Raw genomic sequence first — 57,671 nt, forward strand, 5'->3', positions numbered from 1 at the left:
CTGCGCATCCGGCGGCGTGTGTTTGATCGCGTTGCCCAGCAGATTGGCGACTACCTGACGCAGCCTGGCCTCGTCACCATGCACTTCGGGCAGGCCTGGGCCGCCGGTCATCTGAAGTTCGACAGTTCGATCCGGTGCGATCGCTCGTGCCGCCTGTACCGAATCCGCCGCAACTGCAAGCAGATCCACAGGATTGTTCTCGAGTGGACGCTGTTCGTCGAGTCTTGCCAGCATGAGCAGATCTTCGACCAGAAGTCCCATCCTCGACGCCTCGCCCTCGATCCGGTTCATCAGCGTTTCCGTATCAGTCATGGCGCCTTGGCGATACAACTCGGCGAACCCACGAATAGTCGTCAAGGGTGTGCGCAACTCGTGGCTCGCGTCGCCGACAAACCTACGCATCTTCTCCTCGGAACGCCGTGCCGATTCCTCCGAAGCCTCGGTCGCGGCAAATGCGTGTTGAATCTGCGCGAGCATTCCGTTGAGCGCCACGGACAGTCGACCGACCTCGGTGCGGTCATCGCGCTCCGGAACACGTCGATGAAGGTCGCCGGCGGCAATGGCAGCGGCAGTCTCCTCCACCTCTACCAGCGGACGGAGGCTCCGACGAACCACGAAATACGCTGCGCCGCCGAGGATCAGCAGGACAACCAGACCGATGCCGAGTTGCAGGCCGACCAAGTCGTCGACGGTCTGCTCGTTATCCGTCAGTCGCACACCGATAGTCGTGGTCGTGCCGTCGCGGACCGTCGTGAGAACCCGCCAGTTCACGTCCGAACCGTCGCTCGATCCGACGGTGATCGGGCCGTTGGTGGAATCTTTCGACAGGTCGGGTTCGGTCGTCGTCGACTTGTCGTTCAGGATGATCACCCGTCCGTCCGGGGTCACGGTCCGAACGAAGAAGGGGCTGGGTGGGCGGGTGCCCGGGCCGACGTCACTGGGCGGCTGCAGGTCTCTGCTGTGCGGCTTTGCCCAACCGTCGACCGCTTCGTACAGCGTTTTGTCGGTTCGCTGGGTCAGTGAGTTCTCGAGAGCAGAAGTGACCGCTACACCCGACGCCAACAGACCCAGCGCGGCCAACACCAGCAAGGCCGCAACCAGGGTGAAGCGCAGCGGCAGTGAATGGAGACGGAAACGACCCCGCTTCGGAAGCTGATCGTTTTCCGCGGCGACGATCATTGCCGCGGTTCACGCATCACGTAGCCGACCCCACGCAATGTGTGAATCAGCGGTGTCTCCCCCGTGTCCACCTTGCGCCGCAGGTAGGAAACGTAGGACTCGACAACTCCGACCTCCCCACCGAAGTCGTAATTCCAGACGTGGTCGAGAATCCGCGGTTTGCTGAGAACCGTCCCGGCGTTGACCATGAAGTATCGGAGCAGTGTGAACTCGGTGGGCGAGAGTGCAACCAACTCGCCCTTCTTCCAGACCTCGCGGGTGTCGTCGTCGAGTTCGATGTCGGCGAACTTCACCCGCGGCGACTGCTCCGGCGCGACACCGCGACCGGCGCGGCGCAGGATGACCCGCAACCGCGTCACGACTTCTTCGAGGCTGAACGGCTTGGTCACGTAGTCGTCCGCGCCGAGGGTCAGGCCGCTGATCTTGTCGTCGAGCGAATCCTTCGCCGTCAGAAACAGGACCGGCGCGTCCACACCGTCGGCGCGCAGGCGTCGAAGCAGACCGAAGCCGTCCATCCCGGGCATCATGACGTCGAGAACGATCGCGTCGGGACGGAATGTCCGTGCGACGTCCAGGCCTTGGGCGCCGCTCGAAGCAGTTGCCACCTCGAAACCCTGGAATCGGAGGCTCACGGAGAGCAACTCCACGATGGTGGGTTCGTCGTCGACAACGAGGATGCGGGCTTCGGGGGTCTTGTCGGTCACGAGAACCATCTTCTCCCCTGCCACTGGATTCCCGCTGTATGTTCCCTGGGAGTTTCCTGTGAACGGCCGGGTGCAGGTGAAAGCTGACAGCAGGATCCCGGCAAGGATCCAGGCTTCGATCGGCTGGCAAGGCACACGTGACATCAGCGGATTCAGCTACTTCAACGCACTGTCGATGGAGACTGTATTCGCGGACGCTGCGGTGTGGGTCGCCGACGCAGTTCAGACAAATTTGGCCGGCTACGACTTCGTTCAGTGGCCGAGTCGAGGACGCCATCTGCTGGTTCCTCGACTTCGAGACGGGGAACCGGTGTGGATGGATCCGCACGGCGATGTGACGATCAGTCGTATCGGCGGGTTGTGCAAAAATTCGACGAATTATGCAGCAACGTAGCCCAGTTCAAATCGCTCAGCTCTACGGTCCTGTGGCGTCCGCGCTGGTCGGCGGTGTGGTAGCCGCGTACGCAGTGGCCGAGTCCCGAGTTGACGACTTCTCCTTCTCCGACGCCGGCGTTATCTCGGTGGTGATCACGCCGCAGTGGGCGGGAGCAACTGCCGCTGTGGTTGCGGCCGTCGGCGTAGCGCTACTGCATCGCTGGGGACGTGGCGGTCTCGCGAGTGTCTTCGCTGTGGTCGGCGCCCTCGCCATCGCGCTACCTGCATTCGTCCCCGTCTCCGCCCAGATTTCGGTGACTCTGAACGCAATCGGAGCAGGCGCTTTCCTCGCGGCAGCGGCATTTCCGACGAAGGGTCACCGCGGAGCACAAACCGCTCTCGGACTCGGCGTAACCACGACGACCCTGTACTTCGGCGCAGCGGACTTATGGCGCGATCGCGTCCCCAGGTGGTCGCTCACACTTCCGGGCGATTCCTACCCCGTGCCGTCCACGGTTCCCGTCTGGATTCTGCTCGCCGCAACTCTTCTCGTGGGTGGAGTCGCCGCACTCGCACGACCGAATCAGGAGCCGGGCGACATCGACGCACGCCTGGTGAAGCTGGGAGTTGTTCTGCCCCTGGTATTCACGGCTCTATGTGTGGTTGGGCTCGACGACATCACCTGGGTCATGGGTGATCGCGGTGGTATTGGCGGTTGCCGTTACCGTCGCACTGGCTTGGCGGTTGCCGCCACACGACGGTCGTTTCGTACTCGTCGGACTGGCAGTCAGCGCGGTTTCGGTCAGCTCGATTTCCTTTCCATCCGACTGGACCTGGGCGATGCCCGCGGGAGCTGCTGCCCTGGCGTTGGGCGTCGTCGTCGGCTGGAGAAGACCGATGCCGCAACTCGGGCTGGGACTCCTTGCCGTGACTGCACTCTCGGGATTGCTGGATGCCGCCCCGACCACGGTTGCCTACGTCCTCATCCTCCCGCTTGCGCTGGGACTGGCCGTCACGTCATGCATGCCTGTTGCCGTCGAAGCAGTCTCGAGCGGGGCGATGCTGCCCGTCGCTTTCACGTTGTTCTCGGTTTCACCGACCTTCTTGGACCCGGGCTCGCGGGAATTCGGGTGGTCTACCGGTGTGCTCGTCGAACACGGACCGGCCGCCGTGAACACGCCGATTCCTCTGACTGTTCTCGCTGCGACGGCGACGATCGTGGTGTCCGTGTCGACCATCCATCTGAAGAGAGTTCGAACGGCGGTGGTGACCTAAATCGCCAGCTGATCGGGTCGGAACGCAGAATTCTGTTGCTATGGTTGGGTGGTCAACGACGACATCCGGACGAGCGCACCGTACCCGGCCAGCGAAAAGACGGTGCCTTGGGAGTTGTTCACCATGGCATGGATCGTGCTCGTCATTTCCGGACTTTTCGAAGCTGTCTGGGCTACCGCACTCGGTAAGTCCGACGGATTCAGCAAGATGTCGCCCACCATCGTCTTCGTCCTCGGCCTGATCGTCAGTATGGCCGGCCTCGCGTATGCAATGCGTACCCTTCCCATCGGGACTTCCTACGCGATCTGGGTCGGCATCGGCGCCGCCCTGACCGTGGGATATGCGATGATCACCGGCGCGGAGTCCACGTCGATCGTCAAGATACTGCTGATCCTGGGCATCGTCGGCTGTGTCGTCGGTCTGAAGGTCCTTCACTGACCGGCGATCCTGGTGAGTGTTTGTGTGTTACCGGTTACAGTTAACGCATGAAACTGCTGGAGATGCTCACGCTTCCCCTACGCGCGGGCATTGCAGCCGCAGAGATCAGTTTGGGAATCGCCGAGCTGACGGTCACGACAGTTCGTATCGCCGTCGGTAATACCGGCGCGGTGACGGCGGGTGCTGCCGGCTTGGCAAGCCCCCGCGGACCCATGCAGATGATCCAGCAGTTGTCATCACTCACCGCTGACGATCGGCCCATCGGGCAGGCCTTGGCCCCCGGTGGGCCACTCGATCGACTTCTCTCTCCCGGCGGTCCGGTCGACAAACTGACTGCACCCGACGGCACTCTCGAACGACTGCTCGCTCCCGGCGGACCACTCGAAAGACTTCTTGCCCCCGGCGGACCGCTGGATAGGGTGCTCGCCGAGAACGGCGCATTGGAACGCTTGCTCGCGCCGGACGGTCTCCTCGACCGAATGATGGCGGAGGACGGTCCGCTGGAACGCCTGACAGCGCAAGACGGTGCCGTCGAACGCCTGACTGCCAAGGACGGTGTCATCGATCGCGCACTGGCCGAGAACGGCATCCTCGAAACACTCCTGGCAGAGAACGGCGCCTTCGAACGGCTCATCGCCGAAGGCGGCCCGCTTGACCAGATCGTTGCACTGTCCGACACCTTGACTTCCCTCGCCCCCAACCTCGAGCGGATGAGCGCGAGCATCGAGGTCCTTCAGGAAACCGTCGGAATCCTCAGCGCTGCAGTCGGTCCACTCGGAGAACTTGCCGGCAAACTTCCCAATCGGTGGCTCAAGAGCAAGAGCGACCGCCCAGGGCCGGACCTTCCGATCGAATCGGCATAACAAACGGTTACTCGCCGATTACGCGGTCAGTTGTTGATCACGATGTTGAGGTTGATGATGATTCCGCCGAAAGTCAGGATCGTGTTGGCCAAGCCAACGGTCATTCCACTGTTCAGAGCCGCGATCAGTCCGTTCATCGTCGTATCCCCTTCACTGTCTACGGGTTACGCGTACAAGATTGTGCGCTGGCGCTGACAATAGGCCAAGTTCGTGACCTGCGCGCCATTGCGGAGAAAACTTGTACCCCGGTCGCAGTTTCCACGTTAACTGTTGCAGGACAACATAATTCCAAGATCGGCGCACTACCCGCTAACGGCCGAATCAAACATCACGATTGGGCATACGCAGTCCACTTCACATAACCGTCCGCCCCATCAGACACTTGTCCACCGAAACAGAGTGCACAACAGTTAGTCCGGTGCAACAATGAGACGAATCGGACATGCCTGCGACGTGATGGGGAAGGGTGGTTGAGACAATGACGGCGCCGCGCATCGCCAGAGGACACCGCGGCCCTACCGGGGGCCGAAATTCCGCGTCGCAGGACAGCCTGGACGCCGCCTCGGACGCCCTGCAATCGCTGTACGCGCACCTCGATCCACATGCCCAGGCCGAGCAATTTCTCGAACAAGTCTGCAGGCATGCCGTCGATCTCATCGCCGACGCCGACATGGCCGGAATTACCATCGGCGGTTCGGACACGACATTCCGAACCGTCGCCGCCACCCACCAACTTGTTCGCACCGTCGACTCGATCCAATTCCGACTGGACTACGGACCGAGTGTGACGTCGTCACGCACGGGAACCGTTGTCCGCGCACATGCCAGCGAAGCCCACAGCCGGTGGCCTCAATTCGCAAGCGCGGCAAAGGCAGTCGGCGCCGTCAGCTTCTTGTCCATGCCACTGCCTGGCCGGGAACGCCCGCTCGGAACCCTCAATCTCTACAGCCACGACCTCCGAGGTTTCACCGGCGCCGACGTGGCATTGCTCCAACTGTTCGCCGTAACCTCGGCCTACGCGCTGCACAGCTCGCAGCGCCTGGACATCGCCAGAAAGCACGCAATGGACCTCGAGCGAGCACTCGAATCGCGAGGCGTCATCGAACAGGCCAAGGGCATCATCATGGGCACCCACCACGTCGACGCCGACCGAGCCTTCCGCATTCTCATCCAGGACTCGCAGCGCAGCAACGTCAAACTGCGAGTGATCGCCCAGCAGTACATCGACGGCGCGATCGACCCGCGCCAGGCTACGAACAAGCCCGAGACCAACTGAACCGGGCGCCTATCGGCACCTCAGCAAATACAGAGGCACCCACCACATTGGTGAGTGCCTCCTCTTTCGGAGCCTCCTGTCGGGATTGAACCGACGACCTTTCGCTTACAAGGCGAGTGCTCTACCACTGAGCTAAGGAGGCGAAGACCGACGCGTTGCCGCGACTGACTTTGCGGAGCCATCATATCCAAGCCGTCACGGTGGCCGCGCGCGGGTCACGTTAGATAGCGTGGGCCCCATGCGCAACTCCCACTCCGCCCCCTGATGGCGAAATTCACCGAAGTACTCACACGCCTGACGGGAAACCGGCAAGCCACCGTCGACACGGTCACGTCGGCTCCCGCACCGCTTCAACCGATCGACCTGACAGACGACGCCGTCGTCGCAGAGGTCCTGGACCTCGCGGTTCGGGTGGGCGAAGTCCTCCTCGCATCCGGAACCGCGGCCATGGACACCGCTGAGCAGGTGCAGTTCATCGCCGCCACGTACGGCCTTGCCCAGTGTGACGTCGACGTCACTTACAACTCGATTGTGCTCTCCGCCTATCGCGGCCCGACGCGACCGCCGGCGAGCACGATGCGCATCGTCCACTACCGCTCGATGGACTTCACGCGGCTGGCGGCCGTCGACCGTCTGACACGTCGTATCCGCCGTGAGGCGATCACACCGGACCAAGCGCACGACGCGCTCACAGCCATCACGACGGCGCCGCACCCGTACAACCGATGGACCGCGACCATGGCCTGGGCTGCGATGGCGGCTTCGGTCTCCGTCCTGCTCGGCGGCGGGTTCCTCGTTGCCACAGTCGCGTTTCTGACGACGATGGTCATCGATCGAGTCAACCGCGTACTGAACCGGTTCGGATTACCGTTCTTCTTCCAGCAGGTTGTCGGTGGTCTCATCGCGGCTGCGCCCGCCGCCACGCTCTATACATTTCAGGACCAGCTGGGGATCAGTATCCGGCCGTCGTTGGTCATCGCGGCCGGAGTGGTCGTTCTACTGTCCGGGCTGTCGTTGGTGGGCTCGGTCCAGGACGCGATCATGGGTGCACCCATTACAGCTGTCGCGCGATTCTTCGAAGTGGTGATGATGACGGGCGGCATCATCGCGGGCGTCGCAATCTCGTTGAGAATGACCGGGATGTTGGGTTCGACGCTTCCACCGATCAATGTGGAAGTCTCCACCATCACGCAGTTGCCGATCCTCATGCTCTCCGGTGCGTGTGCGTCGGTGTTCTACGCGCTCGCCTGCTACGCCGAGCGGCGTGCACTCACCGCGGCGTTCCTGGGCGGTGCGGCAGGCAGTGGTGTGTCGATCTTCGTGCAGACACTCGACGTCGGTCCCGTGATCGCCGCCGCAATCGCCGCAACCGTGGTCGGTCTTGCCGGTGGCCTGATGGCTCGCCGCGCACTGACGCCTCCGCTGGTTGTCGCGGTCGCAGGCATCACTCCGCTGCTCCCCGGTCTGTCGCTGTACCGAGGCCTGTACGCGCTGCTCAACGACCAGGTACTGATCGGGTTGACTGCCTTGCTGTCGGCGTTCGGTATCGGCTGTGCCCTGGCCGCGGGCGTCACGCTCGGCGAATGGGGAGCGCGCACGCTGCGTCGTCCACGGATTCTGATGCGCGTGGACTCGCTACGTCGCCCGATGGTCCGCAAGCGCAGGCGTCGAGTTCCCGTCACCGAGAAGTAGGCGTCGTTCAAGCAGAAAGAGCTGGGCACCTGACGGTGCCCAGCTCTTTTCTGTTCACTCGGGGTCTCGGGGGTTCCGAGCGGTGAGAGAATCAGCTCTCGACTGCGTGCTTTCCACCGGCAGCCTGATCGGCTTCCATGGCCTCACGCAGGCTCTTCGGACGCATGTCGGTCCAGTTGGCCTCGACGTATTCGAGGCACGCCTTGCGGCTGTCTTCACCGAACACCACTCGCCAGCCGGCGGGGACCTCGGAAAACGTGGGCCACAGCGAGTGCTGGTCCTCGTCGTTCACCAGCACGTAGAAGCGGCCGTCTTCGTCATCGAAAGGGTTAGTGCTCATCTCGCCTCACTCGTTACGTACGTGTCTTGTGCGCCCAGACTAGCAAGCGCACCAGTTCGGTTCTGGTGGCTCAGCACCGACGCCAGAATCTCCCCCGCCCGCACTGCCACGTTCGACAGCAGCGACGACGTCAATCCGTGAGTCTGTTCTGTCCCACCCTGCAGATAGATACCGCCTGTCACGTCCTCCGTTACAGCCAGTCGATAATCCCGACTGACGTTACGCGGAACGGACGAATCCGGCACGAGTTCACCCAACAAATCGTCCAGAGGTGCCGGGGTGAAACCCGTGGCCAGAATGAGTGCGTCGCACGCCAGCGTGTCGGTCAAGCCGTCGAGATTGCTACGGACAGCCAGTTCGATGCCGGATTCGGTCTCCACGGCACTCGTGATCTCCGAGGCCCGACGCATGAACAGTCGCCGCGGCCCACGAACCATCTCCTGATACTCGGTGGCATACAGCTTGTTGATCAGTTCGATGTCGACGACCGAGTAATTGGTGCTGCGGTGCAAATCGAGCAGCCGGCGTCGTTCCGCGGCGTCTGCACCGTGCAGCTGATCGACGGCTTCGGGATCGAAGATGCGGTTCGCGTACGGGCTGTCGTCTGCCGGGCTGTAGCCGTAGCGGGCAAAAACACTGTGAACTTCGGCGTTCGGGTAGTTCGCGTGCAGGTAGTCGACGATCTCCGCGGCACTCTGGCCGGCGCCGAGAACGACGAACCGGTTGTGTACGGGCTCCGGCATTGCTTCGAGATGGAAGAGGAACTGGTGATTGTGGAAGCACCGCGACGAAGGCGTCGCCCACTCCGGGATCCGCTCTTTCAGTCCGGCTCCGACAACGATGTTGCGCGCGATCACCGTTTCACCGTCGGCGGTGCGAACCGCAAAGCGATCGACAACGCCGTCGGAGTTCTTGATGCCCTCGACCCCGTCGACGGTTGTACCGAACTGCACGTCCGCGTCGACTCGTCGAGCTGCCCAGCACAGGTAGTCGTTGAATTCGTGGCGCGTGGGGAAGAAGGTCTGGTGGTTGACGAAGTCGACCAGTCGACCCTGCTCGAACAGATACGAGAAGAAGCTGTATCCGCTCTGTGGATTCCGGAACGTCACCAGGTCCTTCGGAAACGCGATCTGCATGGTGGCACCGTCGAGCAGCATCCCGGGATGCCACGCGAACTGAGACTGCTTTTCGAAGAACCGCGCGTTCACCCGATCAACGGCCGCACAATTTGCATTGTGTTCTTCGACAGCAATGGCCAACGCGAGGTTGGCCGGACCGAACCCGACGCCGACGATGTCGACAATGGCAGGTTCGGCGCTGGAGTCTCTTGGTGATTCACTCATTACAGGTAGTCCATCCCCGACGGAACGACCTGGTACGGCCGCCAATCGATGTCCCGAAGTAAGTAGCAAAGGCTACCCTTAATGAGGTGAGGGTATCAACACTGTGAGCCCCCGTATAGCGGTCGACCCCACGGAGCGATGCGACGTATGTCATAGTTTTGCCCCCTCGCTCGCGTCATCCCCTTCGGCGGCGACTGCAGCCTCGATCACGTCGACCAATTGACCTGCCCATACGCGGACTGCACCCGCATCGACGCGGTCGGCACGGAACCCGAGAGTTGCAAAGACAGGCCCATCGCCCACCGGCTCGTAAAAACTCAACGTCACATCCGCATCGGGCACTCCCACCGGAATCGGTACGAGAGAACCGAAGTCGCCGAGCCCGTCCAAATCGGCCTGTTGATGATGGATCACCATCACCTGAGGCCTCATGGACGCCGGATTACCCAGCGCCTGCTCGACATACACATATGAGACGTCCTGATTGCTCAGCGCTTCCAGATTGTTTTCCCGGATGCGAGCCAGCAATTCTGCAAACGTCGGACTACCGGACGTATCCGTGCGCAGGAGAACAACATTGAAGAACGATCCGATCATCGGTTCGAGACGGGGATCCGACCTGCCCGCAACCAATGAACCGATGGGAAGATCAGTACCCGCGCCGGCCTTCGTGAGAACGCTGGCCAGTGCGGCCTGCAGGACCATGAACATGCTCGTGCCGGTGCGCGCAGCCAGCGCGTCGATTCCGGCGTGCAGACCCGCGTCGATGTCGACGGCGATCACGTCACCTCGAGGCTCCGAGTCACCTTCCGGCAACGGAAGATTCACACTGGTCGGTATTCCGTCGAGCGCATCCCGCCAATATGCAAGTTGCTTCGACGCACGGCTGTCGACGTCTCGGGGGTCTCCCAACAGCTCCTCCGACCACACGGTGTAATCGGCGTACATCAATGCAAGCTCGTCCCAAACCGGTTGATCTCCCTGCGACCGGGCTGCATAAGCAGAGACCAGATCTCCCAGCAGCGGCACTACGGACCACTCGTCGACGGCGATGTAGTGCATGACGAGAAGCAGTGTCCTAGAGCCGTCTTCACCGAGCACCAGATGAACCCGCAACGGTGATTGCTCACGCAGATCCATCGGAAGTTGAGCCAGTTCGAACACCACTCGACCCACATCGCCGGCGCCGACATCGACCACATCGACAGTCGGACGCACCGATTCTCTTGCCACGACGACGCCGTCGACCTCGACGAAGGTGGTCCGCAGGGGTTCGTGCCGCGAAGTCACATCGTCCAAGGCGTGCCCGAGAATCTCCGGATCGATCTTCGATTTCAGGGTCAGCGCCAGAGCGTGGCTTGCTTGCGGTTGCGCGCCGGACGCGCGGAACAACTCCCATTGACGACGTTGCGGCGCAGACAGACCCATCGTCTCGGGACGTTTCACCGCCGGCGCCAGGATCGGGCGCCCACCTTCCGAACGCGCGACGACGGCCGCCAACTCCGCAACACTCGGCGCGTCGAATACGTCTCGAATACTGACGTCCACGCCGAACGCTTCACGAATGCGACCGACCAGTTTCATCGAAGCCATCGAATGGCCGCCGAGTTCGAAGAAACTGTCGTGGACTCCGACACTCGGGAGTTGCAGGATTTCCGCGAATGCAGCCGCAACCGTGGACTCCACTGCCGTGCGAGGAGCAACATCACCCGCCAGCTCCGACCAGTCCGGAGTGGGCAACGACTTGCGGTCGAGCTTTCCGTTCGGCGTCAACGGCAGCGGACCGTCAAGGGCGACAACCATGGTCGGAACCATGTAGTCGGGCAACGACACTGCCGCGAGGTTCCGCACTGCCGTCGTGTCGACGACGACACCGGGTTCCGGTGACACGTAACCGACCAGGCGCGTGATTTCGCCCTGCCGATCCGCGACGACCGTTGCCTGCTTCACCGAAGGATGGGCACTGAGAGCTCCGATGATTTCGCCCAACTCGATTCGGAAACCGCGGATCTTGACCTGATCGTCGACGCGGCCGAGGAAGTCGATGTTCCCGTCAGTGCGCCACCGCGCGCGGTCCCCGGTGCGATACATGCGATCGCCCGCGGTGAAGGGATCGGCGATGAATCTCTGCGCCGTCAGATCGAATCGGCCCAGATAGCCTCTCGCCAGGCCGCGTCCCGCGATGTACAGCTCGCCGGATACTCCCGGCGGAACCGGACGGAGTTGATCGTCGAGCACGTACGCCTGTTCGTTGGGGTCAGGGATTCCGATGGGCACGGGACCGTTCCAACCGGGTTCCGCCTGCCACAGTGTGTTGTTCACCGTGGCTTCGGTGAGTCCGTACGCGGCAAGCAAATTCAGCCGCTCCGCCCATCGCCCGATCAGCTCCGGTGGCACCGTCTCGGTTCCGACCAACACGGTGCAGCCCTGCGGCACTTCACATCCTGCCGGCAGAGCGGCCAGCAACGAGGGAGGGATGATCGCGTGGGTGACACGATTGCTCGTCATGAAATCGGTCAGCGCCGGACCGGCAACTCGTGCATTCTGCGGCACGATCACCAGGGTGCTGCTCGTGCACAGTGCCATCGCCAGCTCGAATACCGCGACGTCGAAGCCGACCGAAGCGAACTGCATCACCACCGAACCCGGTACCAGCCGCATCCGAACCTCAGCTGTGGCAACAAGACTCGGAATACCGTCATGGGAGAGGACGGCTCCCTTCGGCTTGCCGGTCGATCCCGAGGTGTAGATGACATAGGCAGCGTGGCTGGCGCCAACTGGTGGCCGGGGAGTTGCGACGATCACTGCCTCGTCCAGTTCCGCACGGATCAGCGGATCGTCCAGGAGGATTCGCTCGACGCCGACCACATCCTCGATCCGCGAGCTTTCCTCCGCAGTGGACAGAAGTACCGAGGCGCGGGAATCGGTGAGCATGTATGTGATGCGCTCGCTCGGGTGACTCAAATCCAGGGGTAGATACGCGGCCCCCAGCTTGAGCACGGCGAGGACCGACGCGACCATTTCCACCGAGCGCGGGACGGCCAGCCCCACCACGTCTTCGACCGACACTCCGCGGCGATACAGCACGCCGGCGATCCGATCACACTGCTCGGAGAGTTCGCGGTACGTGGCCTGCCCCGCCTCGTCGCGCACCGCAATCGCCTCCGGCGTAGCAACGACTCCACGCGCGAAAGCGTCGTAGAACGTCTCTTCCGGCACGTCGACGGCGGTGTCGTTGAACGAGGTGACAACTTGCTCGAGTTCGCCTGGCAAGAAGATGTCGATGTCACCGATCTCGATGTCGGCCGATTCCACGACGGCCGCGATCACCGATTCCAATCGGTTCGAAATTCGCTGGGCCGTTTCGCGATCGAAGAGGTCGCTGCCGTACTCGAGCCGGACGTCGATGCAGCCTTCGTCGCCGAGGTACTCGGTGAAGTTGAACACCAGATCGAACTTGGCTGTGTACTCCTCGAGTTCGAACGAATCGCCGCCCGTCTCCTCCCGGCTGTGATAGCCGACCATGACCTGGAACAGCGGATTACGTGCCAAAGTACGCGACGGATTGAGGCGCTCCACCACCGTTTCGAAGGGAACGTCAGCGTTGGCGAAGGCCTCGAGATCTCCCTCGCGAACGCGATCCACCAACTCCCGGAACGTCGGATTACCTGACGTATCCGTGCGCAGCACAATCGTATTGACGAAGAAGCCGACCAGTTCGTCGAGTCCCTGCTCACTACGTCCGGCGACGGGAGCGCCGAGGGGAAGGTCCTCACCCGCTCCGAGCGCAGTCAGCAACGCCGCCGACGCCGCGTGCAGAACCATGAACATCGAACTCCGGCTCTCGCGCGCCAGATCTCGCAGTGCAGCAGTTGTCTCCACGCCCAACCGTGTCACCACTGCACCACCGGAGAAACTCGGTCTGGCCGGTCGACTCCGGTCGGCGGGAAGCAGCAGTTCTTCGGGGGCTCCGTCCAAACTCTTCGCCCAGAAGTCCAACTGCGTGCTCAGGATGCTCGACGGATCGTCGGCGCTGCCGAGTAATTCCCGTTGCCACAGGGTGTAGTCCGCGTACTGAACCGGTAGCGGTTCGAAAATTGGATCTTCGCCCTGGATCCGAGAGGAGTAGGCCGACATCAGATCGCGCAGGAATGGCCGATCGGACCATTCGTCCGTCGTGATGTGATGCAGGACGATCACGACCACTACGGCACCGTCCACCTCGGCACCGTCCACCCGGATCAGACGTGCGCGGATCGGAATCTCGTCAGACAGGTCGAACGGACGACCCACTGCCACGGCAATTTCACCGGCGACACCGGATTCGTCTCGATGAACTGTCTCGACCGGAATCGTCGCCGATTCGAGAATTATCTGCTCCGGCGATCCGTCCACCAACCGGAACACCGTACGCAGGGATTCGTGTCGTTCCACGACGTCGCCGAGCGCCGCGGCGAAGACGTCCGCGTCCAGTGCGCCGTCCAAACGGAGCACGATCGGGAAATTGTAGGCCGCGGAGTTCTCCTCCATCTGTCCGATCAGCCACAATCGCTGTTGAGCGGCAGAAAGAGGAAGGTGGTCCGGCCGCGGCTTCGCTACCAGCACCGGTCGCGTCGATCCCTGCTCGGCCACAATACGTTCCGCAAGTTCCGCCACCGTCGGCGCTTCGAAGAGATCACGCATGGTCAGACTGTTCGGAATGGCGATCCGAGCTCGACTGATCAGCTTGGTGGCCAGAAGCGAGTGCCCACCGAGGTCGAAGAAGTTGTCGTCGACCCCGATATCGCCCACATCGAGTACGTCGGAGAAGAGGTCGCAGAGGACCTCTTCCGTGTGGTTACGCGGTGCGATCGACTCCCCACTCCGCTCCCCCAGCACCGAATCAGCGGTTGGCAGTGCCTTGACGTCGAGCTTGCCGTTGACGGTCATCGGTAGTGTCTCCACCTCGATCACCACGGCCGGAACCATGTAGTCGGGTAGGAGAACTCGCGCCTGCGCGCGGTAGTCGTGCCCGGCGCCGAGTCGCACGGGTGTCACGTAGCCGACGAGCCTCTTGACTCCACCTGCCCCGACGTCGACCACCACTGCCGCTTGCCGCACATGTTCGTCGGATTCGAGAACGGAGACGATTTCGCTCGGCTCGATGCGGTGACCTCTGATCTTCACCTGATCGTCGGTGCGGCCGAGGAAGTCCAGGTTGCCGTCACCGCGTCGCCGCACGAGATCCCCGGTGCGGTACATACGTCCACCGGTCCCAGCCGGATCTGCGACGAAGCGCTCGGACGTGAGCGCGAAGCGTCCGAGGTAGCCGCGAGCCAAACCGGCTCCGGCAATGTACAGTTCGCCGGCAACTCCATCGGGGACCGGACGCAGCCAGCCGTCGAGAATATGCGCGGCGGTGTTCCAGATCGGTTTGCCGACGGTCGGGGTGTCACTGTCGAACGTTCCGCCACCGAGCGTGTTGATCGTGTATTCCGTCGGACCGTAGAGGTTGTACCCCACGGTTCCCTCGGTGTCGCGCAGCCTGTTCCACACCGAATCCGGAACGGCTTCACCGCCGAGCAGGACCAACGGCGGGCGGTGGTGTCCCACACCGTCGTCGAGAAGCCCGCTGTCGATCAGGTGCGTCGCGTAGGTCGGTGTCACGTTGACGACGTCGATGTCCAGTGCGTCGCAGTATGCAACGAGTGCCTCGGCATCACGACGCAGATCCTCGTCGCAAATGTGCACCTCGTGGCCTTCCACGAGCCACAGAAGTTCCTCCCACGACATGTCGAAGGCGAAGGACACGGTGTGCGCGATCCGCAGGCGCCGGCCCGCCGCGGCGATCACGGGTTCGAAAATCGCCTCGCGGTGGTTGAACTGCATGTTCGTCAAGCCGCGGTAACCGGTGACCACGCCCTTGGGCTTGCCGGTCGAACCGGAGGTGTAGATGACGTACGCGGGGTGGTCGAGTCGATGCGGTGCCCCCGGAGCGAATGCTCCGAGTTCCGACGCGGAGAGTGCCCGCGCCGAGATCGTCAGTCTCCTTGCTGCTGTATCGGGTTCGTCGATCACGATAGTGCGGACGTCCGCACCTTCGAACCTCGGTGAGGCCGAAACGGTTGTCAGCAACACGACAGGATCCGCGTCGTCGATCATCACGGCCAACCGTTCGGCCGGATGGTCGAGTTCGAGGGGTAGGTAGGCAGCACCCGTGCGCAATACCGCGAAGAGCGCGACGACCATGTCCACCGAACGTGGTAGGCCAAGAGCGACAATCTTTTCCGGGCCGGCGCCGCAATTGATCAGCAACCGCGCCATCCGGTTGATCTCGCCGTCGAGATCGGCGTAGGTCATCCGGCGCTTCCCGAACACGAGTGCCGTGTCGTTCGGTTGCGCCGACGCGACTTCTTCGAACAGGTCGGCAATGGTGCGCTCCGGCAACTCCCGGATCTGCGTCTGCTGCGCTACTGCGGGAACCGGAGACGCAACAACCGATCCCGTCATGTCCTGCGACCAACTCTGCAGCAGGTCGACGAAGTGACCCAGTAGGTCCTCGGCCCGGCGCGCGGTCACCAGATTCGGATGGAACTCGAACTTGACGTTGACGGTGGCACCCGGTGTGACCACGACGGTCAGCGGATAGTGCGTGTGATCGATACTGTCGCTTCCACTCACGTCGTGAACGGCGTTGAGCGCGTGGACTTGCCTCTCGTCCACGAAGTTCTGCAAGACCATCAGCACGTCGAAGAGTTGACGATGCTCGGAAACACGCTGGATCGATGCCAAACCGAGGTAGTCGAAGGGCATCAGCGAAAGTCGATCCGCCTGTGTCCGACGAAGAAGTTCCTCGACGCTCTCGTTCGGATCCAGTTGCAGCCGAACGGGAACGGTGTTGAGGAACATGCCCACCACGGTGTCGATTCCCGGTACCTCCGGCGGCCTTCCGGCAACCGTGGAGCCGAAGACGACGTCCTGTCGACCGGTGGCTGACGCCAGCACGAGGGCCAGCGCTGCATTCAGTACCGTGTTGAACGTGACGCCGGACGCGGCAGCGCGCTCACGCAACGCACGCGAAAGCGTTTCCGACAGAACCGCATCGCGGCGATCCGGAAGCTGAACTTCGACGCCGGGCATCGGCTCGGCAACAAGCGTCGGCTCGTCGAGTCCTGCGAGCGCTCCGCGCCACCCCTCGTCGGCGGCTGCACCGTCGCGATCGGCCAACCAGGCGAGGTATGTCTCGAACGACCCCTCGGGTTCGCCGAATGCGCTGTCGTCGCCGCCGGTATCGTAAAGCGCCAGAAGCTGACTGACGACAAGGCCGTTGGACCAGCCGTCCCACAGCAGGAACTGCCTGTTGATCACCAGACGATCCTGGCCGCCGGGCAGATGCAGCACACTCATACGCCACAGCGGCGGCGCGGTCAGGTCGAATGGCGTCACTCGGTCTTGGGCGGCGACGGCCTCGGCACGCTCACGAGCAACCGAGTCGTCGAGTTCACGGAGATCGTGGACGACGACCGGAACATCGAGTCCAGCGCTGAAGAACTGCACCGGCTCGTTCAGCCCTTCGCTCACGAAACCCGCTCGCAACGTGGGATTTCGTCGTTGAAGTGTCCGGGCGGCCGCAGCCAACCTGTCGACATCGAGGGTGTGCCCGAAGTCCATCGAGAACTGTGCCGTGTAGATGTCCCCACCACTGCTGCTGTCGCTGCTGCCCGCGTAGCCGGCTTGGAAGTACAGGCCTTCCTGCAACGGTGAGAGTGGGAGGATGCTGCTGACACCTGCCGGACTCGCATCGGCTATCGCGTCGATCTCGGTCTGACTCAGGTCGAGCAACGTCACATCGGACGGGGTCAGAATGGGAGGCCCGGCGTGACGCGCGGCCGCAGCCGCCAGATCGCCGAGGGCCGAAACCCAGCCGTCGGAGAGTGACTGCGCGTCCTCCTCGGACAAATCTTCACTTGCCCAGGCAAACTCGGCGCGGAGCCCCGAATCCACGCTGACGACATTCACGATCAGTCGGTACGGGCCTCCCATGTCTGCGTCGGGATCGGTGGACAAGGCTTCGGATTCCGCTGCCAAGGACCATGCTGTCGATCCAGCTGTCGTCGTACGTCCGAGATAGTTGAACAGGATCTGAGATTCGGAGCGCCCCGCCAATGTCGATGCCGTGCGGGCATTCACGTATCGCAGCATCCCGTAGCCGATACCGCCGTCCGGAGCCGCCCGCAGGCTCTCCTTCACCTCGCGTAGCGTGTCCACCGGGTCGATTCCGCCGTGCAGTCGCATCGGGGCAATCGTGGTGAACCAGCCGACTGTTCGCGACAGATCGATGCCCGCCACCAACTCCTCCCGGCCGTGCCGTTCGAGATCGACCAGCAATTCGTGCTCACTGCGGCCGGTGGAGCGGCGCCAGCGATCGACGGACATCGTCAGCGCTGCCAACAGAACATCCGTTCCCTCGGCACCCACCATTGCCGCAACCGATCCAAGTGCTGCCTCGGAGATTGCTCCGTCCACCGTGACCGTGCGCCTCGAGCCTCCGGATACGACGGCATCGCCCGCGGCGTCGGGGATCAACTGCGCGCCCGGAGCGGTCACGGTCAGCCAGTGATCGAGTTCGGCGAATCGATGAGCACTGTATGCGTGTTCGGCCACCGTACGGGAGAAGGTACGCAGCGAAGTTCCGACGGCATCCAGTGCGGCGGGCTCTCCGGCTTCGACTGCCACCCAGGCCATCGCGAGATCCTCGAGCAGGGTTCCCCAGGAAACCCCGTCCACGACCAGGTGGTGCGCGACTATCGCGAGTCGGCCCAGACTCTCAGCGCCGCAATCGAACCAGACCACCGAGACCATCCGCCCTGCAGACGGATCCAATCGACTGGTCGCAGTTTCAGAGTGCTCAGTGACGAGTCTTCGCAACTCGGAGTCATCCAGTCCCCGAGCATCAACGCGTTCGACCAGGTTCGCTGCCCGGACACTACCGGGTTCCTCGATCCGCGCCGACCACATCCCGCGGTCATGTCGGATCAAGGTTTGGCGAAGTCCGTCGTGGTGATCGAGCACGGCCTGCAATGCGCCGGTGATCGAACCGAGAGATGTTGCCGGAGAGTGGATCAGAACTGCCTGGTTGAAGCGGTCGGTACCACCCGTCCATTCGGACAAGCGGTGAACCACCGGCAGCGGAACCAGCTCACCCACGCCGATGTCGGCCGTGACGGTGGCATCCGAGGTGGCGACATCACCCACCGCTGCAGCGATCGCAGCGGGAGTGCGCAATTCGAAGATCTGACGCGGGGTCAGCACTACCGAATCACGACGAGCCAGGTTGACCAGTCGGATCGCCAGGATACTGTCGCCGCCGAGAGTGAAGAAATCGTCGCGCACCCCGACACGGGGCAGTCCGAGAACCGTCGCGAAATGCCCGGCGAGGAGGTCTGCAACGCCCGAGGAAACCACTCCCGTCAAGTCGCCCACCTGTGCCGCAAAATCCGGTGCAGGTAGTGCTTTTCGGTCGAGCTTGCCACTCGGGCTCAGCGGCAGCGACTCGAGCCGCACGAAGGCACTTGGCACCATGAACTCCGGTAGCACTGACAACAACTGAGCTCGAACCGCAACATCATCAGCATCTCCGACCAGGTAGGCGACCACCTGTGCGCGGTTGCTCGGACCGTCGGTTCGGACGATCACGGCACTTGCCGTGACTCCGGGGCACAGCGCCAATTGCGCTTCGATTTCGCCGAGTTCGATTCGGAATCCACGAACCTTCACCTGCTCGTCGGCACGGCCGAGGTACTCGAGAACGCCGTCGGCATTCCACCGCACGATGTCACCGGTCCGGTACATCCGCGAGCCGCCGTCGCTGTACGGATTCGCCACGAATCGTTCGGAGGTCAATCCCCCACGTCCGTGGTAACCACGTGCCAGTTGTGGCCCTGCCAGATAGAGCTCACCGGTGGCACCGGCCGGGACGTTCTGCAGGTAGGGATCGAGAACCAACAGGCCGGTGTTGGCGGCAGGTGCGCCGATCGGGACGCTGACGGCGTCTGCCGGAGTTTCCTGCACCGACGGCTGCCAACTGACGTCGACGGCGGCCTCGGTGGGGCCGTAGAGGTTGTCCACCAGAGTATTCGGCAGGATCTCGGAGACCTTGCGCGCAACGTGAACGGGCAGTGCCTCGCCGCTGCAGTTGACGATCTCGAGCGAAGAGCACAGTGCTGCTTTCGGCTCCGCGAGAAACACGTCGAGCATCGACGGAACAAAATGCACTCGGGTCACGGAATGTTCGACGATGACGTCGGCCAGATAGCCAGGGTCCTTGTGCCCGTCCGGCTCGGCCATCACGAGAGTTGCCCCCACCAGGAACGGCCAGAAGAATTCGGGAACGGAGACGTCGAAGCTCGACGGGGTCTTCTGCAGCATCCGGTCGGAGACGTCCATCGGACGTATCTGCTGTGCCCAGAGCAATCGGTTGACCACACCCTCGTGGTTGACCACGACGCCTTTGGGGCGACCGGTCGAACCCGAAGTGTAGATCATGTACGCGGCATCCGCGGGCGATCCTGGGACACTCAGCGGATCGGCGGGGAACTGCGCCGACTCCGATACCGTCACCCGCGGAACCGAACCCGAATCGAGTGAAGAATCTTCCGACACCACGACGCACACAGGATCGGCGTCACCCAGCATGTACGTCAGCCGCTCCGCCGGGTAGCCGGTGTCGAGGGGAACGTATGCTCCCCCGGCCTTTCCGATGCCGAGTATCGCGACCATCAGATCAGGAGAGCGAGGCAAGGCAACCGCTACCAACGATTCGCGTCCGACGCCACGTTCGCGCAGCAGATGCGCAAAACGATCAGCGCGAGAGTGAAGTTCGGCGTAGGTCAACGACTCTTCACGGAAGATCACTGCGGTGGCTTCGGGCGTACGCCCGGCTTGATCCTTCAGCAGCTCGGTCAGCGTTGCGCGCGGCCGATCCAAGGCCGTGCCGACGCTCCCCTGCTGTGCGGGTGCCAGCGCGATCCGGCCGATGACCTGATCGAGATCGCGCGAGAGCTCGGTGAGTACGACTGCGAGAGTTTCGGCCAGCGACGCAGCGGCGTCGCCGTCCACCTGAGCAGCGTCGTACTTGAGCTCCAACGCCAATCGATCGCCGGGGACGACGATCAGGGTCAACGGGTAGGCCGGTCGCTCGTCGAATCGAATTCCCGTCAGTCGCACCGAGTTCGTCGGATCAGCGATTGCCGTGTCACCGAGTGGATAGTTCTCGAACACGACGAGTGATTCGAAGTCCTGCTCCAGTCCGCCGGTCCGTCGCAGTTCGGGTAACCCCAGGTACTGATGGTCGAGTAGTTCCGATTGTTCCCTCTGCCAACGGGAAAGCGCTTGCGCGGCTGTCTCTGCCGGATCGAACCGCAACCGAGCCGGCACAGTGTTGATGAACAAGCCCACCATGGACTCGATCCCGGGCAGGTCTCCACCGCGTCCCGATACGGTCGATCCGAACAGCACGTCTGTTCGGCCGGTCATTCGGCCGAGCACCAGCCCCCAGGCGCCGTGCACGAGCGTGCTCAGCGTCAGGCCATGGGAGCGTCCGTTGATCGCCAGTGCGCGAGTATCACTGTCGGACAGCTCGACTCGGGTGGCACAGACCCCGCTGCTGCCCGCGCTCGGCGCGGGAAGTTCGACCGCGGGCCCGGGAGAGTTCAGCGCTTCTCTCCACACCGCTGCCGAGGCCTCGTGATCGTGGCCGGCCAACCATTCGAGATAGCTGCGGTACGGCGCCGGAGTCGGGAGCACCACGCCGGAGTCGCCAACGCTGTACGACGCCATCAGCTCCCGCAGCATCACCGGAACCGACCATCCGTCTGCGACCGCATGGTGAATCGACTGCAGCAGAAGGTACTTCTCCGAAGAGGCACGGACAAGCGTGTAACGGACGAGCGGCGGTTGCGCCAGGCCGAACCCGCGCGCGCGGTCGGCGGAAAGCAGTTCATCGACATCGGCGCCGGCCACCTCGACTACCGCCATCTCCACGACAGCGCTCGGGTGCACCACCTGCACGACCCGGCCGTCACCCAGGACCGAGAATCCGGTGCGCAGCGCCTCATGCCGATCGACGACGGATTGCAGCGCGCGGCGCAACGCCGCACTGTCCACGGCTCCGGTCAGTTCCACAACCTGTTGCACGACATACTGATCGGCCCCCGGATCGGCAAACGCCGAATGGAAGTAGATCCCTTCCTGCAGCGGAGTGAGTGGGAGAATCTCTTCAGCCTTCGGTAACCCGTCCACGTCTGCCTGAGCGAGCGCCACCAGAGGGTAGTCCGAGGGTGTGGCTCCGCCGAAGGCTGCGAGCCCGGACACGGCCTCGAGCGAGTCCAGCCACAACCGCGCAAACCTGTCGATGTCGCTACGCAGGAAGATGTTCGACGCCCAGGTCAGGGTGGCTCGCAGTCGTGGTCCACCGGCGGCGTCCTCGGCTACGACGTCGACAGACAACGCGTGTCCCAGCGGCATGGACGGATCGGCAGCACCGTCCATCGACACCGGGAACCAGTCCCCCTCCGCTGCGGCAGTACGTCCCAGGTAGTTGAGCACCACCTCCGGCGCTGCGACGCTACCCAACTGATCCGAGCTGCCCAGGTATCGCAATGCTCCGTACCCGAAGCCGGCGTTGGGGACGCGTCGAAGTTGCTCCTTGACGCTCTTGAGAACCCCCGCCAACTCGCCGCTCGCGTCGAGATCCGGAGCGGCTGTACCGATCTCGAGCGCCACCGGGAACACTGTGGTGAACCATCCGACGGTACGAGTCAGGTCGACGTGCGCAGCGCCGTCACCGCGAACGATGTCCTCGTCGCGTCCGTGCCCCTCCAGGTCGATCGTCACCGATCCGGCACCGCTCCAACGGGTCAGCGCCACGGCAAGTGCGGTGACCAGCACTTCGCTCACATCGGCTCCGAACGCCCGTGGGACACTGCCCAACAGCTGATCTGCAAGTTCTGGAGGTAGGGTGATCGACCGCGCTGCAGCGGTGCGCGCGAGGTCAACTGCCGGGTCGAGTGCCCGACGGCCGAGAGATGCCCGTTGTGCGGACGTCACCGAGTCCCAGAACTCGATTTCCGAGTCCAGTCGCCCGGCTCCGACCGCATCCGAGACGAGTTCGGCGTACCTTCGCACCGACGTGCCGACCGGAGCGAGTGCGGGTTCGTCGCCATTCATCGCTGCGATGCCGGCGCGCGCGAGGTCCTCGAGGATGATGCGCCACGAGACGCCGTCGACCACCGCGTGGTGGATGACAAGCAACAGCCGTCCGGGACCGGTCACAGGGCGGAACAGAACAGCGCTGACCATCGTGCCGTCGGCCGGATTCAGACGGCCGACAGCTCGCTCGGTCTCGGCGACGATCAACGGTCCGCATTCTTCGAGCGGTGCCGGTAGTGCACGGGTCTCGAAGACCACAGCCACTTCGTTAGTCTCCGGGACGAGCAGTCTTCCTTCGGGCGTCAACGTCGCACGAAGTGCATCGTGGCGCGCCACCAGGGCGTCGAGCGCCGCCTGGACATGCTCGGACGTCAAGGCTGACGGGGTCTGAATCAGCGCACGCTGGTGGAAGGTTCGTACTGCGTCCGACACTCCGAGAACCCTGGCGGCAATCGGCGTCGTGGCTACGTGGCCGATCGGTTGGTCCGCGTGGTCGACGATCTCAGCCACTCGGGAGGACTGGGCACGCGCCATAGCCTCGGCGGTGCGCAGTTGGAACACCTCGCGAGGACTGATCGACAAACCGGCAGCACGAGCCGCGGTCACGAGTGCGATCGCGACGATGCTGTCGCCGCCCAGTGCAAAGAAGTCGTCGGTAACGCCGACCGAATCGAGGCCGACTGCCGACGCGATCAACGTGCAGAACTGTTGTTCGACTTCGTTTCTCGCAGCGACATGTGCACTCAGTTCGGCGAGATCGGGCTCGGGTAGCGCGCGACGGTCGAGTTTGCCGTTTGCCGTGAGCGGAAACTTGTCGAGGACGGTGACGGTGGTCGGGACCATGTAGTCGGGCAGCTTGCTCGCAGCCCACTCGCGAAGCTCACGTGAGTCGATCGCGAGGTTCGTCCCCGACGCTGCGCTCACGTAGGCGGCGAGATACTTTGCACCTGTTGGTGCTTGGCGCACCAGAACTGCCACGTGACGCACTGCGGGGTGCGAAATCACGGCGGCTTCGACATCCTCGAGTTCCAGGCGCATGCCACGGATCTTCACCTGATTGTCCGTGCGTCCGAGGAAGTCGAGGGTGCCGTCCGGGGCCCATCGGGCCAAGTCACCGGTGCGGTACATCCGGGATCCGGCCAGATCACCTGAGACGAAGGGATCCGCGACAAAGCGAGATGCGGTCAGCGCCGACGCGCCGACGTATCCGCGTCCCAGCAGGAAGCCCGCGGCGTAGAGTTCGCCGCCGGTGCCGATCGGAACCGGCTGCAGGTCGCCGTCCAACACGTACAGGCGAGTGTTGGGGTTCGGCCGCCCGATGGAGGTCGCGATTCGTTCCGCGTCCTCTCGGTAGATCACATGGGAGACACCGATGGTCGCTTCGGCCGGGCCGTAGCCGTGATACAGCGTCGTGGACAGTTGGGCACGGAACCGGTCGAAGAGTTCAGGCGTGAGAACCTCACCGCCGCACCACACGTGCTTCAACGAATCGAGCTGATCGGTCTCGTTCGCCAGGTCCAGCAGTATGTCGAGCATGGACGAGACCAGGTAGACGAAGGTGACCGATTCTCCGGCGATCAGGTCGAGCAGGTATTGCGGGTCGCGTTCCCCCTCGGGCTTCGCGATCACCAATCGACCGCCGGAGACGAGCGGGAGCAGGATCTCGTTGATCGAGATATCGAACGAGAGTGGGGCTTTGAACAAGGAGGCATCGCCGGACCCGAACCCGAGAATCCGCTCCCGTTGCCACAGCAACCTTGCGCAGATTGCCTCGTGGCGGATCATGGCGCCCTTCGGACGTCCGGTCGAACCGGACGTGAAGATGACGTATGCGAGTTGGGCACCGTGAATACGAATGTCGGAGGTCATTGTCTCGGACAGGTCCGAGGGCCCGTCCTCGTACGCCCACGCGGAGAGATCGACCGGAACGGAGTCGTCTACACCGTCCGAGGTGAGCACCAGTGTGGCACCGGCATCGGTGAGTACCGATTCGCGGCGCTCTGCGGGCCATGACGGATCCAGCGGAACGAAGGCACCGCCGACGCACATGACGGCCAACAACCCCACCACCATCTCGGCGGATCTCGGAAGGCCGATCGCCACAACGGTTTCGGTCGCGACACCGCGAGAGATCAAGTGCGCGGCGAGCTGTGATACCCGACTTTCGAGTTCGCCGTAGGTCAGCCGGATATCGCCGTCGACCACGGCGACGGCGCCCCGATCGGCAGAGAAGCTGCTGCGCAACAAATCCGGCACCGTCGTCACGGGCTGCGGCTCTGCGGTGTCGTTCCACCCGTGGAGCACGAGTTCTCTCTCCGCGAGCGACATGGGGTCGAGTGCCGAGATCGGAAGCTGCGGCTCGGCTACGAATCGATCGAGGAACTGTTCGATTCTGGCGGTGTGATCGGCCAACTCCCTGTCGAATCCGGCCGGGGCGCGGACGTCGATCTCGATCGGTTCCCCGTCCTGACCACCGCGCACACTCAGATCCAGGTCACTGACTCGACCGGTTACCGAATTACGCACGCGCACCGGGCATCCGCCGAAGGTGAGTGTGTGTTCGAACATCATCGAGTTGATGCCGGGGCCGAAGACCTGACGGTCGGGATCGATCGCCCGAATGTCGCGAGCGAGATCCTCACCTCGGTACCGCCCGTGCTTGAGAATCGAGACCAGGGCGGTGTCGAGACGAGTTGCCAACTGGCCGATGGTTTCCGAGCGTTCTACCCGAATACTCAGCGGCAAAATCGTCGACGCCATCGAAGGAGTGCGACGCATGTCGCGCCCCACCCGAGCGGCCATCGGTACCGAGACGACAACGTCGTGCTTTCCGGTGGTTCGTGCGATGTACGCGATCAGCGCGGCCATGGGCAGGCGAGTTCGTCGAATCCCGGCGTCGGCCGCATAGCGGTAGAGCTGTGCCGGGCGATCAGCGTCGAGCGTGAGTATCGCTGAGATCGGCGGCAGCGAATCATCCACCTGCCCATGCAGAATCCGCGTCGCTTCCGGTCCCGATTCAACGCGTTCGACCCAGTACTGACGGTCGGTCTGGAATCGCGGAGAGTTCCGGTAATCCAGATCGGCTGCAACCACGGCGTCGAGTGACCACCGCGGCGCGGCAGTCCCGAGATTCGGATCGTCGTATCGCTCGGCGACGTCGGCGACGATGAGCGAGATGCCGTACCCGTCGATCACGCTGTGGTGATAGCGCTGATACCAGATGACTCGGTCGTCAGCGGTCAGCAGAAGCACCTGGCGGAACAGCAGATCGTCCGGACCGAAGACCCGAGCCATGTCGGTGTCCATCCACGACTGCGCAGTCGAATCGGGATCCGCCTCGGCCCGAAGGTCGAGAATTTCCACGTCCCAGCGCGCATCCGGAATCGGCACCTGGATCAGCTGGTTGTCGGCATCGACCTCGAAGTGCACGAACAGCGCTTCGACGCGTCCGACGCTGGCCTCGATCGCCGCTGCCGCGCGCTCGACGTCGATCGTGCCGTCGACCTCGACGACAAGTCCGATGTTGTAGACCGGACTGCTCGGATCGACGTTCTGAGCAACCCACACCTCACGCTGAGCGGCCGTCGCCGGGAGCGCTGCGTCCAGATCGGCACCGCCCGATACCGCCGGGTGAGCTACCTGAGAGTGGTCAGACATCAAGAATCCGATCATCGTCGTTCATGCTCATCGAACGACGAACACCCTCGCAAGTTTAGGGTAGGCTACCCAGGAACGTGAAGGTGCGCTACCGCCCTGGTCAGACCTGTTCCCACGGACCGAATTCGAGCAAAACGTCAATTGCTGTCTTACCGTCTTGCGGCCGAACGACATGTTCGAGGGCATAGACCCTCGATCCCTCCGCAGCGCGAGCGAGATCGGAAATACCGGGCAGAATGGTCGGTTCGGGTGGACCGCCCACACCACGATGGAAGTTCTCGATGGAATGCCCCAAATAGAGGACCCGTCCGCCGGGCGTCAGCCACTCCCCGACGCGCTTCAAGGTTGCGGCCAGATGGTCGACCTCGAGGTGAAGAAAGCTGACCAACACCAGGTCGACCAGCCCTTCCGGCTGCCACTCGGTCGCGTCGCCGACCTGCCAGTCGACAGCCTTGTCCCCGTCACTCGCCCGTGCCAGATCGATCGCCACCGACGAGTAGTCGACCGCAGTCACCGACCAACCTTGCCCAGCCATCCACCGCGCGTGACGGCCGTCGCCGCAGGCCAGATCGATCGCGGTGCCCGGTCTCAGATCGGAAATTCTTGTTGCGACGGTTCCCGCCGGGTCGACTCCCCATGGCTCCGTCACCGCTCGGTATCGCTCGTCCCAGTCGCGTGCGTCCATGATTGCTCTCCCATATCCGTTTCACCGTTTCAGATCGGACGGTGCCCCCAGCAGCATAGAGAACCCTCGAATGTGACAGATCGATACCCCCGGGGGTATACAGGTGACGGACAGGAATACCCCCACCCGTATCAGGAGTGAAGATGTCAGCGACCAGAACAGTCACCGCGGACCCACCCACCCGAGCCGACGGCATACTTGCGCGTCTCGGTCGATCGATGGCGACTCACACCCGCCTCGTCGTCGGCGTCTGGTTGATCGCGTTGATCGCACTCGGCGCCGCAGCACCCAGCGTCTTCACCTCCCTGGCCGGCGCGGGTTGGCAGACAAACGGATCCGAATCCGTGCAAGTTCGCGAGTTGGCCGAGCAGCATTTCGGTGGAAATTCCTCCGCCGCAGTACAAGTGGTCGTTCACTCGGATTCTCTACCCATCACGGATCCGTCGATGCAGCAAACCCTGGCCGCGGCAACGGAAATCTTTTCCGCGGACCCTCGCTTCGGCGAAGTGATCGCCCCGCAGCCCGGTATGACCATCAGCCCGGACGGACATACCGGCATCATGGTCGCGGGCGCCAACGCGAGTACCGACGAGATGGTCAGCGCGGTAGACGAACTCGGCAAGAAGCTCACGGGCTTGTCCACCGACACGATCGAGGTGTACCCGACGGGTGCGTCGGCGTTGTGGAGCGATTTCAACAAGGCCAATCACGAAGCCATGATCAAAGCCGAAATGATGTCGTGGCCCGTCACTCTCGCGATCATGGTGTTGGCCTTCGGCTCCCTGGTTGCCGCGGGTCTACCACTACTGCTGACGCTTGCGGGCCTGGTCGCTTCGGCGGGCGGGCTTGTAATCCTCAACGAGATCACGCCGATTTCCGTGTGGGCCATGAACTTCGCGATGATGTTCGCTCTCGCGCTGGGCATCGACTACGCACTCTTCCTCGTCGCCAGGTTCCGGGATGCATTGCGAGCCGATCCGGATCCAAGGGCCGCCGTGGCTCAAACCATGGACACCGCCGGCAAGGCTGTGGTCCTTTCCGGCCTCACAGTTCTGGTCAGTTTGTCTGCGGTTCTCATCGTTCCAGCCCCGGCCGTACGCACGATGGCTGTCGGAATCATGCTCGCTGTGATCTTCGTTCTCGCCGCAACACTCACCCTGTTGCCTGCCGTGCTCGGCAGGATCGGCGCGAAGGTCAACGGCGGTTCTCTACCGTATGCAAAGCGCCAGCAGCACCGCTCCCCAATGTTCGCAGGTTGGGCATCATTGCTGCACAAGCACCCGTGGCCATTCGGCTTCGGCGCCTTACTCATCCTGATCGCACTCGTTGTTCCGGTCTTCGGACTGAAGGTGGCAATGCCCTCCATCGCCGTGGTTCCCGAGGACGCCCCGGTTCGCCAGGGCTATGAACTGGTGCAGCAGCAATTCGGGGACGGCGCCCCGGGGATGTTGCAGATCGTCACGTCCGCCGACGATGCAGCCGACACCTCACGTATTGCCATGAGCGTTGACGGCGTGGCCATGGTCACCCCAGCGCAACAAGCTGCCGACGGGTCCGATCTTGTTATGCTGCAAGCAGTTCCCACCGTCGACCCGTCAGATCCTGCGATGGAAACCATCCTTGCCGACCTTCGGTCGCAACTGCCGGAATCGGCGCTCGTCGGCGGCGCTCCGGCCGAAAATCTCGACCTTCAGCAGGCACTCGACGACTACCTTCCCATCGTCGTGGTCGTGATTCTGACGCTCGGATTCCTGTTGCTGCTGATCGCCCTCCAGGCGCCTTTGATCGCCTTGATCGGCACGCTGGTCAGCCTGCTGTCCACTGGGGCCGCATTCGGAATCGCGAAGCTGATCTTCCAGGACGGTCACGGAGCAGGCCTACTCGGCTTCACCCCCCAGGGTTTCCTCAACGGGTGGGGTCCGGTCTTCTTCTTCGCCATGATCTTTGCGATCGCGATGGACTACACCGTGTTCCTGCTTTCGAGTGCCAAGGAGCACTACGAACGCACAGGCGACCCCGCGATCGCACACATGGACGGCCTCGCGCATTCAGGTCGGGTCATTGCGGCGGCAGCAGCGGTGATGGTTGCGGTCTTCTTCACTTTTGCGCTCGCAGATCCCTTGCCACCCAAGGAAATGGGCATCATTCTCGGCGTAGCTGTCCTCCTGGACGCAGTGCTCGTCCGCTTGGTGCTGCTGCCCGTTCTCCTACGCCTCACCGGCCGGGCAGCCTGGTGGGCGCCGGCATGGCTGCGTCGCGTCCTGCCGAACATCAGCTTCTCGCATGGCTGATCGTGTACCCGACATCACTGTCCTACTGATACCCCCAGGGGTATGATGGGGACAAGAGAAATCAAAGCCGGCGACAGTGACAGCCCACGACGAGGAGTGCGCAATGACAACACCCACAGAACCGATAGCGATCGCAACCAAGGTCACCGGAACCTTCGACGACGTCGTCACCCGCACGCGTGGCGCTCTCGCCGAGCAGGGCTTCGGCATCCTGACCGAGATCGACATGCAGGCAACACTCAAGGCGAAGCTGGACGAGGACATGGAAAAGTACCTGATCCTGGGTGCCTGTAACCCGCCGTTGGCCCATCGGGCAGTTTCGGTGGATCGTCAGATCGGCCTCCTGCTGCCGTGCAACGTCGTCGTCCGCGAAGATACGACTACCGAGAATTCGTTCTTCGTCGAAGCGATGAACCCTGCTCTCATGGTTCAGGTTTCCGGCGAACCCGGCCTCGAGTCCGTGGCAGCCGACGCAGCCGTCAAGTTGCGCGCGGCCGTCGACTCGCTGATCTGACACCGCAGTCGGATCAAACACTGAATCAAGCAGTGACATGCCCCCAGGGGTACCCTTGACCGCAGCACGAACACTCGAGAAGGGGCCACCATGACCGGCGACGAAGAGAGCATTGCGCTCGTATTGAACAGACTGCGTCGTGCCCACGGCCAACTTGCCGGGGTCATCTCGATGATCGAGAACGGCCGCGACTGCAAGGACGTCGTCACGCAACTCGCCGCCGTGTCCAAGGCGCTGGACCGAGCAGGGTTCAAGATCGTCGCTTCCGGGCTGCGTGAATGCCTGAGCGGTGACAGCGCGGAAGGTCAGGAACCGATGACCGAGGCCGAACTCGAGAAGCTGTTCCTGGCACTGGCCTGAAACATGAGAAGGGCCTGACCTGCAGTTAGCAGGTCAGGCCCTTTCTCGCGTGCGGAAAACTACTTCGCCAGGAAGTCGATCAGCACCTTGTTCACGGCCTCCGGACGCTCGAGGTAGCCGTAGTGCCCGGCGTCGGGAATCTCTTCGTACGACGCCGTCGCGATGCAGTCCGCCACCTCGCGGGAGAGGTAGGGCGGGATCATGCGGTCGTCGGCGAAAGCGACGGACAGGCACGGGCGCATGATCGACTTGTACGCACCCCGTCGATCGAAGGCGCGGTCCATACCGAGCTGTGCGCGAACACCCGGTGACGTTGCGCCGCCGGTGAACTCGAAGATATCCATCCAGTCGCGCGCCGAGTGATCGTCTGCCAGCGTGGCCGGCGAAAGGTTCATCACCGCGGTCACTGCGGCACGGTACTTGGCCGGCAGAGCGACGCCACTGTCGAACAACTGGCGCTCGCCCTCGGTCAGGACCTGCTGGAAATGATCCATCCGGGCGTGGCCGGCGAGGAACACTGCTTTGCGAACCAGATCGGGCCTGGCGAGCGTCAGTTCCTGCGCCACCCGGGCGCCCATCGAGGTGCCGATGACATGGGCCGGACCGCCACCGAGGTGCTCGATCAGTCCGGCGGTGTCTGCGACCATGTCGGGCATCGTGATGCCGCCGAGGCTCTCGCCGGACGGTGCGATTCCGCGGTTGTCGAAGGTGCAGACTCGGTAGCCGGCGGCCACCAGCGCCGGGGTCTGGTGCAGATCCCAGACGCGGCCGGGGCTGCCGGTCCCCATGATGAGCACCACCAGATCTCCATCACCCTTGACCTGGTAATTGATGGGGATTCCGTTGATTGTGGCGACCGTCATGTCAGCCTTCCTCCTCGTACGTGTGATCAACAATTTTGGTTGGATAGCCTAAGCTGATGGGCGGTCGTGTGACCGCAACCCCAGCCCATGCTCGTCCAGGAGGACCCCCGTTGAGAGTCGCTACGCTCGGATACCAAACCTGGGGCCACCGTACCCTGCAGGCCTTGATCGACTCCGATCACGAGGTCGTGCTGGCAATCACACACCCGAAGAGCGAACACGTCTACGAACAGATGTGGGCGGACTCGGTTGCAGATCTGGCGGCCGAGAACGGTGTACCCGTTCACGTGGCGAACAAGCCTGACGACGCATTCAAAGCCGCGCTGGCCGAAGCAGCTCCCGACATCATCGTCGCCAACAACTGGCGTACCTGGCTGCCGGCGGAGGTCTTCGACGCACCGAAGTACGGCACCCTCAACATCCACGATTCGCTGCTGCCCAAGTACACGGGCTTCTCCCCGCTCATCTGGGCTCTGATCAACGGCGAAGAAGAAGTCGGGCTCACGGCGCACCTGATGGACGAGGAACTCGATGCGGGCGACATCGTGCTGCAGCGATCGACGACGGTCGGCCCGACCGACACCGTCACCGATCTGTTCCACCGCACGATCGACATGATCGGCCCCATCACACTCGACGCCCTGGATCTGATCGCGTCCGGCCGTACCGACTGGACGCCGCAGGACCGATCGCAGGCCACGTTCTTCCACAAGCGCGCACCGCAGGACAGCCACGTCGACTGGTCCTGGCCCGCCGAGGTCATCGAGCGTTTCGTCCGGGCACAGTCCGATCCGTACCCCAACGCTTTCGCCGAGTTCAAGGGCCAGCGCATCCGCATCCTGAAGGCGTCCGTCTCACGCGGGCACTACGGCGGAACCCCCGGCCGAGTGTTCATCCAGGAAGACGACGGCATGGTGATCGTCGCGGGCCCCGACGCGTGGTCGGGCAAGAACAAGGGACTGCGGATCGAGCGCGTCCGACTCGACGACGGCAGCGAGTACACCGCCGCCGAGTTCTTCCCCCACGGCGGCGGGTACCTCACCTGATCGCCGGATCAGACCCCCTCAGTACAAAATCCAGTACAAACCCCTCAGTCGCGACCTTCCCAGGCCGCCCACAGTTGTGCGTAACGCCCGCCCGCGGACACCAGTTCGCGGTGCGGGCCTTCTTCTACGATCTGTCCGTGTTCGAGCACGATCACTCGGTCGGCGCCCGCAGCCTGCGTAAGCCGGTGTGCGACAACCAGAGTGGTGCGGCCCTCCGTAGCGGCGTCGGCAGTCGCTTCCAGTTCCCGCGCTCCGGCGCTGCCCGCCTCCGCTGTTGCCTCGTCCAGTACGGCGACGGCGGGATCGGCCAACACCAGTCTCGCCAAAGCCAACTGCTGCGCCTGCGCCGCTGTCATCTCGTGCCCGCCTTCGCCGACGACGGTCAGCATTCCCTCGTCGAGAGCCTCCACCCACTCGTACGCGCCGACCGTCCGCAGTGCCGCGGCAACGTCCTCGTCCGAGGATTCGGGAGCCGCCAATCTCAGATCCTCGATCAGAGGTCCGGCAAAGACATGGACCTCCTGACTCACGATCGCGATGTGGCGTCGTAGGTCGTCGAGGTCGGCAAGCGGGACACCGCCGATCGACACCCGGCCCGACGTCGGAGTGATCGAACCGGCAGCGATCGCCGCGAGCGTCGTCTTTCCGGCTCCGGTCGAACCGACGAGCGCCACGCGTTCCCCCGCTCGCAGTGTGAGGCTCACTCCGTGGAGAACCTCATGACCACCGTCGTAGCTGTGCCGAATGTCATCCAGACGCAGCGAACCGTCGGCCGGAACGGAACCTGCATCCGTCGAAGGCTCCGTTTCCTCGATCTCGACGACGCCGACCAGTCGCGCGAGGCTGGCGCCGGCCGACTGCACTTCGTCGAAGGTGTAGAGCAGTGAGCCGATCGGGTTGAACAGGCGGTGGAACAGCAGGGCAGCAGTCGTCGTCTGGCCGACTGTCACGACGTCCTCACGGACCAGCAGGAATCCGACGACGAGAATCATGGACAGGCCCACGAATTCGGCGCGGTTACCTCGACCGGCGAACCTCGTGAACAGGCCGAACACTCCGACTGCCAGATCGCGCGCTTTTGCCGACGCCGCATCGATCTGCCCGAGGTGTTCCTTCTCGAGGCTGTACGCGCGGACCGTCTTCGCACCCTGGAGACTGCTGATCAGCGCTTGTGAACGAGCGCCCATCGCTACCCGCTCGGCTGCGTAAACAGGAGCCGAGCGTGGCAGGTACCACTTAAGCGCCAGCGCGTACATCGGCAGCGCGACCATTCCGGCCAGACCGAGTCGCCAGTCGAGTCCGAGCATGGTCACCATGCTCAGAGCCACGAGCAGAACCGCCGCGATCATGCCGGGAACCACGTCGGACACGGCCTTGGCGATCACCGACACGTCGTCACCAACTCGTGAGAGCAGATCGCCCTTGCCGACCTTCTCGACGGTCTGGATCGGCAGGCGCAGTGCCCGGTCCACGGTCCGCTCTCGCAGATCCGCCAGGATCGTCTCACCGAGCCGCTTGATCAGATAGGCAGCCACACCGGTGAACACACCGCCCACGATTGCGGCAGCGGCGATGATCACGACCACCCCGACGATCGTCGACGTGGGCGCGTTGTCCCGGACCCGGTCGACCAGGACGCCGAAGACGTAAATCGGCACCAAGGCCATCGCCGACGCCGAAGCCGCGACGATCAGGACCAGCAGGCTCTGCATCCGGTGTTCGGTCAGCGCCGCCCGCAACCACTTCCAGGTCTGGCGACCACTCGCGATCGGCAACAACTCGCGCTCTGTCACCTTCTCTGCGTTCTCCCCGGCCGGCATTTCGGTTGTCGTGTCCGTGGCCGTCACCGCAGCACCGCTCCTCGGTAGTTCGCGTCGCCGCGAGAGAGTTCGGAATGTGTGCCCGTCGAGGCGATCACTCCGTCGTTCAACACGATCACCCGATCCGTCACGGCCAGCAAGGCGGGGCTGCTGGTGATCAATACCGTCGTGTGGATGCCACCGGCACCCTCGTGCCGCAGTTGTGCGATTCCTTCGGCGATCGATGCCTCGGTAACCGCGTCCACCGCCGTCGTCGGATCGTGCAGGACCATCACGGGTGCCTGTGCCACCAAGGCGCGCGCGAGGGCGACGCGTTGCCGCTGGCCTCCCGACAAACTGGCGCCCCGATCGGTCACTTCGAGGTCGAGACCGTCCGGATGTGCGTCGACGACATCCGCCGCTGCCGACGCCACCAGAGCACTCTGGATGTCGAGAGCAGCGGCATCACCGGCGCCCGCGGTGACGTTCGACGCAAGCGACCCGGAGAACAGATCGGTGATGTGCGGCTCCACCAACACCGTCCGACGTGCCAATCGCAAGTCCATGTCGGACAGGCTGATTCCGCCAACCCTCACCACTCCGCGATACGCGTCCTGCGCCAGCTGACCGGACAGGACCGCGACAAGAGCGTCGGCGTCCTGCGGCTGGTAAGCCACGACGCCCAGCAGTTCTCCGGCAGGCAGATGCAGGTCGATGCCCTTGAGCGATTTGTACTCGACTCTGTCGAGAGTCAGGTCGGTGCCTTCGAGTTCGGTCTGCGAACCCGCGCCACGCAGTGGCTCCGCGTCCAAGACCAGTGCCAGTCGATCCGACGACGCTCGCGCCACCGCGAAGTATCCGGGAATGGACGCAAGCAAGCCGAGCGGTTCGATGATGAACTGCGCAAGCCCCACCACGGTGATCAGTTCACCGACCGTGATCCGGCCCTGCAACGCGAAGTATCCCGCGAAGCCCGCAACACCGACCGCGAGCAACGCACTGATGGTCGCGGCAACGCCGGTGTAGATACCGGTCGCCTTGGCCGTGCCGATCGTCGATGCGAGCGCTTGACGGCTGACCGTGCGGTAGCGCGCCGACGCGGTCTTCTCGCCGCCGATACCGCGCAGCGGACGCAATCCGCTGACCAGATCCGTAGCCATCGCCGACGCCCGAGCGATCGACGCCTGCTGGCCGGTGGCCCTCGACGTGATGAGAGGCGCCGCCAATTGCAGCAGACCGAGAATGACCGGCGTTCCGATCAGAACGGCCAGCCCCAGCCAGAGGTCGATCCACACCAACGCCACCGCCGACGCCACCGCAGCTGTCAGGGCCGCAGCGGCGCGCGGGACGATGTCCGCGATCCACGAAGTCTGCTCGGCATCGGATGTCGAGACTGTCAGCAATTCACCCGAACGCAGATCGGTGCGCACCCCACGCGGATCGAGGACGCGGTGCGCCACCTCGAGCCGGAGGCGATGAGCCTCCTGCTGCATCGCGGTGACGATGAAGCGTGCGCCGAAGCGCCAGGCGGCCGTCAGAACGAGAAAGAGAGCCGCGAGACCGACGATGGAGACGATCAGGGCCGTGGTGTCCGAAGTCTCCACCGCACGGTCGATGATCACACCGATGGAGATCGGCACCGCCGTCTCGGTCAGTTGGTGCAGACAGACCAGAACCGTGCCGATGGCGAGCGGGCCACGGTTACGGACGAGGACACGTCGCAAAATCGCAGCACCGCTGTGATTGCCACTATCCGGCTCGTCCGAGTCGACGGTCACACTCGAGGGGGTCGAACTCATGGAACTCCAAGCATCGATGGAAGCGATAAAGTTGAGTACAGAGATAAGTAAGTCGACCCTAATACATGAGCAACTAGCGTCGACACGCCCAGTTCTCATAGAGTCGCGAGTAAGAACCATTGCTTGCGCCGTGCAGGCAAGCACGAGAGGAACATGATGGCTGAGAACACGACCGTCGAAACCGAGATCGCGGACGAGGACCTCGAGCCCGTAGCGGACGAAACTGCTCGTCAGGCACAGCGCGTCGTCGCTGCCTACGCGGAAGATGCCGACGAGTGCAGGATGCTGCTCTCGATGCTCGGTATCTCCCCCGCCGCCAAGCTCGACTGAATCTTTCCCTCACCGACCGAGAAGGAACCACGTGCCTGTCAGTCCGGATTCGACCAGTTCAACCCTTTCTGACAGCGCACCTGCTTCTTCGACCGGTGAAGCCGTGTCCGGGCAGGCTGAGTTCGTTGTCGTAGCGAACCGCCTGCCCGTCGACTTGGAACGGCTTCCCGACGGCACCACCCGCTGGAAGCGAAGCCCCGGCGGACTGGTCACCGCTCTCGAGCCGATCCTGCGCAGCAATCAAGGCGCGTGGGTGGGCTGGGCGGGGGTGGCGGACGCCGAGCTCGACCCCATCGTCGAAGACGGGCTCGAGCTCTACCCCGTGCCGCTGAGCGCCGAGGAGATCAACGAGTACTACGAGGGATTCTCCAACGCCACCCTCTGGCCGCTCTATCACGACGTCATCGTCAAACCCGAGTACCACCGCGAATGGTGGAACGCCTACGTCGAGGTGAACCGGCGATTCGCCGAAGCCACCTCCAAGGCAGCGGCACAGGGCGCGACAGTCTGGATCCAGGACTACCAGCTGCAGTTGGTACCGAAGATGCTGCGGATGCTGCGCCCCGACCTGACCATCGGCTTCTTCCTGCACATTCCGTTTCCCCCGGTCGAGCTGTTCATGCAGATGCCGTGGCGCACCGAGATCGTCGAAGGCCTCCTCGGCGCCGACCTCATCGGCTTCCACCTTCCGGGTGGCGCACAGAACTTCCTGTACCTGGCCAGACGCCTTGCCGGGCAACAGACTTCACGTGGAACCGTCGGCGTCCGCTCCAAACTCGGTGTGGTGCAAGTAGGTTTCCGTAGCGTCCGCGTCGGCGCCTTCCCTATCTCCATCGACTCCGGCAAGCTCGACGAGCTCTCGCGCACCAAGGCAATTCGAGACCGCGCCAAGCAGATTCGCAAAGAACTCGGAAACCCCAAGCACATCATGCTGGGCGTCGACCGCCTCGACTACACCAAAGGCATCGACGTCAGGCTCGCTGCGCTCCACGAACTTCTCATGGAGAAGCGCATCGATCCCGCCGACACCGTCATGGTGCAGCTGGCGACCCCGAGCCGCGAACGCGTCGAAAGCTACGTACAGATGCGCGGAGACATCGAGCAGAAGGTCTCCCGGATCAACGGCGAGTTCAGCGAAGTCGGCCGCCCCGTCGTCCATTACATCCATCGGCCGATCCCACGCGACGAACTGGTCGCGTTCTTCGTCGCCGCCGATCTCATGCTCGTCACGCCGCTGCGTGACGGCATGAACCTCGTCGCGAAGGAATACGTCGCCTGCCGCAGTGATCTGGGTGGTGCATTGCTGCTCAGCGAATTCACCGGTGCCGCAGCAGAACTCCGCCAGGCATTCCTGTGCAATCCTCACGACCTCGACGACGTCAAGGATTCGATGGAGAAGGCCCTCAATCAACCGCGCGAGGACGGCCGGCGCCACATGCGTGCGCTACGTCGTCAGGTCCTGACGCACGACGTCGACCGCTGGGCGCGCTCGTTCCTCGACGCGCTCGCACACGGCGGTGCCGCAGGCCCGGCGCTGATCGCCCCGGCCGAAGCCCAAGACCACTGAGGACAGTGCACAAAGGCTGAGGCCGCGGAGAGTGAATCTCCGCGGCCCCAGCCTCTTTCGTACCCGACTCCAGCCTTCGTGTGTTTGATCAGAAGGGTTGGACGTTGTTCACGAGCCAACGCCCGTCCTGCTTCTCCAGACTCATCTTCACGCGACTGCCACTGGCAACGGCTTCGGGCGATTCCGAAGACGTCGTGATCTGATTGAGGAACAGCATCGTCGTCGCGCTGTCTGCCTCGGCGTCGAGAACCGCGGCGCCCTGGACGACGACCTGAACGGTCAGCGACTTTTCCTTGGCTCCCGGAATGATCACCGACTCGATCAGGTTGGTGAACGTGCCTTGAAAATCGCCCGTCAAACCGTCTGTGGCTGCATGCAACTGCTGGTCGACGTTGTTGTAGTCGTACTGGAACATCGCTACCGCCTGATCGGAAGAGGCCTGTGCCACTTCGTCTCTGGTCTGATCGATCGCTGCGGTGTCACGCGTTCCGTCCGGACCGAAGTAGAGATACGCCGACACTGCCGCCAACGCGATGGCCACTGCACTGATGACGCACAGGATGATGGCGAGCGGTGAGGCGCGCTTCGGCTTCGGCGAAACTTGCTTGGACGTCTCGGGGTTCACTTCTGGGGTCATGGCACAAACTCCACATTCGAGGCACGCAATTGCCCGTCGACGTCGCACATGGTGATTCGGAGTCGGTAGTTGCGTTCAGCGGGCGCTTCGTCGCCGTTCTTCTGCATCGCACGCACCGCGACCAATGAAGTCCCGCAATCGCCGTCGGATTTCTCGAACCCGGCTTCGAGCACCTCGCCGTCGGTCTGAACTCCGGCCTGCCCGAGGACGTTGACAAACGAATCCTTGCGTCCGTCGAACTGCGACTTGAACTCGTCGGTGGTGCCGGCGAGGAACTTGTCGAGGTCGGCAGCCGCTGTATCCGCGTGCAGTGTCGTCAGATTCAGTGCGGTGGTCCGGGCACCGGCCACGTAGCGGGCTCGGTCCTCGTCGGCATTGGACGCCTTGTTCCGGTCGACGAGAAGAAACACCGTCAGGGCCGCAAGAGCAACAGCGATCACCGAAGCAATGGCGATCCCGACTACCAACCCGGCCTTGGGCTTCGAACGAACAGGGGTGTCCACAGCAGTTTCTGCGGGGGTTTCGGCGGTACCGGTCGGCTCAGCCTCGGTCGTGACCTGATCACCGCTGACGACCTTCTCAGGTGGAGTATCGGGCTTGCCCAAAGCAACTGGCGCCGCCGCCTTCTGCTCAGCCACCTTCTGCTCAGCCGCCTTCTGCTCGGCTGGCTTCTGTTCGGCCGACTTCTTTTCGGTGGGCACTACTACCGCGGCAGCGTCTGCATCCGCACCCGTGGGTCCGGCGCTGCGGGACGCGCGACGGCGCACCCGCTGCCCGGCCTGTGGATCTTCGTCTGTCATCAACCCTGCTGACCCTTCATGAACTGTTCGAGACTGACGTCGCCGCCACCGAGGTTCGGTTGCGAGTACGTCCTTCCGTCCGGCCCGATGTACGTGCCTGTAATCGGATCGTACCGACGAGCCGAGACCGAAGGCGTCGACGTGTACGAGCTCGGGGTCGCGGTAATCGGTTCCGGAGGCCCGGATTGCGGGTTCGTGCCCATCGGTACGTAGCCGGAACGGCACTGTTCGACCGTCGGCGCACGACGTCCCGGATACTCCTCGCAGGGAAGGTTTCTCGCGCCGCGCACGGCGATCGGCGAATCCTGGGCAACCTGGCAGAAGAGATCCGACGGCGTCTCGATCGGTGATTCGTCCTTCGGACTGCGCCACTGCTCTGCGGGCAGGAATCCTGTAGTGCACGGCGGCGGGTCGTTGACCTCCATGTGGAAGTCCACCAGTGCACCATCCGCAGCCGGGCCGGAGCCTGCCACCGTGACCAGCGCCGCGGCCAGCGGCGGGTAGATGACCAGAATCTGCTCGATCGCGTTGTTGTAGATCACGCCGACCTGTCCGACGGACACGAGGTTCGCCAGAAGAATCGGCAATGTCGGCTGCATGTCTTGCAGAAGAGCATTCGCCTCCGCCGCTGCCGCCGGCCCCTTCTGGATGACGGCACGCAGATCAGGGTCGCTGGCTCGGAGCTGATCGGTGAACGTCACCAGATTGCTTGTCCAGGAACGGATGGCGTCGCTGCTGACCACCTGGGTGTCCAGGAGTGGACCGGCCTGCTCGATCAGGGTCTTGGTCGCGTCGGAGTTGTTGTTCGCCTCTTCGACGAACAGCCGAGCCGAGTCGATCAGCTTCTGCAGATCCGGGCCGGCACCGTTGAACGCCTTGAAGGATTCGTCGATGACGGTCTTGAGCTTGGTGTCGGAAATGCTCTGCAGCAACAGATCTGCCTGATCGAGCATCGCGCCGACATCCTGCGGAATGCTGGTTCGGTCTTCGGGAATCACCGATCCGTTTTCCAGATGCCCGTCGACCACGATCGCTCCGGAGCTGTCGGTGTGCGGAATCAGATCGACGAACTGCTCGCCGATCGCCGACACACTCTTGACCGCAGCGTCGACGTCCGAGGGCACCTTGACGCCGCTCTCGAGAGACAGACGCGCATTCACGCCCGTTTCCGACAACTCCACCGCGTTCACGACGCCGATGGTCTGACCGCGGTAGGTGACGTTCGAGTTCTTGTACAGCCCACCGGTGGCGGGCAATTCGACGGTGACGTCGTATCGGCCGATACCGACCATAGCGGGAACACGCACGTACTGAGTGGCCATCACTATCAAACCGACGACCGTCAAGACGGCGAAGATGATGAGCTGGATGCGGACGAACTTTGTGAGCATCATGGTGCCGGTGCCCCCTGAGGAAGTCCTGGAATGTTGATCGGCGGAAGTCCCGGAATCTGAATGGTATTCGGATCCGCTGCCGGAGCCTGTCCTGCGGGAGCCTGTCCGGCAGGGGCCTGTGCGGGCGGTGCGGCAGGCTTGAGCGGATCGCTCAACGGGTTGCCTGTCTGTCCGGCCAGCCCGGCCTGCTTACCCAACACGCCTTCCGGTCCGGAGAGCGTTCCGGCCAACGGAGTTCCGGTGAGGAAGTTCGCGTCCAGTCGGGGCAGCGAGATGTCGATGGTCATGGCCAGGTTGGCGTAGTCACCGCGAATGACGTTGTCGATTCCGTTCTGTGGGAACGGGAACGTCAAGAGGACTCCGAGAACCTGCGTGAGAGCGTTGCCCGAATCCGCCAACGCTTTCAGAGTCGGCGACAGCGCGCGAACGTTGGTCGCGAAATCGTCACCGCTCTCCTGGATGACGCGACTGGCCACCTCGCTGAGACCACCGAGGGAGGTCAAGGCGTTGGTGATGTCCTGACGCTGAGCGACAAGAACCTCGAGTGCCGGCGGAATACCTTCGAGTGCTTTGTTCAGGGTGTCGTGCTGGGCCTGGACCGTCGAGGACAGTCGATCGAGTCCCTCCATCGCCGAAACGATGTCGCCCCGTTGCTTGTCCAGACTGCCGACCAGCTGATCGAGCTGAGGCAGGAGGTCGCGAACCGAATCTTCACGCCCACCGAGAGCGGCGTTGAGTTCCTTCGTGATGTCCTGAACCTGAGCGAGACCGCCGCCGTTCAGTACCACCGACAGCGACGACAGCGTCTGTTCCGTCGTCGGGTAAGCGCCCGCCCGCTCGATCGGAATCAGGTCACCGGCTTCGAGTCGGCCCTCGGGCTCCTCCCCTACCGGCGGCGCCAACTCGATGTGCTGAGAGCCGAGCAAGCTGGTCTGACCGATTTTTGCCGTCGCGTTGGCCGGCAACTGAACCTCGGGATTCAGCGACACCGTCACCAGAGCGTGCCAGCCTTGAACCTCGATGTTCGAAACGCTTCCCACTGCCACGTCATCCACCCGGACGGGCGAATTCTGCGACAGCGTAGTCACGTTCGGCATCTCGATCTGAACCTCGTATGCGCCTTCGCCCCGGCCTTGAGTGCCTGGCATCGGCACCGAGTTGAGACCGTTCCATTCACAACCGCTGGCGCCGAGAGCCACTGCCGTGGCCAACACCGCAACCGTGGTCTTGCGAGCTACCCGCATCAGTTCCCTCCGCCCATGTTGAAGAGTTCGGCGAGATCCTTGGGAACACTCGTCATGGGAGCACCCGACATCGGTCCTGCGACGGTTTCCGGCTGATTCTGACTTGCCGCTTCCAATCCCGGCTCGGTGTAGACGATCTGATCCGGGAAAGCCTGCACACCCGCGACCGGGTTGAACAGGAATCCGGGGTAGTTGCCGATCATCGTGCTGAGCACCGGCCCGAGGTACTGCTTACACAGGTCGGCACTGTTCTGGGAGTTACCACTCTCGATACCTTCGATGGAACCACAGATCCACTGGATCGGATTCTTGAAGTTACTCAGTGCAATTGCGCCGGTCATACTGCCCTGAGCCGGCTTGTAGATCTGATAGAAGTTGGCAAGCGACGTCGGTCCGGAGTGCAGAACCTGCTCGATCTCCGGGCGCTTGTCAGTCAGTACCTGAGTGGCATCGGCGAGACGCGCAACCGATTCGCTCAGTCCCTCGCTGTTGTCCTTGACGAACCGCTGGACGTCGCCGACGGCCAGGTCGAGATCACTGAGGGCGGTACCCAACTCGTCGGAACTGCTTGCGAGAACGCTTGTCACCGAAGCGAGGTGACCGCTGAACTGCACGATCTGCTCGTTGCTCGAGGACAACGCAGTGACAAACGCCTGCAGGTTCCGAATGGTGGAGAACAAATCGGTCCGGCCTTCGGACAGCGTGTGCATCGTGGCCGAGAGTTCGCGCAGCGTCGACCGAATCGACTCACCGTTACCGTCGAGGTTCGTTCCCACGGTGTCGATGAATCGACCGAGGGAACCCTGATCGTCCAGACCCTCCGGTCCGAGTGCGTCCGACAGTTTGGTCAGTTCGGTCTTGATCTCGTCCCACTCCACCGGAACGGCGGTGCGCTCGATCGGGATCTCGCCGCCGTTGGGCATCTGTTCCCCGCCGGAGTACACGGGGGTCAATTGCACGAAGCGTGCGGACACGAGGCTTTGAGCAACGATGAGCGCCTTGGCATCTGCCGGAACGTCGACGCTCGAATCGATCTTCATCTCGACGTAGGTGTCCCGATCACGCGGTTCGATCTTGGTCACCTTGCCGACGTTGACACCGAGCACTCGCACGACATCGCCCTCGTAGAGACCGGTGGTCGAGACGAAGTGCGCGGAGATCTTGGTCTTGCCCAGGCCAGGGATGAAGAGGTAGGCCGCACCGGCGACGAGCAGCGCGACCAGCACACCCGCTCCGATCAGCACCCACTTCTTGCGTGGGTTGGTGGAGCCCTGTGGATCCTGTGAAGTCATGGTCTCGGTCATTCTCCCGGCCCCCTGATCGTCGGTGGAATACCGGGGAAGAAGTCTTCCAGGTCGCCCGGAACCTGCTCGGGCGCGACGCTGGTGTCCACCAGGGTCTTCCACCAGTTGCTCGGCAGAATGTTGATGATGAAGGCGTCGAAGAACGGGCCGCTGGCCACGGTCTCACCGAGCGCGGTGATGTACGGTCCGAGTCCGTCGAGCGCTCCCGCGATGTTGTCCTTGTTCTGCTGGAGAACCTCGGCGACCGAATTCAGCTTCTCGAGGGTCGGCCCCATCTGAGCCTCGTTCTCCTGCACCAGCGCTGACAGTTGACGTGAGACTGCGCCGGTGTTGACGATCAGTTCGCTGATCGCGTCACGCCGCAAGCTCAGTTCGGCAAACAGCTTGTTGCCGTCGACCAGCAACGAATCGATCTGACCGCTTCTGTCGGAGAGGATCTTGGTGACATCTTCGGCCCGCGAGAGCAATTGGAGCAGGCTCTCGTCGCGTGAGTTGATGCTCTGCGAAAGCCGCGTCATTCCGTCCAACGCGGTGCGCAGTTCGGGCGGAGTATCGGCCAGCGTGTCCGAGATCGCGTTGAGCGAATCGTTGATCTGTTCCGTGTCGAGTTCGGACACCGTCGTCCCGAGGTCACCCAGAGCGTCGTTGAGCGAGTACGGGGAGTTGGTGCGTTCGACCGGAATCGGCGTGTCCGTCCGCAACAGTCCGGATCCTTCCGGCCGTACCGCCAACGACTTTCGCCCGAGAACCGTGTTGGTCTTGATATCAGCCGCTGTCTGCTCGCCCAGGGCGACACCGTCCTGAACGGTGAAGGTGACCAACACCTTCTGGTCGTCGAGTTCGACGTCGCTGACCTTGCCGACCTTCACGCCGGCCATGGTCACGTCGTCGCCGGTGACCAGGCCGCCGGCATCTTGGAAGTACGCCGAGTAGCGAATGCCACCGTTGATGAACTGGAGTTGATCGTATTGAAGCGCGGCACCGACGGTTGCCACCGCCAGGACGAGACCGATGACACCGATCTGTACCGGATTACGTTCACGGGTTGGGGTCATGAGACTTTTGCGCACCTTCCCGTGTCCTGAACTGCCGTGGGCAAGATGATCGTCGTCCCGTCGGGTCCGGAGAACTTGAAAGTGTTGGCGCACAGATAGAACTGGAAGAACGCTCCGTACGTGCCCACTCGGATCAGCTTCCGGTAGTCGGACGGCAGACGATCGAGAGCGGTGTTGATGTCGTCCTTGCCCAGGTCCAGCTGCGTCATCGTTCGGTTGGTCTCCCCGATCAGCGTCTGGATGTCCGGACGTGTCGCCTGCAGCAACGACGCGAGATCTCCCGTGGCACCGGCGATCTCGGTGATCGAATTACCGATCGGGCCACTGTCCTTCGCCAATCCACTGACCAACTGCTGGAGCTGATCGATCGTGGTGGAGAACTGATCGCCCTTGTCGTTGATGGTGCCGAGTACGTCGTTGAGATTGGTGATGACGTCCCCGATCAGCTGGTCTCGGTCCGCCAACGTTCTGGTGAACGAACTGGTGTTTCCCAGCAACGAAACCAGCGTTCCGCCCTGGCCCTGGAGTACCTGCAGCAGGGCCCCGGAGAGGTCGTTGACCTGCTGCGGGTCGAGCGAACGAAGCAGCGGCTTGAATCCGCCGAGCAGCAGATCCAGATCGAGAGCGGGCGACGTCTGATCGACCGGAATGGATCCTCCCGACGGAAGCATCTCGGTGGAACCGGCGCCCTCGAGCAGTTCCATGTAGCGATCGCCCACCAGGTTCTCGTAGCGCACAGTCGCTTTGGTGCTCTTCATCAGCGAGTACTTGGTGTCGACGTCGAACTCGACCTCGGCCTGGTTGGAGTCACCGATGGACACTCCGGTGACCGACCCGACCGGAACACCGGCGATGCGGACCTTGTCGCCGGACTTGAGTCCCGAGACGTCCGAGAAGGTGGCGTGAAATCCGTTGCTGCTGCTGAAGCGCACCTGACTGAAGACGATCGCCAGTCCGGCGAAGATGACCGCCATGACGACGGTGAAAATCAGCAGCTTGACCGTGGTCGGTCTCATCACTTCCCGTCTTCCTGCTCGTAGGAGTCACCGAAGAGATACTGGAAAATGGTCGGCACGGTAACGCGCAGTTCGGTGTTGGGAACGAAGGGCACATTGCCGGTGTTGGTGACTGCGAACGGTGCATGCCCGTCGACCTTCGGATCGAATTCGGGCAGACCATAACAATTGGGTCCGCCGGAGGCCGCGACCTTGGGGAGAGATTGCGGATTCTGGTACGCCTCGGCGCCGTACATGAAGCTCGCACTCAGCATCAGTGCCGCTTTGTCACCGGTGCCTGCCAGTGGCTCGAACTTGATCCGGCCGTCGTTCAACCCGACGATGAAGCACGTCAGACCTGACGAGTACTTGTCGAGCAGGGTCGTCGTCGCGGTCAGAATGTCGAGGGCGGTGGTCAGGTTCTGCTCGTTGTCGGTCAACAACGCGTTGCCGGTGTCCGCGAGGCCGGTGACGTTGAGCAACAGCAAGTCGAGGTTTGCCTGCTCCGCCACGATCGATCCGCTTGTCGCGGTGGCATTGTCGAGAATGCGCATCAGATCCGGTGCCACGTCGGCGTACAGATTGGTGACATCGGCGGCGCCGACCAAGTCTTCCTGGAGCTGCGGCAGAACCGGATTCATCTTCTTCAGATAGGTGTCACCGAGCTCGAGAACCTCACCCAGCGACTCGCCGCGCCCGTTGAGTGCGGTGGAGATCGCGCCGAGTGTGGCGTTGAGCTTTTCCGGTTCGATCTTCGCGAGTACGTCCGAAAGATGTTCGAAGACACTGTTGAACTCGACGGTGACGCTGTCCGAAGCGATGACAGCACCCTCCTGGATCGACTGGGTCGACGGATCGTCGGGAATCACGATGTTGACGTACTTCGCACCGAACACCGTGGTGGTCTTGATCTCCACCCGGGCGTTCGACGGAATCTTCGACATCTGGCCCGGATCCATCGCCAACTTCAGGTTTGCCTGGTCCCCGACGAGGGAGATCGATTCGACGCGGCCGACCTGCACTCCGCGCAGCTTCACCTTCGCATTCGGTTCCATGACCAGGCCGGCACGCGTGGACGTCACGGTGATGGGCGTGCTCTTGGTGAACCCACCCGAGAACATGGTGAGAGCAACGGCGACGATCGCCACGAGTCCGAGGACCAGGCCGGCTGCGGCCAACTTCTTGTGCCATCTGGGTACGGTCATCGCTTGCCCGCCTATCCCGACAGGTTGAAGTTGCCGGACCCGCCGTAGATGGCGAGTGAGATGAGCAGGGTGACCGTGACGACCGCGATCAACGAGGCGCGCACTGCGTTACCCACCGCGACACCGACGCCGACCGGGCCACCGGTTGCGTTGAAGCCGTAGTAGGTGTGGATGAGCATGACGGCCAGCGCCATGACTATCGCCTGGGCGAACGACCACAGTATGTCCGTGGGTATCAGGAAGGTCGTGAAGTAGTGGTCGTACACGCCGCCGGACTGGTTGTAGAGGAACACCGTCGCAAAGCGGCTGGCGACGAACGACGCGATGACCGCCAGTGAGTACAGCGGGATGATCGCGATCATGCCGGCCATGACGCGGGTGCTGACCAGATACGGAATCGACGGGATCGCCATCGTCTCCAGCGCGTCGATCTCTTCGGAGACGCGCATCGCACCGAGCTGCGCGGTGGAGCCGGCGCCGATGGTCGCGGCGAGGCCGATTCCGGCGATGACCGGCGCTGCGATGCGAACGTTGATGAAGGCGGCGAAGAAGCCCGTCAGTGCTTCGACGCCGATGTTGCCCAGCGAGCTGTAACCCTGAACGGCGATGGTGCCACCGGTGAACAGCGTCAGGAATCCGACGATCACGACGGTGCCACCGATGACGGCGAGCGCACCGGTGCCCATGCTGATCTCGGCGATCAGTCGCAGAGTTTCACGTGGATAGCGCATCAGCGCCTTGGGAGCGTGACCGAGAGCCTTCGCGAAGAACAGCGCTTGATCACCGATGCTGTCGATACTGCGAGAGATCGAGCCGATCTGTCGACGTGTGCGCGGGAAGCGTCCCGCTGCGGCCAACGCCATCAGATCTCCTCCCGTCTGTCGTTTGTCGTTCTGTCCACTTCGATCTCTCCGACTGCCGTGGGCCTCATCCGGCCGTCAACTTGATACCGATGGTCGTGATGAGCACGTTGACGACGAAGAGCGCCATGAACGCGAACACGACGGTCTGGTTGACCGCGTCACCGACGCTCTTGGCGCCGCCTTTGACGTTGAGTCCGAGGTAGGCCGCAACCAGGCCGGCGATCATGCCGAACAGCCCTGCTTTGACCATGGAGAGCATGAGCTCACCGAATCCGGTGAGCAGTGTGATGCCGTTGACGAACGCGCCGGGGTTCACGTCCTGGATGAACACGGAGAAGACGAAACCGCCGAGGATGCCGATGGTGCAGACCAGTCCGTTGAGAAGCAGCGCCACACCTGTCGACGCGAGCACTCGGGGAACGACCAACCGGTGGATGGGATTGATCCCGAGCACCTTCATGGCGTCGATCTCTTCGCGGATGGTTCGGGCCGAAAGATCCGCGCAGATGGCGGTTGCGCCGGCGCCGGCGACGATCAGCACTGTGACGATGGGGCCGACCTGTGTGACGGTGCCGAGGGCAGCTCCGGCACCACTGAGGTCGGCTGCACCGATCTCGCGCAAGAGAATGTTGATGGTGAAGCTGACCAGCACCGTGAACGGGATTGCGACCAGCACCGTCGGCACCATCGAGACTCGGGCCACGAACCAGGCCTGATCGATGAACTCTTGCCGCTGGAAAGGGCGGGAGAAGACTGCCCTCAAGGTTTGGGCGGACATCTGAAAGAAGCCACCGACCGCTCGTAATGGCACCTCGACGAGGTCTACCATTCGCCCTCCTCGTCCTTGGTTGCCGCAGTACTGTCTGTTCTCATAGTCCAGCCCCCGACAGCTTGTGACTCAGGTCATATTAACTAGAACGTGTTCACCTGTCAAAAACAAGTGTCCAACTCTAAGGAGTAGCCTCACGGCGCCGATCCGAAACCGGAAGATCGGAGACATGGGAAGCATCCCTTTTCGATGTGATTTTCGCCGAAATATCCTGGAAATTAATACTTTTGAATGATCGGCGCCTTTCGGCGCCAGGTTCGAAAATCAGCCATGCGAGAGCCTTGACTGGGCACGCCGATCGAATATCGCATCGTTCGCAGGAATGCAAAATTGGAACACAGTCCAGTTTTTTCGAGACCGTTGGTCTCGTTACAGAACGCAGGCAAGCTGCCGCGCCCACCGACTCGTGAACACGCTATTTCTACCAGGAAGTGGACACGCAGACCGTCTGAGTGCGAACAACGGTTCTACGTGTCGCGAGCACCGTTCAGCCCAGCGCCCTCAAGGCCGCCGATGCCGAGAACATCTTTGCCGGGTCACGGCCTGCGAAGTAGTCACCCATCACTGCGGACAGCGTTTCCGGCGACCAGGAATCTCCCTCTGCGTCGAACCTCTGCTCGACGACGGGCGCCGCCATCAGCGCAACCATCGGTCCGTACACCACGAATACCTGACCGTTGACGGCGTCAGCCGCTGGTGATGCCAGGTACGAGACGAGCGAAGCCACGTGCTCGGGCGAGAGCGGATCCATGCCGTCGGCCGGCGCGTCGCCGAACACGCCTTCGGTCATCGACGTCCGTGCCCGCGGGCAGATCGCGTTGGCCCGTACGCCGTAGCGCGAGAGCCCACGTGCGGCCGACAACGTCAGCGCCGTGATTCCGGCTTTTGCAGCGCCGTAGTTGGGCTGCCCTTCCGGTCCGAGGAGACCCGCCTCCGAAGAAGTGTTGACGATGCGCCCGTACACCGGCGCCCCGGCTTCCTTGGATTTCGCCCGCCAGTAGGCAGCGGCGTTGCGGCACAAGAGGAAATGGCCGCGAAGGTGCACTTCGAGTACGAGATCCCAGTCTTCGTCGGACATGTTGAACAGCATCCGGTCGCGTACGACCCCTGCATTGTTGACGACGATGTCGACACTGCCGAACTGACCCTGCGCTGCTTCCATCAGTGCGTCGGCAGTAGAACGCTCACCGACGTTGCCTGCCACGAATTCGACCTTGGCACCGAGACCACGGATTTCCTCGAGCGTCGCTTCGACGGCCTCGTTCGGGGCCAGATCGTTGACGACCAACGAAGCACCGGCCTTCGCCAGACCGATGGCCTCGAACTTTCCAAGCCCCGATCCGGCACCGGTCACGATGGCGACCTTGCCTTCGAGACTGGTTTCTGGGCTGTTCACAGCATTCATCGAAGCGCTCTCCCGGTTCTCTGCGGTCGTGTGTCGAGTTACCCGGCTCGATTGCCGTGACCCACGAGTTCGCAACTTTAGAACGTGTTCTTGTTTTGGGCAACCATCGTCACGGATGTTCGGTCAGTGCCGCGCGCGGGCACTGAGCGATCGCGGAACGGACATCCTCCCAGCGATCCTCCGGTGGGCGCACAGAACTGATCACGAGCTCCTCGTTGTCGTCGAGGTCGAAAATATCGGGCGCGATCCCGACGCACACACCGTTTGCCTCGCAACGGTCCAGATCAACCCTGACCTCCATGGCGATTCCTCTTCTCTACTCACAACTGCTCACACGAACACGGATACGAAACGAGTGCCGCAGGGCTGTGCCGCACACCGTTCCTGGCGATAACACTAGAACCTGTTTCAGTCGTGTGCAATGATTCGAAAAAGTACCGAGAACGGACGTCGAACGATCCGCCGGCGACGGCGAGAGCGTCCCTTGTCGCCGATGTACGCATCGATAGAACCTGTGTCAATCGAATGGTTGACGCTTTGATTCGTATCTCTACGGAGAGGTAACCATGCACATCACCTACACCCCTGAGCAGCAACAGCTCCAGGAGGAGTTGCGTGCCTACTTCGCACAACTGATGACTCCCGAGCGGCGTGAAGCGCTCGCCGCCACGACGGGTGAGTACGGCGAAGGCAATGTGTACCGCGAAGTCGTCGCGCAGATGGGCCAGGACGGCTGGCTCACCCTGGGTTGGCCGAAAGAGTACGGCGGACAGGAACGCTCCGCGATGGACCAGCTGATCTTCACCGACGAAGCCGCCATCGCCGGTGCACCGGTGCCGTTCCTGACGATCAATTCGGTAGCGCCGACAATCATGCATTTCGGTACGGACGAGCAGAAGGCCTTCTTCCTGCCCAAGATCTCTCGCGGTGAGCTCCACTTCGCGATCGGCTACTCCGAGCCCGAGGCCGGCACCGACCTGGCCTCTCTGCGCACGTCGGCGGTCCGTGACGGTGACGATTACGTCATCAACGGGCAGAAGATGTGGACCAGCCTGATCCAGTACGCCGATTACGTGTGGTTGGCGTGCCGCACCGATCCGGAAGCCAAGAAGCACAAGGGAATCAGCATGCTGATCGTCCCCACCACGGCAGAAGGCTTCTCCTACACACCGGTTCACACCATGGCCGGCCCCGACACCAGCGCCACCTACTACCAGGACGTGCGGGTCCCGGCGTCGTCGATCGTGGGTCAGGAACACGGCGGCTGGGCACTGATCACCAATCAGCTCAACCACGAGCGCGTTGCCCTCACCTCGGCCGGACCGATTCTGACCGCGCAGCGTGAGGTCCGTGAGTGGGCACAGAACACCAAGCTGCCCGACGGCCGACGCATGATCGACCAGGAATGGGTGCAGATCAATCTGGCTCGCGTGCATGCCAAAGCCGAGTACCTGAAGTTGATGAACTGGGAAATCGCCTCCGCAACCGATCACGCTCCCGGCCCCGAAGCTGCGTCCGCCAACAAGGTGTTCGGTACCGAATTCGCCACCGAGGCTTACCGCTTGCTGATGGAAATCCTCGGATCCTCCGCCACGATCAGGCAGAACTCCCCCGGAGCCCTTCTGCGCGGCCGCATCGAACGTATGCATCGTTCTTCGCTGATCCTGACGTTCGGCGGCGGTACCAACGAAGTGCAACGCGACATCATCGGAATGACAGCTCTGCGGCTTCCCGCATCGAAGCGATAAGGACCCACGATCATGGAATTCACCCTTACCGAGGCCCAGCAGGACCTGTCCGGCCTGACACGATCCGTAGTCACCGAACTGGTCACCAACGATCGCCTTCGTGAACTCGACGCCGCGGAAGACCGCTTCGACGCCATCTTGTGGAACGCTCTGGCCTCGGCCGGCGTCCTCGGTGCGGCCCTTCCGGAGTCGGTCGGCGGAGACGGATTCGGGGTCCTCGAGCAGTGCAGCATCCTGGCCGAACTCGGACGCGGTGTTTCAGCCGTTCCGTTCCTGACGTCCATCGTCGGGTCCGCCGCAGCGATAGCGGAATTCGGCTCGGACAAGCAGCGAGACGAATGGGCGAGCGCCGCCGCCGCCGGCGAGAAGATACTCACCGCGGCCCTCGCCGAGGAATACAACGACGACCCGGCCCACCCCGTCACGCGTGCCGAGAAGACCGCCGAAGGTTGGCGCATCGACGGAGCCAAGATCACCGTCGACAGTGCACCGCTCGCAGATCTGTTCCTCGTCCCCGCCATCACCGAGGACGGCGTCGCGGTCTTCCTCGTCGAACCGTCGGACGCGGGCGTGAGCATTACCAGGCAATCGACCACAGATTTCTCGAGCGCGGGTCTCGTCGAATTCGATTCGGTGCAGATCCCGGCCGATCGTGTTCTCGGCTCGGTTGCCCAGGGATCGGACATCGCGGCGTGGATCGTCGAGCGAATTCAGCTCGGTTCGACCGCCTACCAGTACGGAGTGCTCGATCAAGCGTTGAAGCTGACCGCCGAATATGCCACCGAGCGTGTGCAGTTCGGTCGACCGATCGGTAGTTTCCAGGCCGTGGCCCAGCGCCTCGCAGACGGATACATCGACGTCAAGGGTGTCCGTCTGACTCTGTGGGCTGCCGCGTGGCGTCTGAGCGAAGGACTTCCTTCCGACGGCGCTGTACAGACGGCCAAGTTCTGGGCTGCAGATGCGGGACACCGCGTCGGGCACACCGCTGTTCACGTTCACGGCGGTGTCGGTCTGGACGAGGACCATCCTGTTCACCGCTACTTCCTCGCGGCCAAGCATCACGAGTTCCTGCTCGGCAACGCAACAGATCAGCTTCGCGCACTGGGCAAGGAACTTGCCGCAGTCCCTGCCTGAGTGCGTCCCACCGAGTGGAAATCCATGACCTGGTCCGAGACGAATCGATGATGATGCAGCTATGAGTCAGAGCCCCACTGTTTCCGATCTACTCCTCGGAGTCAGCGAGATCGACGACCGCGGTATCCGTTTCGAGGACCAGGTCATCACCTGGCGCGAGCACGTTCAAGGCTCGTTCGATCGAGCAGCGCTGCTGGACACGCTGCTCGATCGAACGCGCCCCAGGCATTTCGGACTTCTGATGGAGAACGTCCCCGAGTTCTCGCTGCTGCTCGGAGCGGCATCGTTCTCGGGTTCGGTCGCCGCCGGGCTGAACACGACCAGGCGCGGCCCGGCATTGGCGCGAGACATTGCGCTCTCCGACTGCCAGGTCATCTTCACCGAGAACAACCAGGCACATCTACTCGACGACGTCGATCTCGGCGACGTCCGGGTGATCAACGTGGATTCTCCGGCCTGGGCGGAATTGTTGGCGCCCTTCGCCGATACGCCGGCCTACGCATCGACGGCGCAGCCCGACGATCTGTTGATGCTCATCTTCACTTCCGGAACCAGCGGTGATCCCAAAGCGGTTCGGTGCACGCACCACAAGTTGGCCTCTCCCGGGGTCATGCTTGCCGATCGTTTCGGGCTCGGCGCCGACGACGTCGTCTACATGGCGATGCCCATGTTCCATTCCAACGCGATGATGGCGGCGTGGACGGTCGCGCTGCACGCTCGTGCGGGAATTGCCATGCGACGCAAGTTCTCCGCTTCGGGTTTTCTACCCGACGTTCACAAGTACGGAATCACGTACTCCAACTACGTCGGAAAGCCGTTGTCCTTCATCGCTTCCACCCCCGAGGTGCCGAACGAGCGGGACAACACCTTGAAGATCATGTACGGCAACGAGGGTTCGGCGCCCGCCGTCGCCACCTTCGTCCGGCGCTTCGACGCTCGCGTCATCGACGGGTTCGGTTCCACCGAGGGCGGCATTTCGATCTCCGCGGCACCGGTTCCCCGGCCAGGCGCCCTCGGACTGCTCCCGGACGGCGTCAAGATCCTCGATCCCGACACCGGAGCGCCATGCCCGCCAGCAGTCTTCGATGCCGACGGCCGGATCACCAACGCCGACGAGGCAACTGGTGAACTGGTCAATGTCACCGGCCCAGGCACATTCGCCGGGTACTACAAGAACCCGGAAGCCGACGCCGAGCGAATGCGCAACGGCCAGTACTGGAGTGGCGATCTGGCGTACACCGACGTCGACGGTTACGTCTACTTCGCGGGACGCAGTTCCGGTTGGCTGCGAGTGGACGGCGAGAACATCGGTGCCGCACCCATCGAACGCTCCCTGGTCGGTTACCCGGGCTTCGCGCAGGTGTCCGTGTACGCAGTCCCCGACAGCGACGTCGGCGACCGCGTCATGGCGTCGGTGATTCCGGTCGGCGACGTTGACAACTTCGACCCGGCAGCCGTAGCCGAATACATCGATTCCCGGCCGGAACTCGGGCCGAAGCAGAAGCCGACCTTGATCCGAGTGTGCAGTGAGTTCCCGAGAACGGCGACGTTCAAGGTGGTCACTCGAACGCAGAGCGCCGAACGCTGGAACACCTCCGATCCGGTGTGGATCCGACGGCGTGGAGAATCCGACTTCCAATTACTCACTCCCGAAATGGCACTCGGCCTCGAGAAGACGCGAGAGCCCGTCTAGCCCGATATCTCAGTAGTGCTGAGCAAGCGGTTTGTGCGCAGACACCGTTTTGTAGAACTCGGTGAGCCGAAGCTGTGATGCCGCTGCATCGTCGATCACCACCGTCGCGTGTGGATGCAGTTGGAGGACCGATGCCGGGCACACCGCGGCCAGCGGCCCCTCGACGGCAGCGGCAATCGCAGCGGCCTTGTGCTCGCCGGTCGCGATCATCACCAGATGCTTTGCTTCGCAGATAGTTCCGAGTCCCTGGGTGATCACGTGCCGTGGTACGTCGCCCGGACTCTCGAAGAACCGGGCGTTGTCGGTTCGAGTCTGTTCCGTCAGCGTCTTGACCCTGGTCCTCGAATTCAGTGAGGACGTCGGTTCGTTGAAACCGATATGACCGTTGCCGCCGATGCCCAGAAGTTGAACGTCCACCGGACCATTCGACGCAATCGCCCGGTCGTAGGCCGCCGCGGCGGCAAATGGATCCGGCGCGGTTCCGTCGGGGCTGAATACCCTTGCCGCGTCCAGGTCCAGGTGATTCACCAGCTCCGTTCGGATAACCTGGGCATACGACTCAGGGTGGCCTTCCGGCAGGCCGACGTATTCGTCCAACAGGAACGCCTGCACGCCGGCAAAACTCAACCCTTCCTCGCGGTGACGGCGCGCGAGTTCGCGGTACACCGAGAGCGGTGAAGATCCTGTCGCCAGGCCCAAAGTCCGTGCACCTGAATGCACCGCGTGTTCGAAGATGTCGGCAACAACGGTGCCGGCCGCCTCCGCACTGTCGACAATGACAATTTCCATCGGTTGATTCCTCAGCTTTCGGTGTAGTTCATGAGCCAGTTCCCAGCGGTCATGACGGCGCGGGTTTCGAGTTCTGGACCGGTGACGATCAGATCGGCGCGGCAACCCGGCACGAGATCGCCGACCATTCCGGCCAGCCCCATCAGCGAAGCAGGCGTTGCCGTCGCTGCGATGACAGCCGAAAGCAGATCGACGCCGGCGTGATTAACAGCCCGGCGGACTATGTCCATCAACCGACTCGTCCCGCCGGCAATGGCCGTTTCCCCCTGGCCGGCCAATCGCGCCACGCCATCGATCACGTCTACGTCGAGAGGCCCGAGTGGGTAACGGCCGTCGGGCATTCCGGCGGCAGCCATCGCGTCGGAGACCAACGCGATCTGATGCGGACCGACAAGATCGAACACCGTCGCCACCGTCTCGTCGGCGAGATGTACTCCGTCCCCGACCAACTCGACCACCATCTGTCCTTTCGCAGCCGCGGCAAGACATGCCGCCACTGCGCCGGGAGCACGGTGATGCATCGGAGCCATACCGTTGAACAGGTGAGTGGCACTGAGCGGTGCATGCGCCGAGTGTGCGATCGAACGTGTCGCAATCGGGTTGGACGCATCGGTGTGTCCGATACTCACGACGGCACCGTGACGCTCCAGCAATGAGGCAAGTTCGCCGAAGTGTGCTGTCTCCGGAGCGATCGTCATCGAGCGGATGTGCCCGCGGCCGGCTTCGAGCAGCGACTCGAGCAGAGCCGGGTCGCCGTCGAGAATGCTGTCGGGATCCTGGGCGCCACAACGGAGTACCGACAGGAATGGACCTTCCAGGTGAATTCCGGCCAGCGTACCCTCGTCCACCAGTCCTGCCAGGAGCTCGATGCGACTGCGCAGGATCTGCGGCGGCGCGGAGACGAGCGAGCCGATCACCGAGGTCGTGCCGTTCGTCCGGTGGTGATCGGCAGCCACGGTGGATCCGAACTCGTCTGCCTCGGGGAAACCGAATCCGCCGGCGCCGTGGCAGTGAACGTCTACCAACCCCGGGATGATCGTTGTACCCGCAGCTGGCCGTTCGGGTAACGGGTCGGTTCGCTGCGACGCGGGTCCTGCCCACACCACACGATCACCGGAGATCTCGACAATCCCGTCCGAGAGCAATCGACCACCGGTCACCAATTGTCCACGCAGAATTTGTCCACGAAGTATCACGACATCACCTGCGGTACAACGGGAACTTCGGTATCCGCGATCGACAACTCGCGGAGCACGGCGTCCGCGAGCACGTAGTGCCCTTGTTCGTTCGGATGGAATGCGTCAGCCAGGAGAGCCGGCGGTGGACCATCGGGAGAATGGGCCGTCCACTGCGCGTAGTGGTCGACGAACACAACGCGCGTCGAGGCGGCAACCTGCCGCACGACCTCGACGTACTGAACCAATCCCGCTCTGGTGGGCGCATTCTCGACGTCGATCGGTGGCGGCGTCTGCAGGATCGGCACCGCACCGATCGCTCGCGTCCGGAAAATCATGTCCGAGAGGTCGTCTCGAAACCGCTCCAGTCCTTCTTCGTCATCCAGTGCGTCATTCGTACCGAGCATGATCAACACCACCGAGGGTTCGAACACTTCGATGCGGTGTGCGAAACCCGCACGCACATCGGAGGATCGATTGCCGCTCACCCCGGTGTTGACAAGGACGTGGTTGAACAAGGAAAGTTCACCACGGACGCGCTCGGCGCAGTGTTCGACGTAACTTCGATGACCGTCGGTGTGCGTCAATCCCTGAGTGATGCTGTCGCCGGTGAAGACCCACCGTATCGGCGTCGAGGAGTCTACGAGCAAAGTCTCCAGTCGAATCCGTTCAGCAGTCCTGGACTTCAAAGCCTTCGACGTCGGGGTCACACCCTCGACCTTTCGGCGCCCGATACTGCGGCTGCGAATTTCGACGTGATGAACGCCGGATCCGTGATTGCGGTTCCGACAACCACCGAGTCTGCACCCAGGGCGATGGCGCGTGCCGCATCCTCCGGGCTGTGGTATCGCCCCTCGGCAATGAGGACTGCATCTGGAAGTGCCTGCCGCAGTTCCGAGATCAGTTCCAGGTCCGGGCCGGCCAGCCGTCGGCTGTTCTCGGTGTATCCCGCCAGTGTGCTGGAGATGACGTCGGCGCCCGCCGCGGCGGCAGCGACGCCGTCCTCGAGTGTTCCACAGTCGGCCATGACGAGGCCGCCGCGATCATGGACCGCGTCGACGGTGTCGGCAAAGGTCAGCCCGTCCGGACGAGGCCGCAGCGTGGCGTCGGCAGCCACGATCTGCGCACCCGAATCCACGACTTCGAGGGCTGATTCCCTTGTCGGCGTGATGAACACGCCCTCCGAGCCGATCTTCGTCAAACCGATCACCGGTACCTTCACTGCCGACACGACTGCTTCGACATCCGGGGTTCCGCCCACACCGCCGCAGCGGATCGCCACTGCTCCGCCGTCGACCGCGGCGCGGGCCATCCTCTCGATGGTCCCGGTGTCGCGCAGGGCATGGCCGTGTCCGGCCTGACAGGACACGATCAGCTTCCCGCTGATGATCGTGAGCAATTCTTCGACAGTCACGGTGTTACCTCGATTCGTGTTGCGGCGGCCAGGAGCGCAGCGCCGACGAGCGGCGCATCGGTGCCCAAACGAGCAGGAAGAATGGCAGTTTCGGCAATGGGGCCCATCGCTTCCACCCGGAAAGCGGAGGTCAGCGGCGACAGGAGGTCGGCTCCGATCTGGGCTGCACCGCCGCCGATGACGATCACCTCGGGATCGAATGCGGTGGCGACGCCGGCCAGGACGCGGCCCAGCAGAGTACCTGCGTCGGAGACCACGGCACGGGCGATCGGATCGCCCGAGTGCATGAGCGCCACCACTGCCTGTAACGGTTGAGTGGGCACACCCGCCCGCGCTGCGTACTCGGCTGCCATCGCCGGGCCAGACGCGACTGCCTCGAGGTGATCGGTTCTGCCGCAACCGC

General features: G+C 63.0%; 41 protein-coding genes, 1 tRNA gene and 1 riboswitch (2 of these 43 cut by a window edge). Of the genes, 15 read left to right on the forward strand and 27 right to left on the reverse strand.

What is annotated here, in order from left to right:
* A protein-coding gene (locus tag ATN37_RS19355; RefSeq protein WP_218695520.1) for a cell wall metabolism sensor histidine kinase WalK crosses the window boundary here: on the reverse strand, positions 1–1,179 show its 5' portion. The gene continues 273 nt to the left of window position 1, outside the view; the window shows 1,179 of its 1,452 coding nt (coding positions 1–1,179); it begins with the start codon at positions 1,177–1,179; the stop codon falls past the left edge of the window.
* Complete coding sequence (locus ATN37_RS19360) at positions 1,176–1,892, reverse strand: response regulator transcription factor (protein WP_007734368.1); 717 nt, start codon at positions 1,890–1,892, stop codon at positions 1,176–1,178. The genes ATN37_RS19355 and ATN37_RS19360 overlap by 4 nt, the downstream gene beginning before the upstream one ends.
* A gap of 49 nt (positions 1,893–1,941) precedes the next feature.
* On the opposite strand from ATN37_RS19360, the gene ATN37_RS19365 reads away from it, so the two are divergent.
* From ATN37_RS19365 to ATN37_RS19385, 5 genes are all read left to right on the forward strand, one after another.
* Positions 1,942–2,277 carry a hypothetical protein gene (locus ATN37_RS19365; RefSeq protein ID WP_007734367.1) on the forward strand — a complete coding sequence of 112 codons (336 nt, stop codon included), beginning with the start codon at positions 1,942–1,944 and terminating at the stop codon, positions 2,275–2,277.
* Between the two features lie 674 nt (positions 2,278–2,951).
* Complete coding sequence (locus tag ATN37_RS32615; RefSeq protein WP_256933400.1) at positions 2,952–3,533, forward strand: hypothetical protein; 582 nt, start codon at positions 2,952–2,954, stop codon at positions 3,531–3,533.
* Between the two features lie 43 nt (positions 3,534–3,576).
* Positions 3,577–3,642, forward strand: a riboswitch (guanidine-III (ykkC-III) riboswitch).
* Between the two features lie 14 nt (positions 3,643–3,656).
* The gene (locus tag ATN37_RS19375; protein ID WP_007734365.1) at positions 3,657–3,971 is read left to right on the forward strand and encodes a multidrug efflux SMR transporter; all 315 of its coding nucleotides are present in this window, start codon (positions 3,657–3,659) and stop codon (positions 3,969–3,971) included.
* Between the two features lie 47 nt (positions 3,972–4,018).
* Positions 4,019–4,834, forward strand: a complete 816-nt coding sequence (locus ATN37_RS19380) for a hypothetical protein (RefSeq protein WP_003945831.1) — start codon at positions 4,019–4,021, stop codon at positions 4,832–4,834.
* Between the two features lie 478 nt (positions 4,835–5,312).
* Positions 5,313–6,110 carry a GAF and ANTAR domain-containing protein gene (locus ATN37_RS19385; protein WP_003945473.1) on the forward strand — a complete coding sequence of 266 codons (798 nt, stop codon included), beginning with the start codon at positions 5,313–5,315 and terminating at the stop codon, positions 6,108–6,110.
* A 70-nt stretch (positions 6,111–6,180) separates the two neighbouring features.
* On the opposite strand, the gene ATN37_RS19390 is transcribed toward ATN37_RS19385, so the two are convergent.
* A tRNA-Thr gene (locus tag ATN37_RS19390) sits at positions 6,181–6,252 on the reverse strand.
* Positions 6,253–6,374: 122 nt separating this feature from the next.
* Here ATN37_RS19390 and ATN37_RS19395 point away from each other — a divergent pair.
* Positions 6,375–7,802: a threonine/serine exporter ThrE family protein gene (locus tag ATN37_RS19395; RefSeq protein WP_007734361.1), complete on the forward strand. Its 1,428-nt coding sequence runs from the start codon at positions 6,375–6,377 to the stop codon at positions 7,800–7,802.
* A gap of 91 nt (positions 7,803–7,893) precedes the next feature.
* Here ATN37_RS19395 and ATN37_RS19400 read toward each other — a convergent pair whose 3' ends face one another.
* From ATN37_RS19400 to ATN37_RS19415, 4 genes are all read right to left on the reverse strand, one after another.
* Entirely contained in the window at positions 7,894–8,142 is a 249-nt protein-coding gene (locus ATN37_RS19400) for an MbtH family protein (protein WP_003945538.1), read from the reverse strand.
* Positions 8,139–9,485, reverse strand: coding sequence for a lysine N(6)-hydroxylase/L-ornithine N(5)-oxygenase family protein (locus tag ATN37_RS19405; RefSeq protein ID WP_007734359.1), 1,347 nt, complete (start codon positions 9,483–9,485; stop codon positions 8,139–8,141). The genes ATN37_RS19400 and ATN37_RS19405 overlap by 4 nt, the downstream gene beginning before the upstream one ends.
* Positions 9,486–9,635: 150 nt before the next feature.
* On the reverse strand, positions 9,636–26,345 hold the full coding sequence (locus ATN37_RS19410) for a non-ribosomal peptide synthetase (RefSeq protein ID WP_218695521.1): 16,710 nt from the start codon (positions 26,343–26,345) through the stop codon (positions 9,636–9,638).
* Positions 26,346–26,430: 85 nt separating this feature from the next.
* Complete coding sequence (locus tag ATN37_RS19415) at positions 26,431–27,015, reverse strand: bifunctional 2-polyprenyl-6-hydroxyphenol methylase/3-demethylubiquinol 3-O-methyltransferase UbiG (RefSeq protein ID WP_003945672.1); 585 nt, start codon at positions 27,013–27,015, stop codon at positions 26,431–26,433.
* 143 nt (positions 27,016–27,158) lie between these two features.
* Here ATN37_RS19415 and ATN37_RS19420 point away from each other — a divergent pair, with 143 nt between their 5' ends.
* The 3 genes from ATN37_RS19420 to ATN37_RS19430 all read left to right on the forward strand — a co-directional run bounded on the left by ATN37_RS19420 (position 27,159) and on the right by ATN37_RS19430 (position 30,180).
* The gene (locus ATN37_RS19420; RefSeq protein ID WP_218695522.1) at positions 27,159–29,306 is read left to right on the forward strand and encodes an MMPL family transporter; all 2,148 of its coding nucleotides are present in this window, start codon (positions 27,159–27,161) and stop codon (positions 29,304–29,306) included.
* A 103-nt stretch (positions 29,307–29,409) separates the two neighbouring features.
* On the forward strand, positions 29,410–29,820 hold the full coding sequence (locus ATN37_RS19425; protein ID WP_003945447.1) for a DUF302 domain-containing protein: 411 nt from the start codon (positions 29,410–29,412) through the stop codon (positions 29,818–29,820).
* A 90-nt stretch (positions 29,821–29,910) separates the two neighbouring features.
* Positions 29,911–30,180 carry a metal-sensitive transcriptional regulator gene (locus ATN37_RS19430; RefSeq protein ID WP_007734349.1) on the forward strand — a complete coding sequence of 90 codons (270 nt, stop codon included), beginning with the start codon at positions 29,911–29,913 and terminating at the stop codon, positions 30,178–30,180.
* A 59-nt stretch (positions 30,181–30,239) separates the two neighbouring features.
* Here ATN37_RS19430 and ATN37_RS19435 read toward each other — a convergent pair whose 3' ends face one another.
* Entirely contained in the window at positions 30,240–31,043 is an 804-nt protein-coding gene (locus tag ATN37_RS19435; protein WP_003945829.1) for an alpha/beta fold hydrolase, read from the reverse strand.
* 110 nt (positions 31,044–31,153) lie between these two features.
* Between ATN37_RS19435 and ATN37_RS19440 the strand changes: the two genes are divergently transcribed.
* Complete coding sequence (locus ATN37_RS19440; protein WP_007734348.1) at positions 31,154–32,089, forward strand: methionyl-tRNA formyltransferase; 936 nt, start codon at positions 31,154–31,156, stop codon at positions 32,087–32,089.
* 44 nt (positions 32,090–32,133) lie between these two features.
* On the opposite strand, the gene ATN37_RS19445 is transcribed toward ATN37_RS19440, so the two are convergent.
* Positions 32,134–33,909, reverse strand: coding sequence for an ABC transporter ATP-binding protein (locus ATN37_RS19445; protein ID WP_042920544.1), 1,776 nt, complete (start codon positions 33,907–33,909; stop codon positions 32,134–32,136).
* A 23-nt stretch (positions 33,910–33,932) separates the two neighbouring features.
* Positions 33,933–35,687 (reverse strand): ABC transporter ATP-binding protein, encoded by a 1,755-nt coding sequence (locus tag ATN37_RS19450; protein WP_082239007.1) that lies wholly within the window; start codon positions 35,685–35,687, stop codon positions 33,933–33,935.
* A 156-nt stretch (positions 35,688–35,843) separates the two neighbouring features.
* On the opposite strand from ATN37_RS19450, the gene ATN37_RS19455 reads away from it, so the two are divergent.
* Together ATN37_RS19455 and ATN37_RS19460 are read left to right on the forward strand one after the other, a co-directional pair.
* Positions 35,844–36,017 (forward strand): hypothetical protein, encoded by a 174-nt coding sequence (locus ATN37_RS19455; RefSeq protein WP_164490548.1) that lies wholly within the window; start codon positions 35,844–35,846, stop codon positions 36,015–36,017.
* 103 nt (positions 36,018–36,120) lie between these two features.
* Positions 36,121–37,584: a trehalose-6-phosphate synthase gene (locus ATN37_RS19460; protein WP_085989962.1), complete on the forward strand. Its 1,464-nt coding sequence runs from the start codon at positions 36,121–36,123 to the stop codon at positions 37,582–37,584.
* Positions 37,585–37,672: 88 nt separating this feature from the next.
* On the opposite strand, the gene ATN37_RS19465 is transcribed toward ATN37_RS19460, so the two are convergent.
* The 12 genes from ATN37_RS19465 to ATN37_RS19520 form a co-directional block, all read right to left on the reverse strand.
* Positions 37,673–38,221 (reverse strand): hypothetical protein, encoded by a 549-nt coding sequence (locus tag ATN37_RS19465; protein WP_007734345.1) that lies wholly within the window; start codon positions 38,219–38,221, stop codon positions 37,673–37,675.
* Positions 38,218–39,021, reverse strand: coding sequence for a hypothetical protein (locus ATN37_RS19470; RefSeq protein ID WP_207624131.1), 804 nt, complete (start codon positions 39,019–39,021; stop codon positions 38,218–38,220). Before ATN37_RS19470 ends, ATN37_RS19465 begins: the two co-directional genes overlap by 4 nt.
* Positions 39,021–40,415, reverse strand: coding sequence for an MCE family protein (locus ATN37_RS19475; RefSeq protein ID WP_020906318.1), 1,395 nt, complete (start codon positions 40,413–40,415; stop codon positions 39,021–39,023). The genes ATN37_RS19470 and ATN37_RS19475 overlap by 1 nt, the downstream gene beginning before the upstream one ends.
* Complete coding sequence (locus tag ATN37_RS19480; RefSeq protein WP_042920418.1) at positions 40,412–41,659, reverse strand: MCE family protein; 1,248 nt, start codon at positions 41,657–41,659, stop codon at positions 40,412–40,414. The genes ATN37_RS19475 and ATN37_RS19480 overlap by 4 nt, the downstream gene beginning before the upstream one ends.
* Positions 41,659–42,963, reverse strand: a complete 1,305-nt coding sequence (locus ATN37_RS19485; protein ID WP_007734341.1) for an MCE family protein — start codon at positions 42,961–42,963, stop codon at positions 41,659–41,661. The genes ATN37_RS19480 and ATN37_RS19485 overlap by 1 nt, the downstream gene beginning before the upstream one ends.
* Positions 42,960–44,018 carry an MCE family protein gene (locus tag ATN37_RS19490; RefSeq protein ID WP_003945728.1) on the reverse strand — a complete coding sequence of 353 codons (1,059 nt, stop codon included), beginning with the start codon at positions 44,016–44,018 and terminating at the stop codon, positions 42,960–42,962. The genes ATN37_RS19485 and ATN37_RS19490 overlap by 4 nt, the downstream gene beginning before the upstream one ends.
* The gene (locus ATN37_RS19495; RefSeq protein WP_064073831.1) at positions 44,015–45,034 is read right to left on the reverse strand and encodes an MCE family protein; all 1,020 of its coding nucleotides are present in this window, start codon (positions 45,032–45,034) and stop codon (positions 44,015–44,017) included. Before ATN37_RS19495 ends, ATN37_RS19490 begins: the two co-directional genes overlap by 4 nt.
* A complete protein-coding gene (locus ATN37_RS19500; RefSeq protein ID WP_218695523.1) occupies positions 45,034–46,218 on the reverse strand; it encodes an MCE family protein in 1,185 nt (394 codons plus the stop codon). Before ATN37_RS19500 ends, ATN37_RS19495 begins: the two co-directional genes overlap by 1 nt.
* An 11-nt stretch (positions 46,219–46,229) precedes the next feature.
* Positions 46,230–47,081, reverse strand: a complete 852-nt coding sequence (locus tag ATN37_RS19505; protein WP_003945759.1) for an ABC transporter permease — start codon at positions 47,079–47,081, stop codon at positions 46,230–46,232.
* Positions 47,082–47,145: 64 nt separating this feature from the next.
* Positions 47,146–47,910 (reverse strand): ABC transporter permease, encoded by a 765-nt coding sequence (locus ATN37_RS19510; RefSeq protein WP_003945687.1) that lies wholly within the window; start codon positions 47,908–47,910, stop codon positions 47,146–47,148.
* 487 nt (positions 47,911–48,397) lie between these two features.
* On the reverse strand, positions 48,398–49,315 hold the full coding sequence (locus ATN37_RS19515) for a 3-oxoacyl-ACP reductase (protein ID WP_003945439.1): 918 nt from the start codon (positions 49,313–49,315) through the stop codon (positions 48,398–48,400).
* A 109-nt stretch (positions 49,316–49,424) separates the two neighbouring features.
* Positions 49,425–49,616 carry a ferredoxin gene (locus tag ATN37_RS19520; protein ID WP_007734330.1) on the reverse strand — a complete coding sequence of 64 codons (192 nt, stop codon included), beginning with the start codon at positions 49,614–49,616 and terminating at the stop codon, positions 49,425–49,427.
* A 265-nt stretch (positions 49,617–49,881) separates the two neighbouring features.
* On the opposite strand from ATN37_RS19520, the gene ATN37_RS19525 reads away from it, so the two are divergent.
* From ATN37_RS19525 to ATN37_RS19535, 3 genes are all read left to right on the forward strand, one after another.
* Positions 49,882–51,063 (forward strand): acyl-CoA dehydrogenase family protein, encoded by a 1,182-nt coding sequence (locus ATN37_RS19525; protein WP_003945878.1) that lies wholly within the window; start codon positions 49,882–49,884, stop codon positions 51,061–51,063.
* 12 nt (positions 51,064–51,075) lie between these two features.
* Entirely contained in the window at positions 51,076–52,197 is a 1,122-nt protein-coding gene (locus tag ATN37_RS19530) for an acyl-CoA dehydrogenase family protein (RefSeq protein ID WP_064073832.1), read from the forward strand.
* Between the two features lie 61 nt (positions 52,198–52,258).
* Complete coding sequence (locus tag ATN37_RS19535; protein ID WP_064073833.1) at positions 52,259–53,890, forward strand: long-chain-fatty-acid--CoA ligase; 1,632 nt, start codon at positions 52,259–52,261, stop codon at positions 53,888–53,890.
* A gap of 9 nt (positions 53,891–53,899) precedes the next feature.
* Here the strand turns inward: ATN37_RS19535 and nagB are convergent, their stop codons facing one another.
* The 5 genes in view from nagB to ATN37_RS19560 are tightly spaced (at most 11 nt apart) and all read right to left on the reverse strand, a layout consistent with a single transcriptional unit that may run on beyond the window.
* Complete coding sequence (gene nagB, locus ATN37_RS19540; protein WP_064073834.1) at positions 53,900–54,679, reverse strand: glucosamine-6-phosphate deaminase; 780 nt, start codon at positions 54,677–54,679, stop codon at positions 53,900–53,902.
* 11 nt (positions 54,680–54,690) lie between these two features.
* Positions 54,691–55,875 carry an N-acetylglucosamine-6-phosphate deacetylase gene (locus ATN37_RS19545; protein WP_217018388.1) on the reverse strand — a complete coding sequence of 395 codons (1,185 nt, stop codon included), beginning with the start codon at positions 55,873–55,875 and terminating at the stop codon, positions 54,691–54,693.
* Positions 55,872–56,564, reverse strand: coding sequence for a GDSL-type esterase/lipase family protein (locus ATN37_RS19550; protein WP_217018386.1), 693 nt, complete (start codon positions 56,562–56,564; stop codon positions 55,872–55,874). The genes ATN37_RS19545 and ATN37_RS19550 overlap by 4 nt, the downstream gene beginning before the upstream one ends.
* Positions 56,561–57,268 carry an N-acetylmannosamine-6-phosphate 2-epimerase gene (locus tag ATN37_RS19555; protein WP_042449507.1) on the reverse strand — a complete coding sequence of 236 codons (708 nt, stop codon included), beginning with the start codon at positions 57,266–57,268 and terminating at the stop codon, positions 56,561–56,563. The genes ATN37_RS19550 and ATN37_RS19555 overlap by 4 nt, the downstream gene beginning before the upstream one ends.
* Positions 57,265–57,671, reverse strand: the final stretch of a protein-coding gene (locus ATN37_RS19560) for an ROK family protein (RefSeq protein WP_058039191.1). The gene runs 523 nt beyond the window's last position; the window shows 407 of its 930 coding nt (coding positions 524–930); its start codon lies off the right edge, out of view; the stop codon is at positions 57,265–57,267. Before ATN37_RS19560 ends, ATN37_RS19555 begins: the two co-directional genes overlap by 4 nt.

The organism is Rhodococcus sp. MH15 (assembly GCF_019266045.1).
GTDB lineage: Bacteria > Actinomycetota > Actinomycetes > Mycobacteriales > Mycobacteriaceae > Rhodococcus_F > Rhodococcus_F qingshengii.

Coding starts and splice junctions, on each gene's coding strand:
- ATN37_RS19360 (WP_007734368.1), bottom strand. CDS start 1,892: ATGGTTCTCGTGACCGACAAGACCCCCGAAGCCCGCATCCTCGTTGTC.
- ATN37_RS19375 (WP_007734365.1), top strand. CDS start 3,657: ATGGCATGGATCGTGCTCGTCATTTCCGGACTTTTCGAAGCTGTCTGG.
- ATN37_RS19380 (WP_003945831.1), top strand. CDS start 4,019: ATGAAACTGCTGGAGATGCTCACGCTTCCCCTACGCGCGGGCATTGCA.
- ATN37_RS19385 (WP_003945473.1), top strand. CDS start 5,313: ATGACGGCGCCGCGCATCGCCAGAGGACACCGCGGCCCTACCGGGGGC.
- ATN37_RS19395 (WP_007734361.1), top strand. CDS start 6,375: ATGGCGAAATTCACCGAAGTACTCACACGCCTGACGGGAAACCGGCAA.
- ATN37_RS19400 (WP_003945538.1), bottom strand. CDS start 8,142: ATGAGCACTAACCCTTTCGATGACGAAGACGGCCGCTTCTACGTGCTG.
- ATN37_RS19405 (WP_007734359.1), bottom strand. CDS start 9,485: ATGAGTGAATCACCAAGAGACTCCAGCGCCGAACCTGCCATTGTCGAC.
- ATN37_RS19410 (WP_218695521.1), bottom strand. CDS start 26,345: ATGATCGGATTCTTGATGTCTGACCACTCTCAGGTAGCTCACCCGGCG.
- ATN37_RS19415 (WP_003945672.1), bottom strand. CDS start 27,015: ATGGACGCACGCGACTGGGACGAGCGATACCGAGCGGTGACGGAGCCA.
- ATN37_RS19420 (WP_218695522.1), top strand. CDS start 27,159: ATGTCAGCGACCAGAACAGTCACCGCGGACCCACCCACCCGAGCCGAC.
- ATN37_RS19425 (WP_003945447.1), top strand. CDS start 29,410: ATGACAACACCCACAGAACCGATAGCGATCGCAACCAAGGTCACCGGA.
- ATN37_RS19430 (WP_007734349.1), top strand. CDS start 29,911: ATGACCGGCGACGAAGAGAGCATTGCGCTCGTATTGAACAGACTGCGT.
- ATN37_RS19435 (WP_003945829.1), bottom strand. CDS start 31,043: ATGACGGTCGCCACAATCAACGGAATCCCCATCAATTACCAGGTCAAG.
- ATN37_RS19445 (WP_042920544.1), bottom strand. CDS start 33,909: ATGCCGGCCGGGGAGAACGCAGAGAAGGTGACAGAGCGCGAGTTGTTG.
- ATN37_RS19450 (WP_082239007.1), bottom strand. CDS start 35,687: ATGAGTTCGACCCCCTCGAGTGTGACCGTCGACTCGGACGAGCCGGAT.
- ATN37_RS19455 (WP_164490548.1), top strand. CDS start 35,844: ATGGCTGAGAACACGACCGTCGAAACCGAGATCGCGGACGAGGACCTC.
- ATN37_RS19465 (WP_007734345.1), bottom strand. CDS start 38,221: ATGACCCCAGAAGTGAACCCCGAGACGTCCAAGCAAGTTTCGCCGAAG.
- ATN37_RS19470 (WP_207624131.1), bottom strand. CDS start 39,021: ATGACAGACGAAGATCCACAGGCCGGGCAGCGGGTGCGCCGTCGCGCG.
- ATN37_RS19475 (WP_020906318.1), bottom strand. CDS start 40,415: ATGATGCTCACAAAGTTCGTCCGCATCCAGCTCATCATCTTCGCCGTC.
- ATN37_RS19480 (WP_042920418.1), bottom strand. CDS start 41,659: ATGCGGGTAGCTCGCAAGACCACGGTTGCGGTGTTGGCCACGGCAGTG.
- ATN37_RS19485 (WP_007734341.1), bottom strand. CDS start 42,963: ATGACCGAGACCATGACTTCACAGGATCCACAGGGCTCCACCAACCCA.
- ATN37_RS19490 (WP_003945728.1), bottom strand. CDS start 44,018: ATGACCCCAACCCGTGAACGTAATCCGGTACAGATCGGTGTCATCGGT.
- ATN37_RS19495 (WP_064073831.1), bottom strand. CDS start 45,034: ATGAGACCGACCACGGTCAAGCTGCTGATTTTCACCGTCGTCATGGCG.
- ATN37_RS19500 (WP_218695523.1), bottom strand. CDS start 46,218: ATGACCGTACCCAGATGGCACAAGAAGTTGGCCGCAGCCGGCCTGGTC.
- ATN37_RS19505 (WP_003945759.1), bottom strand. CDS start 47,081: ATGGCGTTGGCCGCAGCGGGACGCTTCCCGCGCACACGTCGACAGATC.
- ATN37_RS19510 (WP_003945687.1), bottom strand. CDS start 47,910: ATGGTAGACCTCGTCGAGGTGCCATTACGAGCGGTCGGTGGCTTCTTT.
- ATN37_RS19515 (WP_003945439.1), bottom strand. CDS start 49,315: ATGAATGCTGTGAACAGCCCAGAAACCAGTCTCGAAGGCAAGGTCGCC.
- ATN37_RS19520 (WP_007734330.1), bottom strand. CDS start 49,616: ATGGAGGTCAGGGTTGATCTGGACCGTTGCGAGGCAAACGGTGTGTGC.
- ATN37_RS19525 (WP_003945878.1), top strand. CDS start 49,882: ATGCACATCACCTACACCCCTGAGCAGCAACAGCTCCAGGAGGAGTTG.
- ATN37_RS19530 (WP_064073832.1), top strand. CDS start 51,076: ATGGAATTCACCCTTACCGAGGCCCAGCAGGACCTGTCCGGCCTGACA.
- ATN37_RS19535 (WP_064073833.1), top strand. CDS start 52,259: ATGAGTCAGAGCCCCACTGTTTCCGATCTACTCCTCGGAGTCAGCGAG.
- nagB (WP_064073834.1), bottom strand. CDS start 54,679: ATGGAAATTGTCATTGTCGACAGTGCGGAGGCGGCCGGCACCGTTGTT.